The organism is Streptomyces sp. KL116D (assembly GCF_030766975.1).
Classification (GTDB): domain Bacteria; phylum Actinomycetota; class Actinomycetes; order Streptomycetales; family Streptomycetaceae; genus Streptomyces; species Streptomyces longispororuber_A.
Map to the genome: position 1 here is coordinate 1 of NZ_JASERH010000001.1, position 44,509 is coordinate 44,509.

Consider the following 44,509-nt stretch of genomic DNA (forward strand, 5'->3'; position numbering starts at 1 on the left):
TGTACTTCGTTCCAAATCGGAAGGTGCAAGGTGTTTAGCCGTTCATTCTCGTGACGCTTCGCGTTTTCGTGCGCCGCTTCGGCAGGCCAGCGCGTCGCCGCCCCGCGGTCTCCCAGTCCACCAGCAGGTACAGCGTGCTGGAGGCGCAGTGCAACCACGCGGATCTCGTGCTTGCTTTCAGGGTGCGGTGGGCGAGCATGGCGTCGAAGTTCCGGCTCGCCAGCAGGTGCTGGGGTGGCGCCGCAGAGCAAGCAGTGTCAATCAGCCTCGGTGGGGAGAGGTCGAACCCGAAGGCACTGAAACCACTGTCTCCAGGTGGTGGGAGCCGCTGTGCAGGCCGTGCTCGGCCCGCAGCCCCTCCATCAGAGCTTTGGAACCCAGCCCTCGTGCCGTACCGCGGTCAGCTTCGGCGTGCTTCTGGTCGACCGGACGTGAAGCACCGCGCAGCTCACGTCGTCCCCGGTGACCGGGACGTCTGCGGGTCGCGGGGAGTTCCGCTCGGCTCGATCGGCGAGTTCCCGCGAGGTCGAGCGACCGGGACGGTCGCCGACTCGGACCAGGTGCGGCGGTCTCCGAACGCCACGATCAGGAGCGAGTCGGGGATCCGCCCGAGCTAAGCAGCCGCAGTGGCGCGCCGGCGGGTGAGGCGAGCCGAGCAGCGCTGGCACGTAGGCCCGCGCCCGCCTGCAGGCGTGCCGAGGATAGCGGCAGAGCCGTCGGCCGAGTAGTCGGGACGGTGCGCCGACTCCGCCCTGCCGTGTCCGAAAGCGCGGCGAGGTGGTGCGCGAAGCGGTTCGCCGCCGCGTCCAGTTCCGCGTACGTCAGCTGCCGGCCGTGCCCGGTGCACGGCGACGGCGTCGGGGGTGGCCGCCGATGTGCTCTCGAGCGCCGGTGGACGACGGGCACCGGGGGCAGGGCGAGCGCTTTCCCTGAAGGATCATCAACTGACCCGATGTCGGTGTGAGGAGGTGTTCGTTCCTCCGAGCGGTGCGGCTCCGGACCGACCGGGTACCGCAGGGGCGGGCGGTACCGGACGGCCGGGGCGCTACGCCGTGCGCTTCCGGCGAGTGCGCCCGTCGGCGCTCGAGCACCTGCGTCACCCACTTGTCGACGGGCAGACCGTGCGCGGCGGCGGCTGAGTGAGTAACTCAGCTGGCCGGCGGACAGCTCGATGGTGAGGGTGGTGACCTTCGCCTGCGCTTCCCGGCGGCCGCCGCCGTGGCCAGCTGCGCCACTTCCTTCGGCTCGTCGCCGCCGGCCGGGGCGATCTCGGCCGCCCTCGTTCTGCGCGGCGAGGGCGGCGCGGACGGCGCGGCGGGAGTTCGTTGCGCGACCACTTCTGCTGTTCGGCCTTGCGCAGCCAGTAGTCCTGCTCCGGCGGCGACAGCCGGGTCACCTCGGCGTGGTGGGCGAAGCTGAGGCCGTCGCGCCTGCGTGGTGCTCGAACCGCCGGGCCACGCAGCGCGTAGTTGCGCAGGTCTGGTGGTCGAGCCCGGTCCGCTTGAACGCCTCCTTGTACCGCCGCCACCCGCAGGTGCTCGCCGTAGATCAGCCAGTCGGCGAGCCACCACGCCGAGGGAGTTCACCAGCTCGCGCAGATTGGCCCCGATCTGCTCCCAGGACCGCTCCGGCAGGTTCTGCGGGAAGACCATCCCCGACTTCTGGACCGTGGCCTGCGATCCCACGAAGGACAGGACCACGTCCCGTTGCGCGGGCTCGCCGCCGCTGCCCACCGGCCTCGTCTTGTACCTGCTCGCGGTTCTCACAGCGCCCGTCACCACGTCATCTCCCAACTCTGAGTGTCTTCCCGGTCCGGGGGCCGCGATCAGTCCCGCCGCCATGGCCTCGCGCAGGCTCTTGGGGCGCAGGTCGGTCCAATTGCTCTCGACAGTGCTCCAGGCACTCGGCCCTGGCCGCCTCGCCGAAGCCACCCGCCAGCCCGCAGGCACCTCGGCGAACGCCGGCCACAGGGAGTGCTGCTCCTCGTCGTTGATCACAACGCAGAAGCGGCCGGCCTCGTCATCGGAGGGTTCGTGCTCAACTGGCACCGTCCTTAACCGTCGTGGTGTGACTCGGGATGGGGCTCCGCCGGGCAGGGTGCAGGACCGCACCGGGCCTGAGGTCGCCGCTCGGCGTTGTCCGGTCGACGGGACAACAGAACTGGAGTGTCCGGTCGACGCGGACACCCGGCGGTGGGGACGACTGCGGCGTTGCGACGTCACCGTAAGGAACCGGCCATCGGCGCTACAAGGGCGACGGGCCCGCCGGCCGCCCGTTCGTCCGCCGGGGTCCGTGCCCGCCGGGATTCCTGTGCCGGGCCGGAATCGTGTGCCACGATGCCGATCCGCGGCCCGAGGACGGCCTTCGGACCTGTCCGGGGACTGTCTGCGGACCTGTCAGCGGACCTGTCAGCGAACCTGTCTGCAGGTGGCCGTGCGGACCGACTAATTCCGGCCCCGACAATGCGTCCTACAAAGGGCAGTTGCCGCGCCCGGCCGGTACGTCAGGTCGGTGCGGACGGCCGGCTACGTCAGGTCGGTGCGGACCGGCCGCTACGTCAGCGACCAGTACGTCAGTCGATGCCGCAGGACGATGTGCGGCTCGGCCGTGACAGCCGCGTCGTCGTCAGCTCCGGCGAGCCCGCAGCGGCGGTACGCCGGCCCGTGCGGGCGGCCACCGCCGTAGAGTGGCCGGGCGTCTTCGTCACGGACCCTCTGCGCGTCGTCGTTTCCAGCCGTTGGTCAGGCTTACCGCCGGGCTTGCGTGGTTAGCTGGGCGCGCTGGCATCGCGGACGCCAGCCGGTGGCGGCGGTTCCTCAGTGGCGGTCAGAGTCCGGCTCGGGCGGGCCGGCGGCCGTTGGCGTGACAGGGCGGTGCGACGCGGCCCGGGGACCGTTGGACCGGCGCTACGGACGCGCGCGCCTGTTTCGTCCCTGCGCCACGCCGGCAGCTCGCACCTGCTGTGCCGCGACTGGCCGGCCGGGCTGCGCTTCGGCTGGGACGTGCGCGGCTGCTCGACGCCAGGTCGCGGCGCCATCAAACGGACCAGCGCAGATCGGTCGGACGCGGGCCGCACTCGCCGACCACCTGCTGCACGAGATGGAGCCCGGCTCGACCGCCCCCTACGCCCTGTTCGGGCACAGCTTGCCGGCGCCCTGCTGACGTACGGGATCGCGGCGGGCCGTCGGGCGGGGCCTGCCGACGCCGGGTGTGGGCCGGTGTCTCCGCCCGCTCCGCACGAACCCCGGTCCGCGGTACCACGAGCTGCCCGACGCCGACCTGCGGACCCGCCTGCGACAGCTCGGCGGCACTCCCCGACGAGGTCCTGGACGCCCCCCGACCTGTGGGCCCTGTTCGCCCCGGTCATCCGCGCCGACCTGCGGCTGGTGGAGACCTGGCGGCCCGACCCGCGGGCCGGTGCGCTGCCCGTGGCGCTGTCCGCCTTCGCCGGCGTCGACGACTGCTCCGCGACGCCGGGGGCGGATGGCCGGCTGGCGGGAGCACTCCACGCACTTCCTGGGGCCGCGGGTCTTCGACGGCGGCCACTTCACTCCAGGACGACGGACCGCTGCTCCGGCAGATCGAACGGGACGCGACCGCGGCACTCGACGCGGCGTGCACGACGGCACGTACACAGCGGACCACACAGACCGCACAGACCGCACGGAACTGACGCACCTCACCTACCAACACGACTCTCAGGAGTGCGACATGAGCATGTGGAAGAGACCGAGGGGCCACCGTGGTGGGCCTGGCGGCGCTCGCGATCACCGCCACCGCCTTCACGGGCCCCCGCCCAGGCGCAGCGGGACCCGGCCCCCACGGCGGCCGCGCACCAGGCGACGCAGCGCGCGATCGACGCGGCCGTCGCGGCCGGGGTCCCCGGCATCACCGCCGAGGCGCGCGACGCCGACGGGGTGTGGCGGTCGGCGTCGGGCGTGGGGCGATCTGACGACGGGCGCGCCACGCGGCAAGAACGACCGGTTCCGCGTCGCCAACCTCACCGACACCTTCGTGGCGACGGTCATCCTCCAGATGGTGGCGGAGCGCAAGCTGGGTCTCGACGACAGCGTCGAGCGCCATCTGCCGGGCCTGGTGAGCGGCAACGGCAACGACGGCAGCCGCATCACGGTGCGCCAGCTGCTCAACCACACGAGCGGGTTGTTCGACTACCTCGCCGACACCGACTTCGCCGAGACGTATCTGATGGGCGACGGCTATCTCCAGCACCGCTACGACACCCTGACGCCCGAGGGGCGGGTGCGGGTGGCGCTCGCGCACGAGCCGCTGTTCGAGCCCGGTGCCCGGCACGGGTTCTCCCACACCAACGACGTCCCGGCCGCGCTGCTCGTCGAGAAGATCGGCGGCAGGCCGTACGCGGACGAGGTGCGCCGGCGCATCATCGAACCGCTGGGGCTCACGGCGACGTCCAACCCCGGCACGGCCGTCGGGCTGCCCCCAGCCGAGCGGCCGCGCCTACTCCAAGCCGTTCGGCGCGCAGCCGGACCGATCGACGACGTCACCGAGGTGAACGCGTCGCAGATCTGGGGCAACGGCGACATCATCTCCAGCACCGCCGATCTGAACCGGTTCTACGGGGCGCTGATGCGCGGAAAGCTGTTCCCCGCCCAGCAGCTCGGCGCAGCTGCGGACGACGGTCGACAACCCGGCTTCCCGGCTCGTCCTACGGTCTCGGCATCGAGCGGCTCACGCTGGGCTGCGGCACCACCCTCCGGTACCACGACGGCGGCACGGTCGGGTGGCTCACCCTGGCCGCGCTGACCGAGGACGAGCCGCCACCAGCTCGCGTTCAGCTACAACAGCAACTACGGCGCGGAGACGATCCTCTCGGTGCTGAACGCCGAGTTCTGCCCCGCGCCCGCCTCCTGAGCACCAGAGCTCCACAGCTCCTGAACTCCGACGCCGGGGCAGGCCGCGTCCGCCGGGTGCAGTCCCGGCCTGACGACGGCCTGCCCTTCGCTCAAGACTCACTGGGCAGTGGGTTCGAGCGCCGCTCCAGCCCGCCTCGCAAGACTTCACGCCGGTTATGTGCACCCTTCCCATGGAGGCATGATGGCGCGTCAGGCCGGTCAAAACCTCAGGGTCGCGTGGCGGCCCGGCAACCGCCTTCCCGCAACCACCCGCCGCACCGGGGCCAGGTGCTGACGACCAAAGGTGGGCCTGCGGCCGCCGACCGTGATATAGGCTACGACGACTGGGAGCGGGCCGGACGCCAGCTCGCCGACGTCCTCGACTCGTCGTCCTGGTGGCTGGGCGACTGGCCCGTCTACGGCAGGACCACTCACCGACCGGTACCAGCGCGGCATCCGCGCCGCCGGTCTCGTACCAGACCCTGCGCAACTACGCGTGGGTCTCCCGCTTCGTGCTCGCCCGGCGCCGGCCCACGCTGAGCTTCCAGCACCACGCCGAGCTGGCGTCGATGCGCGGTGAGCGAGCAGGACCGCTGGCTCGACCGGGCCGAGCAACGGCAGTGGACCACCAAGCAGTTGCGCGGCGCGATAAGAGCCGCACGGCAGAGCCAGCAGCCGCCCTGCGCCCCCGTGGAGCAGAGCCACCGCCTGGACCTCCCCGGCAGCCGGTTGCAGTGGTGGTACAAGGCCGCCGAGCAGTTGGGCGTCGACTTCGAGCAGTGGGTGCTGAACACGCTGGACAGTGCGGCCGAGAACGCCCTGGAGGACCTCGTCAAGCTGGAGGACCGCAAGGAGGTCGCGCAGCTCAAGAGCGCGCGGGCGGAGGGCTCGCCGAGCGCGCCCGGCCGGTGGCCATCAGCGCCTGAGGCCCCGGCCCACCGGCTCCCGGCTCCCCGGCCCTGGCGGGTCAGGGCAGCCGGCTCATCAGGCCGGCGGTCTCGCGCCGGCACGTGCACGCGCTCTGGCCGAACGAGTCCCGCACCCGCTCGCGCACCTCGCAGGCTGCTCCTGGCTGAGCTTGAACATGCCCTCGGCGCCGGTCACCCGGAACCGGAAGGCCCCGACGGCGGGCACGATCTTGCGGGAAGTAGCCGAGCGACTCGGTCATGTCCCAGCCGTTGCCGAACGCCCCCTCGAAGGCGCGCACGGTGGACTGCACCACGCCCAGCGTCTCCTCCGTCGAGTCGATCTTTCTCGACCACTCCCCGGACGTGCACCGAGGTGAAGTTCCAGGTCGGGGCCGCCGGCGACTTCTCGTACACGGTGGGCGACACGTAGGAGTGCGGTCCGGTGAACGTCAGCAGCAGGACGCTGCCCGTCTCCAGTGCCGCCCAGTGCGGATTCGCCCGGTTCAGGTGCCCGAGCAGGGTGGTCCCGGGCAGTTCGCCGGTCGGGTCGCCCGTTGTCTTCGGGGTCGAAGATGACCGGCAGGTGGGTGGCGTAGGGGACCGGTCTCCGGGCTGCCGTTGGTCACGGCCAGCGCCAGGGATTGCCGCGGATCAGGTCCACCATCCACGAATGGTCCGGTTCGCGGTAGAAGCTGGGCACGAACATATGGATCGACCCTTTCAGCAATTGGCTCAGGGCATGGCCTCCGGCACGGGGCCGGCACGGGGCATGGCTGATCGCATTGCCCGGGCGTCTGCGCCGTAGGCCGCGCCACGCAGAGCGGTTGAGAATTCGCGCCGACGTACCGTTGTCCCGTCGACGGGACAACGCTTTCGGATATCGAGCGGCTCAAGTGGCGCTCAATCGGGCCTCGTTCGGTCTTCAAGTTGCTTTCTGGCCGTTCTCCGGGGCAACACTGGGGACGGGTCTCGGGCCACAGGACGAGTTTTCCAGACGCGAACGGGAGAATTTTCTATGGGCATAACGGGCAGGCGCAGCGGCGAGATCTTCGACGTGGTCGGTATCGGGTTCGGCCCGTCCAACCTCTCGCTCGCGATCGCCTTGAGGAGCACGGCACGAGCGCTCCGCAGCATCCGGTCACGTCTCATTTCTTCGAGCGTCAGCCCTCGTTCGGCTGGCACCGGAACATGCTGCTGCCGTCGACGACCATGCAGATCTCGTTCCTCAGGGACCTGGCGACCTTCAGGAACCCGATGTCCCGGTTCAGCTTCGTCTCGTATCTGCACGCCTCGAACCGGCTGGTGCAGTTCGTGAACAACCAGGACTTCTTCCCGACCCGACAGGAGTTCCACCAGTACCTGGAGTGGGGGCCGCCGGCCTCCGCGACCGGGGTCTCGTTCGGCGCCGAGGTCACCTCGATCCGGCCGGTGGGCGAGGACGGCGGGCAGGACTCCCGGTCTCCTGGAGGTGGAGGTGCGCGGCGGCGACGGCACCACCAGTGTGGTCACCGCGCGCAACGTGGCGATCTCGACGGGCCTGGTGCCGCGCCTGCCGGAGGGCGTGACGGCCGACGAACGGGTGTGGCACAGCTCGCAGTTCCTGAGCAGGTTCAACGCGCAGGCGCCGGACGACCTCAAGAGCGTGGCGGTGGTCGGCGCCGGCCAGAGCGCGGCGGAGATCACCCGCTTCCTGCACGACGCGCTGCCGCACGCCGAGGTGTCCGCGATCATCCCGTCGTACGGCTATTCCATCGCCGACGACACCCCCTTCGCCAACCAGGTGTTCGGACCCGGGCGCGGTGGACGAGTACTACTTCGGGCACCGAGCGGGCGTGCAGGACGCGTTCTGGCGCTACCACCGCAACACCAACTACTCGGTGGTCGACTCCGACGTCATCCGGGACCTGTACCAGCGCTCGTACGACGAGCAGGTGCGCGGCAGCCGGCGGCTGCACTTCCGCAACCTCACGCGGGTCGCCGAGGTGAAGCGGGCCGGGAGCGGCACCCGGGTGGTGCCGCGCTCGCTGCTCGACGACCGACGGAGGGAGCTCGCCGTCGACGCGCTGGTGTTCGCGACCGGGTACGACGGTCTCGACCCGTCGCACCTGCTGGGCGACTTCGACCGGCACTTCGCGCGCGACGCGGCGGGCCGGCACCGGGTGGAGCGGGACTACCGCCTGGTCAGTACGTCGGGGCTGACCTGCGGTGTGTATCTGCAGGGCGGCACCGAGCACAGTCACGGCCCTGACGTCGTCGCTGCTGTCAGAACATCGCGGTGCGCAGCGGTGAGATCGCCGACTGATCGTGCGTGCGGCGCACCGAGCGGGGAGCTGGGCCGGGCCCGCCCGGTCGAGGCGGCGCCCTCGACCGCCTGAGGCGGCCCGCCGCGGGCGCACCGGGCCGCGGCCCCGGTGCCCGCCGCCCGCGGTGTCGTCAGCACCGGTCGGCGTCGAGGAGTTCGGTGACGGCGCCCATGAAGCCCTCGTCGAGCATCGTGCGGCCGCCGTGTCGCGGGAGGTGTCCAGGCCGGCGTCGTGCCGGGCCACGCTGAGCATGTAGCGGCCGAGCACGCGGTGGGTGGCGAAGTGACCATTCGCCCCGGGCGGCGGGCCTGCCGTCGGGAGGCGAGCAGGTCGCCGGCTGCCGACGCCGAAGCCGAACTCGGTGAAGCCGAGCCGCAGTCCTTGTCCCAGCGCCTTGGTGTAGGCCTCCTTCAGGGTCCACAGGCGCAGCATGGCGGCGGTGCGGTCGGCGTCGTCCAGGGGTCGAGGTCAGCGCGCTCGGCGGGGGTGAGGACGTGGCCGCTGAGCAGGTCGTACGACATGCGGCGGTCGGCGGGTTCGGCGTCGACGCCGATGCGGCCGTCCCGGCTGACGCCGACGGCGATCGGTCGTCGGTGGGTGAGGCTCACGTCGATCTGGTCGAGGCCGCGCAGGTACGGGCGGCCGCCGATCTTGTATGCGGAGGTCGAGCTCGACCGGGTCGGTGTGCAGTCGGCGGCGGCCGTGTACTTGGTGGCGAGGCGGGAGGCGACGAAGCGGTAGCGGACGTGGGGTCGGCGGTGCGGCGGTAGCGCGGCCAGTCGCGGCCGAGCAGCGGGCGCAGCGAGGGTTCCGCGACGGCGGCGGTGAGCCATTCGCCCCAGGTGGTGTGGACGACGGCGTTGCCGTAGCGGTCCATGGACCTCGCGCACCCGGTGCCACGGGGCGTCCGGTCCGCTGACGTGGAGCGGTGTAAAGTTGATGCGGTCGGCGCCGCCGGGGATGACGGTCGTCAAGGGGCCTTCCTTCCCTGGAGCGTCGTGGCGGGGTGTCATGGCGCGTGGGAGACCGCGTCGAGGTCGCAGCTGAGGCCGTCCCGGTGGCGGCGGACGAGTTCGTCGAGCAGCTGCGCGTGGACGCTGTCGGGCAGGTCGGGCGCGGGGATGCCGAGCCGGCCGGCGAGCCGGGACAGGGCGAGACGGCCCACGCCGGATCGGCGAGGAACGGGTCGGTGCCGTCCTGGTGCTCCCAGATGCCGAGGACGCCGGCGGCGCCGACGACCCCGCGTAGCGGTCGCTGAGGACGACCACCGCAGGATCGGTGAGGGCGGCGCCGGACGCGGGCAGGCGCCGGCACTGTTCGCGCAGGGCGCGCAGCTCGGTGCGGAACGCCTCGGCGAGGTCGGCGAGGGCGCCGAGGGTGCCGGACGTGCCGCGTGCGGGGCGAGCCGGTCGGCGCTGCCCACCAGGGAGGCGGCCATGAAGTCGCCGCCGCCGGCGATGCCGAGCAACCCGTAGTCCAGGTCGGGCAGTTCGCTGCCGGAGCGGAACAGCTGGGGCGGCGGCTCCTCCTCGGCGAACCAGGAGCGTTCGGCGAGACCGCGCAGCTGGGGCACGAGCACCGCCTGGCAGGAGGCGCGCTGCCCGCGTGGCCGAGTCCGGCGACGGGCAGGTCGCGCACGAGCTTGTCGAGCGCGCCGTAGGCCGGGCTGGCGTGGTCGTAGCCGCGCGCGCGAGGACGGTGGCGAGTTCCTCCAGGTCCTCGCGGAGCAGGTCGGGCACCACGTACTTGACGGCGGCGGCGTAGACGTGGGGGCCTGGGTCGGCAGCAGGGACAGGGCCCGCAGCACGACCGTGGCCATGGCGTCGCAGGCCAGCAGGTGGGTCGGCGAAGACGCCGGCTAGCGGCTTGTGCCAGCGCTTGGCCACCGGTGCGGTGCGTCCTTCGGTGACGGCCCGCACGGCGGAGTGCAGCACGGTGCCGACGGCCGAGGTGACGACGCCGCAGATCACGCTCCGGTTGACCTGGAACACCCGCAGGGCGACGCCCACTGCGTCTCCTTCGGCGCCGACCAGCGCCTCGGCGGGGACGGGGCAGTCGGTGAACCCAGGCCGGAGAAGAGCGCGCCGCGCATGCCGGGCAGCGCCACGCGCGGCAGCCGCTGTACGTGGCCGGTCCCGGCCCGGTCGGGGTCGAGGAGGAGGACGGAGTGGCTGCGGGGTCCCGCGGGCCGCGTCGGTGCGGGGCGTAGACGACCTGGAGGTCGGCGCGGGCCGCGTTGATGATGACGTCCTTGCGGCCGTCGAGCCGGTAGCCGTCCGCGGTGCGGCGGGCGCTGAACTCGTGGCGCAGGATCGCGTTGGCGTGGGCGAGTTCGTGGTGCAGGATCGTCGCCCGGCCGCCGTTGAGCAGCAGGGTCGGCGACGTCCTGGCGCTGCCGTGCGGTGCCCGCCGTCCAGACGGCGCCGGCGGCGAACAGGAGGTGATCCCGTAGCCGAAGCCGAGGGCGACGTCGCGCCGGAAGACGGGGGCGCAGGGCGCGTGCCAGCAGGTCGGCGCGGGTGAGCAGGCCGCCGTGGGCGGCGGGCACCAGTTCGGCGCCGAATCCCGCCCCGGCGAGCAGGGTCTCGGTCGCGGCGGGCGGCTCGCCCCGGTCGTCGGCGGCGAACAGCGCCGCAAGACCGTGCGGGTTCGCCGGGTCGTAGGGGTCGCCCAGCAGCGCCTCGAGCCGCGCGGCTCGCGCGTGGGCGTCCGCCTCCGTCCGTCCGAACGGCGCGCCCGGGGGTGGATGATCTCGGCGGTGATGGTCATGGCGGCGGTGGTCAGCTCCCTCGTCGCACGGCACCGGGGCGCAGCGGTGCGCACCCGTATCCAGACCTTCCACGGCTCTCCTCGAGTCCGGGTGGAGGTGCTCTCGACAGATGCTCCGGCGCCCGTGCGGCGTTTCTCCGGCGGTTCTCCAGCGGTTCCGTCGGCGGCACGGTCCGCAAAGCTGCGGCACCCCGGGCGGGGTGCCGCAGCATGGTCAGGAAGAGGTCGTCGCTCAGCCGGTCTTACGGCGGAAGTTGCGCTTCTGGCCTGCGGGGTTGTTGCCCATGTTCTTGACCTTGGCGCGGCCTTCTTCGTGTGCCTGCTTTGGCCTGCGAGGCCCGCGACTTGCGCCCAGCGCCTCCCTTGAATTTCGCGCGAACCGTTTCCGCGTCGTCGCCCTCGCCGCGGTTGCTCTGCGGAGTCTCGGTCATGCGGTTCTCCTTGCCGTAAGGATCAGCCCTGCCGGAAGTGCACGGCATCACCACTGTCACGACCGGAGCTGGACGCTCACTTGAACGTCGCTCGATGAGTGATCGCGCTCCGGCCGTGCTGAAACTCCGGTGGCGAGCCGCGGGTGACGGCTCGCGCTGGAAAGCATAGATCGGCAGATCGACCGGGGGCACCGGTGGCGAACACCCGCTCCCAGGCGATGGTCTGTCCCGCCACGTGCAGCGCGCCCAGCGCCTGACCAGCGCCCGCACTTCGCCCAGGGGTTCGTCCGGGTCGCGCGCCGCGTCCTGCGACGCCACGAGGACGGCCGGTCCCGCACGCACGACGCACCCGTCGGGGCGGGCGTCGTGGCGGGCCCGCACTCCACGAAGCGGCCCACCCCGGAGCGCTCCAGGGTGCGTACGGCGTCCGCGAACCGCCCGGTGTCGCGCACCCAGTACGCCGGGTCCGCCACCTCTCCGGCCGACGCGGGCCGCCCGTCACCGCCGACACCCACGCGATCGACGGCTCGCGGAACGCGCAGGATGCCACGGCCCGCGCGAACTCGTCCGGCACCGCGCCCCGGTGCGGGGAGCGCAGCCGCGCGACGCGGCCACGAGCCGTGCCGCGTCCGTCAGGCTGAGGGCGCCCGCCACGTGCGCGGCGGCCACCTCCCTGCTCCGTGGCCGGCCACCGCGGACGGTGTCACGCCCCAGGACTGCCAGAGCCGGAACAGCGCGACCTCGGCGGCGAACAGGGCGGGCCGGGCGAACTCCGATTCGTGGATCAGCGCCGCGTCGGGACCGTCCTGCGCGGCGAACAGCACCGCCACCAACGGCAGTCGCAGATGCGGGTCGAGCGCGGCGCACACCTCGTCGAGGGCCCGCCGGTACGCGGGGGAAGGCCGCGTACAACCTCCCGTCCCATGCCCTCAGTGCCGACCGCCCTCGCCGGGGAAGAGCAGGGCGAGGCCGGGCCCCGTAGCCGCCGTCCCCGTGACGAGGGCGGGGGTGGTCACGGTCGTGGGCGAGGGCGCGAGGCCAGCGCCGCCTCCGCGGCCGACGAGGCGACGACGCCGGCCCGGTGCTCCAGGTGGGGCCGGTGCCGGGCGGCGGGTACGCCACGTCGGAAAGTCCCGCGTCGGGCGTGCCGTCGAGGCGGTCGGCGAGCCGGGGCCGCGTTGTCCGCGCGGGCCCGTGCGGTGCGGCCGGAGACGGTGACGGCGACCGGTCCGGTCGCGGCGCGGCGTCGGCGGCGGCCGCGACGGCGCCCCAGTCGACGTCGGTGCCGTCGCACCACAGCGGCGGCCACGTCCTCCAGGGGCCTGGCGGGCCGGCCGGTCGCGGTGGCCGGTGCTTCAGGATGCGCGGCTGGTCGCCGCCGGCCCGGTCGAGGGCCGCGCCGCAGTGCGAGGCGGGCCACCGGGTGCGGGTGATCTCGACGACGCGCAGCCGGCGCCCGTCGGCGAGCGCGCGGGTGGCGTCGGCGAGGCGGGCGTGGGTGCGCATGCTGCGCGCCCAGTACCCGGCGTCGAGATCCGCGCCGTCGACGTACCCGCCGGTGCCCGTCGACCAGAACGGGATCGTGCCGGGGGCCGCTGCGCAGCGCAACCCAGCGATCTTCTCAACTCCGGTGCCAGGCAGGCGCGTTGGGCGCCGCGCCGGGACCAGGAGGTGATCAGGCGGGCGCCCTCGGCGAGCGGCAGCGCGCCCGCGACGACCGCGGCCGCCACCTCGCCGGTGCCCCTGTCCGAGGACGACGGTGGGTTCTGACGCCCCAGGCGCTCAGGGTGCGGGGCGACGGACGTCTGGAGGGCGAACAGGACGGGCTGGACGACGTCGGCGCGCGCCAGGCGGGAGGTGTCGGGCCCGGCGTAGGAGTTCCGCGGTGACCGCCCAGCCGGTGAACGGCAGCAGGGCCCGGTCGCAGGCGTCGAGTGCGGCCCGGAAGGCGGGTTCGCCGAGCAGGTCGCGGCCCATGCCGAGCCACTCGCCGCCGCGCCCGGAGAAGCAGTAGGCGAGCGCGCCCGGCCGGGCGGCGCCGGACCGGGCGTGCCGGTCGACGTGGTGCGCAGCGCGTCGGCCAGTTCGCCGGTGCGGTCGACGGTGGCGACGGTGCGGTGCGTGCCGGTGGCGCGACTGAGGGAGTTCGGGCGCGTACCAGGAGCCGCCCGCGCGGACCCGGCGGGTCAGTTCGTCGGCGGCCGCGCGCAGGCCGCTCGCGCTGTCGGCGGCGAGCGGACGAAACAGCCGTGGCCGGTGCGGGGTTCTTCCAGGGTCACGTGGGTGCCGGTGCCGCTGGACCACGACGTGGCGGCGGGCGTCGCCCGGCCACGGCGTGCGGTCGGCGCCGGTGTGCAGGCCGGCCGGGAGTTCGCCGTGGTGCAGGGCGAGCGCGGCCTTCGTCAGACCGACGACGCCCACGACCTCAGCCGGAGCCGCTCTTCGCCCCCGTCGCCGATCTGACTTTCCGGCGGGCGCGCGCGCGGAGGCGGGCCGGGGCGTCCGCGCGCTGTCGCGGATCAGGGCGTGGATGCGGTCTCCGGGCGGCGAGCGCGCCTGGACAGCCGCCGCAGTACGAGGATGCCGCAGCCCTCGTCGCGTACGGAACGGGTGTGGTCCGCGGCCGGGCGGCGCACTGACGCCGCCCGCGAGGGCCAGGTCCGCCGCTCCGTCGCGCAGCGCACGGCGAGGTGGACGGCGGCGAGCGAGGAGCCACAGGCGGTGGCGACGGCGAGCGCATCTTCGGCGACTTCGAGGGGTTCGGAGGTGCCGGAGCCTTCGGCGACTTCGAGAGGTTCGGAGGTGCCGGAGCCTTCGGCGACTCTCTGAGGGCTCTGACGTGCTGAGGCCTTCTGGAACTTCGAGGTCGAGGGCGTGGGCGATGGCGACGGGGACCGTCGGCGCCGTGGGTGCCCAGTGAACACACCGGTCAGGCCGTGCGCGACGGTGTCGTGACGATCCGGGCGTCCTCCAGCGCCCAGGAGGTCTCCAGGGCGATGGTCTGCGCGGGGGTCGAGCCGGCGGGCCTCGGCGGGCGGGATGCGGAACAGGTCCGCGTCGAACCCGGTGACGTCGTCGAGGAAACCGCCCGTGTCGGCGCCGTCGAGCAGGGCCTGCCACAGCGCTTCGGGGTGTCGATGCCGCCCGGCAGCCGGGCAGCCGATGCCGACGATCGCGATCGGCTCGGGCCCGGCGCGCGCCCGCGCTCAGGCCAGCCGCGGGCGCGGGGTACTCCAGACGGTCGGGTCGGTCGAATCGGTCGGGATGGGCATGGGGCGCCCCAGCCGGGGACATCTGTGCCTACCGCGCGAGAGGGGGCGGCGAGTTTGCGCGTGACGAAGGCGTCGAGGGCGCTGACCGAGCGGGAAGTGGTCGAGCTCCAGGTCATCCGCCTCGACGGTGATGCCGAATTCTGCTCGACGAAGGAGACGAGCTGCATCGCGAACGATCGAGCTCACGAAGCCGAGTTCGAAGACGTCGGCGTCGTCGTCGAGGGCGTGCACCGGGAAGAAGCGGGAGAGGTACTGCGCGATCCGGTCCCGGGTCCCACCGGTACCGCGTACCCGTACCCGTGAGCGTGTCCTTGTCCATGATGGTTCCGTCCTTCCGCCGTAGCCGTCCGCGACCAGGCCGGTGCCGCCGGCGTCACCAGCCTGGTCCCCTCGGCTCGAGCGGGGGCCGGAGCCTGGACATCACAGCATCGTGGATCGCCGATTCGGCGTGCCGCCGGGCCAGTTCCAGCGTGGCGGTGGAGTTCCGGCCGAGCGCCTGGCGCACGTAGCGGCGGGCCGTGGTCAGGTCGGCGGCCGGGCCGAGGACGCGCGTCACGGCCTCCCTCGCGCAGCACCACGCCGAGCTGGGACACGACGGTGACGCCCGTCTCGTCGGGCACGACCGACCACTCGCCGGTGTGGGGCCTCCATCAGGGCGGGCGTGGTCGTCTGCTTGTAGACGATGCGCCCGGCGTGCGGGAAGCAGATCCGTACCGACTCGGTGGTGTGCGTGCTGCCGTCGGCCGTCAGCGTGTCCATGGACATGATCTGGACGCCGGGGCTGTCCTCGGTGAGGTCGAGGCGGGAGACGTCGGGATCAGGTCGGGCCAGTCGCCCACCCGGTACAGGAAGTCGTAGACCAACTCGGCCGGCCCGTTGATCCGTACGGAGTCCTCGAAGGACAGGACGAGTTCGTCCAGGCGCGTCCAGCGCTCGGCGAGGCGCTTGATGCTGTCCAGTTCGGCGCGGGAGTTGATGTCGCAGGCGCCTCGACCCACGCCACGTCGTCGGGGCGGTCGCCGACGACGGTGAAGTCGTGCAGCAGCGTCAGCAGGCTGGTGCCGCCGGGCCGTTCCTCGACGATCCAGGTGCCGTGCATGGTCTCGACGGGCGCCTGCGGCACGGTCTGCCGGAACTCGATCCGCCGTTCCTGGGGTCCTGCACCCGCTCGGAGATCCACGAGCGGACCTCGCCGTTGGCCGTGGCCCACATCCGCAGCCGCTCGTGCGTCCCGTCGAACTCCAGCCGTTCGACGTTCACGTTCGGCGGGAAGTACAGCGGCCACTGCACGGCGTCGGAGATCAGCCCGTAGACGACTCCGGCTGCCGCGTCCACCTGGACGGAGTGCGTGGTGCGATGCACCCGCCCGATCGACACCACGTTCATGTCTTCCTCACTTCTTTGACAGGGACAGGGGTAGAGACGGAGATCGAGACAGGGAGAGAGGTCAGTAGCTGCCGAGGCCGCCGCAGACGTTGAGCGCCTGTGCGGTGATCGACGCGGCGGGCTCGGAGGCCAGGTAGGCGACCAGCGCGCCACCTCCTGGGGCGTGGAGTAGCGGCCGAGCGGGATCTTCGCCTCGAACTGCGTCTGCATCGTCCCTCCTCGGTGGTGTCCCAGGCGGCCGCGTAGCCCTGGCGCACCCTGCTGCGCCATCGGCGTCTCCACGTAGCCGGGGCAGACCGCGTTGACGGTGACGCCGTGCGGGCGAGCTCCCGGCCGAGGGCCTTGGTGAAGCCGACGACACCGTGCTTGGAGGCGCTGTAGGGGCGCCGAGCAGGACGCCCTGCTTGCCCGCGGTGGACGCGATGTTGATGATCCGCCCGTACGCGGCGTCGGCCAGGCCGCCGTTCTTGATGACCTCGCGGGTCACCAGGAAGACGCTGTTCAGGTTGGTGTCGATGACGTCGTACCAGAGGTCGTCGGAGAGGTCGGCGGTGACGCCGCCGCCGCTGCGCCCGGCGTTGTTGACCAGCACGTTGACGGGTCCGTACGTCTCCACGACCGCGGCCACGAGGGCGCGCACGGAGTCGCGATCGCGCACGTCGGCGGCCTGTCCCGCGACGTCGAGGCCCTCCGCGCGCAGGTCCGCCACGGTCTGCTTGACGTCCCTCCTCGGTGCGGGCGCACAGGAAGACCCGGTGCCCGGTGCGGGCGAGCTGGCGGACCGACTCCAGGCCGATGCCGCTCGTGGCTCCGGTCACCAGGGCGACAGGGTGGTTGTCGGGCATGTCAGTGCTCCTCGAAGTCGTGGGTGGTGGCGCGCAGGGCGGGGCCGGCTCGCGCCGTGCCTCGTCGGCGAGCGGGACGGGGGCCACCAGCAGGGGGCAGGGCGCGGCGCAGGGCCGGCCGGGTGAGCAGGGAGCCGCGGGCCGCGACGTAGCCGTCGGGGCGGACGAGGATCCAGGCGCCGGGGCGCAGGCCGAGCGCGGCGCGCAGCCGCCGGCCGGGGTCGGCGAGCGGGCGCGGGGGCCGTCGGAGCCGGTGCCGCCGACGGTCCGCACGGAGAGCCACTCGCCGTACTGGGCGGCTGCCGTGACGGCGACGCCGACGGGGACGTCGCCCGGTCCGCGGCCGCCCGCGGCGAGCAGCAACGCCCAGCGCGGATCGCGCAGTTCGGCGCGGTAGGCCTCGAAGGCCGGGGTGGCCGGGTCGAGCGGGCCGGGCGCCGGGACCGCGGCGGCGCGGGCGCCGGGGCCGGGGGCGCGGGCCGGTTCCCGCGCGCTCATCAGGACGGAGCCGGTGTCCGCGAGGTGGGTGAGCGCGTCGGACCTGGGGTGGTCAGCGACGACGTGCCGTAGTCGATCTTCAGGCCCGACATGCCGCCCAGCACCTTGCGCTGCACGGCCCGGCGCAGCGGCCGCACGGTGTTCACGACGCGCAGGGCGATCGGCAGGACCACGCCCGCGAGCGCGTTCTTGAACTGCACCAGGGTGGTGGCGGTGCGGGTGGAGCCGAGGAGCGCGGCGCCGATCGGGACGCGTTCCTCGCTGTAGGTCTCCAGCAGCTCCCGTCCGGCGTGGCCCTGTTCGACCATGGCCAGCTTCCAGGCGAGGCTGTACGCCTCCTGGATGCCAGTGTTCATGCCCTGCCCGGAGGCGGGACTGTGCACGTGCGCGGCGTCGCCGGCCACCAGGACCCGGTCGTCCTGCATGCGCTCCACCATCCGCTGCTGGAAGGTGAAGACGGACGTCCAGGTGGCCGGGCCGACCCCCGATCCGGTGGCCGAAGCCCGCGCTGAGCTTGGCGGCGAGCAGTCTTCGGTGCGGCCGGGCCCGGCCGCCGCCGTGGTGGGCACGGTGTCCAGGATCCGCCACTGTCCCGCGCGGGCGAAGGGCACCATCATCAGCCTCGTCCGCCGGTGTGCGTCCAGTAGATGCTGTCGGGTTCCACCTCGGTGTCGACGGGCACGTCCGCGAGGCATCCACGTCTCGCTGCTCTCGCCGACGAGTTCGAGGCCGAGGCGTTTGCGTACGGTGCTGTGGCCGCCGTCGCAGCCGACCAGCCAGGACGCCGTACAGACCTCCTCGCGGCCGTCGGCGTGCACCAGGCTCGCGCGCACCGCGTCGGCGTCCTGGGTGAGGTCCGCCAGGCGCACGCCCCCATTCGACCCGCACGCCGAGCCGGGCCACGGCCGCGCGCAGCGCCGCCTCGGTCTCGGTCTGCCTCGATGATCAGCGTGAAGCGGGGTAGCGGGTGGGCATCGTCGCGTAGTCGGCCCGCAGCCGCACTCGGCGCCGGCCCCCCGCATACATGGTGAACGCCCGGTTGCGGCGTCCGCGGGGCAGCACGTCGTCGACGACGCCCATCTGGTCGTAGGTCTCCAGGGTGCGCGGATGCGTGGCGACGGCGCGGCTGGTGGCGGCCGGTCCCGGTGCGGCGTCGATCAGCCGCACCCGCAGTCCGCGGCGGGCGAGTTCATGGGCGGCGGTCAGTCCGACGGGGCCCGCGCCGACGACCAGCGCCTGGGTCGCGGGGGGCGGGCTCGGCCGGCCGTCCGGCGGGTTCACCATGGTCTGCTCCAGGGTCGGTGACGGGGCGGGGCGTGGGCGGGGGCGTGGGGTGGGGGCGCGCGGACGGTCACGAGGGGCGTCGCGCGCGGCAGGTCATGCGGCGGCCCGGTGTCTCAGCTGGGTGCGGACGGAGCGTCGTTCGGGTTTGCCGGTGGGGGTACGCGGCACCGCGTCGATGGCCTCGGCGAACCGGATCTGCTCGAAGGCGGCGAGGTGCTCGTTGGCCCGGCTGGTGATCGAGTCGAGGACGTCGAGGATGCCTAGGCCCGGCGGGGCGTCGTCGGGGAAGCCCGATCCGGCCGCGGCGCCGTCGGCGAGGATGATGCCCGCCCAGACCAGCGCGCCGTGCTCGGCGTCGGGCCAGTCGGCCACGATGCAGTCGGCGACGCGCGGGTCCTCGCGGATGATCTGCTCGGACGCGGCTCGGCGCGACGATCTCGTTGTCGTAGCTTGAAGACGTCTGCGAGCCGGTCCACCAGGCGCAGGGCGCCGTCGTCGTCCAGGTAGCCGACGTCGCCGGTGGAGAACCAGCCGTCCGCGTCGATCCGCGTCTCGTGCCCGCCGTCGAGGTATCCGGCCATCACCTGCGGCCCCCCTGACCTGGACCTCTCCGGTCGACCAGACGTCGACGGGGGCGGCGCGTGGTCAGGTCGACGAGCCGGCACTCGGTACCGGGCACCACGCCGCCGACCATGCCAGGGGCGGTAGCGGTCGGGCTGCTGGCAGTGGGTGAGCGGGGAGAGTTCGGCCATGCCGTAGCCCTGGATGACGGGCACGCCGAGCCGTTCGCGCAGCGTGGTCGCCGTCTGCGGGGCGAGCGCCGAACCGCCGGACAGGACGGCGGTGAGCTGCGGTCCGGGTGGACCGCTCCGGCCAGCCGCCCGTCGTGGGCCAGGGCGTGCAGCCGGGCGGGCAGGCCGTAGTAGTGGGTGGCGCCCGCCTCGGCGGCGACGGCGAGCGACGCGACGGGGTCAGGGGTCCTGGCACGCACCTGGCAGGCACCGGCGTACAGGCCGGAGTTGAGGTGCATCACGTGGTACAGCGGCAGGTGGTTCAGGGTGACCGAGCCGGTGTCCAGGCGGTGGGCGAGGGCGATCTGCTTGGCGTTGGCGACGATGTTGCGGTGGGTCAGGAGCACGCCCCCTGGGGCGGCCGGTGGTCCCGGTGGTGAACTGCACGCAGGCGACGGCGCCGGGGTCGGCCGGCGGTGTTCCGGTGGGGGCGGGCGGGCGCGCCGGCCAGCGCCTCGTGGAGCGGCACGGTGCCGGCGGGGGACCACGCCGTCGGCGGCGTCGGTGACGACGACGGCGCGCAGTGCGGGCAGCTCGGCGCGCAGCTTGGCGAGCAGCCCCGCGGTGGCGGCGGGCACGAGGGCGACCTCCACCCGGGCGGTGCCGAGGAGCGTGGCGCAGCCCGCCCTCGCCGACCAGCGGGCTGACCAGGACGACGGTGGCGCCGCTGCGGGCGGTGCCGTAGTAGGCGGCGGCGAAGACCGGGTCGAGGACGCCGGGCCACGCCGACGCGGGCGCCGGCCGCGCCGCCGAGTTCCTGGTCCAGAGTAGGCGGCGATCCGGTCTGGCCCACGCGTCGAGTTCGGCGAAGGAGACCGACCGGGTCGCGGTGCGGATCGCGATCCCGTGCGGGTCGCGCCGGGCGGCGCGCCGCAGCAGTCCGTCGACGGGGAAGTCTGGGTGGGCGAAGTTCGACAACGCCCGTTCTCCTCCGGCTCCGGCTGGGCGGCGTGCGCCACTGGACGCACTCACCGTCCGCCGGGCCGCTTGAGGAATCTTCGAAGAGCGCTCGATCGGCGCCACAGACAGTGTCGGCATCCAATCCAACGGAACGGTGACGAAGGGACAGGGGCGAGCCATGACCATCGAGGTACTTCGTACTCTGCCGAACCCGCCTCCCTCGCAGGAGGCGTTCGGCGCGCTGTACGCGACGATCCAGCAGTTCTACGCGCACCAGATGCAGCTCTTCGACGACCACGACGCCGAGCGCTGGGCGGGTACGTTCACCGAGGACGCCGTCTTCTGTCGTGCCCACGCTCGACCAGCCGGTGCGCGGCCGTGCCTCGCTCGCGGCGAACGTGCGCCGCAACAAGGACCAGCAGGAGCGCAGCGGTGAGCAGTTGCGGCACTGGATCGGGATGCTCGACGTGCGGCAGCAGCTCGACGGGTCGCTGCGCACGCGGGCCTACGCCCTGGTGTACGCGACGCACGCGGCGGCGAGTCGAAGGTGTCGCGGGTGTGCGTGCTGGAGGACGAGCTGGTCCGCTCGCGCGGCAAGTGGCGGGCCCGCTCCCGCCTGGTGACCCGCGACGACCCTGGCTCTCGCCGCGGGTGCGGCGGCCTGACTGCTGCTAGGCCCGGCAGACCGGCAGGCCGCCGTGGTGCTTCGGCCATCTCGCGGAACAGCGCGGGATGTCCAGCGGATCGCCGGGCGCCGCCCCGAGCTCCTCGGCGTAGGCGCGGTGCAGGTTCGGGACGAGCCGCTCGGCGTCGAGCAGGTCGTGCGTACGGTCCGGGGCCGCCTCCCGGGCGGTCTCGAGCGGGGTGAGGCCGGCCGCGATGCCGTCGGCCGCGGAGGCGCCGGAGGCGGCGCAGATAGCCCTCGTTGACGTCGAACAGTTCGGGGCCGCCGACCGGGCCGTGGCCGGGCACGACGGTGACGGCGTCCAGGCGCGCAGCCGGGCGAGGGCGTCCAGGGACCCCGTCACGGAGCCCATCGGGCAGAACGGGTGGCGCCCGCCATCACCAGGTCACCGGTGAACAGCACCCGCTGGTCGGGCAGCCAGACGACGGTGTCGCCGGTGGTGCGCGCGCCCCGCGTGCAGCAGCCGGGCCTGTCGCGCGCCCACGTGGAGGTCCATCCGTTCGTGGTAGGTGACCGCGGGCACTGACGATCTCCAGATCGCCCCAGCACACGTCGGGCCAGAGTCCCGTCAGGTGCGTCCCGGCGGCGGTGGCCTCTCGCGGGCCCGCTCGTGGCCGACGACGGTGGCCTCGTGACGACGAAGTTGCCGAAGGTGTGGTCGCCGTGGAAGTGCGTGTTGACGAGGGAACTGCGGGGAGCCGTCCGGCCACGAGCAGGACGTGCCCCCTGAGCCGGCGGGCCCGCGCCTCGGTGGCCACCGTGTCGATCAGGAGGCATGCGCCGTCCGAGACAGGGAGCCCGGCGCTGCTCAGGCACCCAGCCGCCGTCGGGCTGCATCGTAGGCGTGGACGCCGTCGGCGACCTGTGGAACCGGTCCTTTGGCGGGCGCGGGGCCGAACGCACCGCGGCCCCTGTTCAGCCGCGGCGCGCGCTGGCCAGCGCGCGTTGACGAGGTCGAGGTACTGGCGCGGCGTCTGCGCGTCGGCCAGCGCCTCCGTCGAGCATCACGTCGTGGTCGCGCTCGACGACCCCGGGATGACCCTGCAGCAGGGCCAGGGAGTCGTAGCCCAGGTCGAGGAACGAGACGTCCAGGGTGTTCTCGTCCAGGACGGTCCCCTGTCGCCGCCCGCGGCCCGCGCAGCAGGACGGCGAGTTCGGTCAGCTCCAGCCGCCCATGGTGTTCCTCATTCCTCGGTTGCCGGATCTTCGGGGGGTCATAGGAGGTCATAGGGGGTCGGGTGGTCGGGGCCGTCAGTGCGGCGCGTACGACCGTCGCCGCGTTGAAGCGCCGCGCCCCCTGGCCAGGACCAGGGCGTGGCGCAGCCGGGCCGGGCGCGGGGCGCCGGTGACCAGGTCCACGAGGGCAGTCGTCGGCGACCCGCACGGCGCCGGTCGTCGGCGGGACCACCTGGTCGCGCAGGGCGCACAGGGCGGCCGCCAGGTCGAGCGCGGATCCGCCCGAACCCAGCCGTCCGGTGAGTGACTTTGGGGCGGTGACCGCGACCCCGGTACGGGGCCGAACAGCTCGGCGAGCGCCGTGGCCTCGGCCCGGTCGGCGTCCCGGTCGCCCGCCGCGTCGGCAGAACACCACGTCCACGTCGGCGGGTTCGATCCGGGCGTCGGCGAGGGCCAGCCGGGCCGCGGCGAGCAGGCGTGGCGCGCCGGTGCCGGGCGCCGGGTCGAGCGGGCGGCGCAGCCCCTCGACGGTGCCGAGCACGGCGGTGCCGCGGGCGCGGGCCGCGTCGGCGTCCCTCCAGGACGAGGCAGGGCGCCGCCCTCGCCGGCCACGTGCCCCGACGCGTCGGCGTCGAACGGCAGATAGGCGCGGTGGGCGTCGGCGCGCTCGCTCATGCCGCCCGCGGCGAGCTGCGCGGTCCAGCCCCAGGCACAGGGCGGAGTCGAAGCCGCCAGAGTGAGCATCGGCGCGTACGCCGCCGCGGAGCCGGCGGCGGGCCTGCGCCACGGCGTCGAGGCCGCCCGCCTGCTCGCTGACGACGACGCCGCTGGGCCCGCGCAGGCCGTGCTGGATGGACAGCTGGCCGGAGTTGGCGGCGTAGAACCAGGCGAAGGACTGGTAGGGCGCCGACGTGCCGGCGGCCCTTGCTCCACAGGGCCTGGAGTTCGCGCTGGCCGAACTCGAAGCCGCCCATGGCGTTGGCGGTGACGACGCCCATCGCGTACGTCGGGCAGTCCGTGCGGTCCAGGCCCGCGCCGCAGTGCCCGGTGCCCGCCGCCAGCGAGAGCCGCGTCACGCGGTCCGTTCCAGCGGCAGCAGTTTCGCCGGCACGTGGTCCCGTCGACGAAGCCTGTGACCTCGCCGGCGAGCCTTGCTGGGCATCCGCGCGTCGAAGCGGGTGACCGGCGCGATGGCGAGTTCCCGCCGCGCAGCGTCGCGTCCCACCAGGCCCGGGCGCCGATGCCGCCGGGGCGACGACGCCGAGTCCGGTGACGGCGGCGGTCATGCCGTGCCACTCGATCAGGCCGGTGTGCTCGGTGGCCACGGCGGTCATGCGGCCACCCCCAGGTGGCGGGTGGTGAGCACCATCGCGCTCTGGAAGCCGCCGAAGCCGCCGCCGACGCTGAGCACGGTGTCGGTGCGCTGCCTGCGCGCGGTCAGCGTGTAGTCGAGGTCGCAGGCCGGGTCGGGTTCTGTGCAGGTTGGCCGTGGGCGGCACCGTGTCGTGGGCGATGGCCAGGGCGCTGGCGGCGATCTCCAGGGCGCCGATCGCGCCGAGCGAGTGGCCGATCATCGACTTGATGGAGCTGATCGGCACCCGGTGCGCGTGCTGCCCCAGGCTCGTCTTGGAACGCGGCGGTCTCGTGCATGTCGTTCTGTTTGGTCTCGAGCCGTGGGCGTTGACGAAGTCGACGGCCGTCGCGGCCAGCCGGGCCTGTCGAGGGCGAGCCGGATGGCCTCGGCCATTCGCCGCCGTCCAGCCGCAGTCCGGTCATGTGGTACGCGTTGGAGCGGGTCGCGAACCCGGCGATCTCCGCGTAGATGCGGGCGCCGCGGCGGACCGCGCGCGGTCGTGCCCTCCCAGGACGAGCACGGCGCTGCCCTTCGCCGTAGCACGAAACCCGCTGGGCGTCCGGCCGCCGCGCCGGGAGGCGGTGCGTTTGGCCTGGCCGCTGTGCACGGAGGTGGCGCGCGGATCGCGTCGAACGAGGCGAGTGATGGGCGTGATGGCCTCGGCGGCGCGCGACCGCGAGGTCGAGCGCTGCCTCGCGATCAGCCTGGGATCGGCGTGGCCGAGCGCGTCGAGCCCGGAGGCAGCCGGTGGAGACGACGCCGACCGGTCGTCCACCGCGCCGGTGTCGGGCGCCACTTCGGCGGCGACGGGAGCTCGGTGCGAGGTGTCGCCGAGCCGGGCCTCGGCCCGGTGTGGTCCAGGAGCCACCGGCCGCCCGACTCGCCGACGTGCAAGGGCCACCCGCCGAGGCCGCTGCCGGGTGCCGACGGCCGTGCCCAGGGACACGCCGAGTGCGCTCGCCGTCGGCGGCGGTGGGCGAGTCCGCTGTCGGCGACCGCTTCCCCTGGCCGCGACGAGGGCGAACCGAGGACGCGGTCCAGACGGTGCGCCTTCGGCGGGGGCGAAGCCGTGGTCGGCTTCGGTCGCAGCCCGGCCTCCGCGGCGATCTGCGAAAGCGGAACGTCGCGGCGTCGAACAGTGCGATGCGGCGGGTCGCGGTGCGTCAGAGCAGCAGCGACCAGAACTCCCGGGTGCCTGCGTGCCGCCGGGCGCGACCACCCGACTCCGAAGTGAGATGACGACTCGTCCCATCGGTTGCCGCTCATGTCGATCGGTTCCGGTCAGCGGTGCTGGTCCCGCGCCGGTCAGCGGCCGGCCGGGACGGGGCGCGAGGCGCGTCACGGCGCGGCTCGCGCGGCCGAGCAGGCGCGGGGCAGTGCGCGACCCCGCACGAAGAAGTGGTCGCCTTCGGCACGGTGCGCAGGGCGAACGGGCCAGCGGTCCAGCGCCAGCCAGCCGGCCATCGTGGCGGCCGGGCGAGCGCGGGTCGTCCGGCCCTTCGCGACGGCCACTCACCGGCACGTCGAGCGGTCCGGCGGAAGCGACGGCCTGCGGCGGCCGCGGTAGCAGGGCGTCGGCGAGCAGGAGCAGTCGTCCTGGAGCACGGGCAGCACCATCCGGTGCCACAGGCCGCCGCGCCGCTCGCGGAACGCCGGAAGTCGCCGAGCAGACCGGAGCAGTTCTCGTCGGGGGCCCGGCCGGCCTTGGCCAGGGCGAGGCGTGCCGGGCGGCGGCAGGCGCCGACGACGAGCAGGGCGGGGCGGGCAGCGCCATCTCGCGCAGGCCCGGGTGAGCGTGAGGGCGACACAGGCGCCGAGGCTGCGCCCGTAGATCAGGTACGGGGCGACGGGTCGGCGGTGCCGGTGATGCCGTCGGCCCCGGTGAAGTGGGGCAGCAGGTCGGCCAGCAGGGCGTCGGGTCCGGTGACGCGCGGCTCGCGGCGCCGGGTGTCGCGGCCGGGCAGCAGGTGCGGCACGGTCCGCGCGGTGGTGACCGAGGTCGCGGCGCCAGCCCGCGAAGGAGGAGACGCCCGCCCCGGCGTGGGCGAAGCAGTGGACCCGGAGCGGCTGTTCGTCGGACATGCGGCGTACTCTGGCGTCGGACCGGACTGAGGTGGGGTGAAGTGCCGGGCGCGTCCCGCCGGGCGCCCCGGCTCAGGCCGCGTAGAGGTTGAAGGGTGGAGCCGCGGCGCGGTCCGCACAGGACGTCGAGGGCCGGGTCGACGGCGAGCATCGCCTGGTCAGGCGCTGCAGCTAGCGAGGGCTCGACGCCGAGGTCCTCGACGAGCCGCAGCCGGAGCTTGCGGTAGACGTCGAGGGCGGTGGCCTGGCGTCCCGAGCGGTAGAGGGCCACCATCGCCTGCGAGTGCAGTCCTCGTGCTGGGGGGTGGCGGGCGATCAGGTCGGCGAGCTCGGCGATGACCTCGAGTGCCGGCCGAGCCGCAGGTCGGCGTCGATGCGGCGCTCGACGGTGACGAGGCGGCTCTCCTCCAGGCGCATGACCTCGATCTCCAGGATCGGCCCGGTGCTCACGTCCACCAGGGCGGTGCCCTCCCACATGCCGAGACGCGTCGCGGAACCCGCGCGGCGGCCTGCCTCGTCGTCACCGGCTTCGAACGACGCCTGTCCTTCGGTGACCAGCTGCTCGTAGCGGTGCGCACGTCGACGCACTCCGGGGACACCTGCAGCAGGTAGCCGCCGTGTCGCGTGGCGAGCACTTCCTTGGTGCGCCGGGTGCGCCGGGCCCCATCGCGGTGCCGAGGGCGCCGCGGCGCAGCTGCATAGTGATGTACGTCTCGCAGCGTGGTCACATCGCGCTCTGGGGCATGTTGCTGCCCCAGATCTCCTCCACATGAGCGTGTGATCACGACGACCCGGCCCCGCGATAGAACGTGACAAGAGCGCGAGGGATCTCGCCTCGGCCGTGCCTCGCGGTCGGCACGATGGACACCCGTTGACGTCGGCGCTCAACGGCCCAGAACCCGAATCTGCACGGCTTCCTCCCATACCCGACCGAGTCTCGCGGTGGTCTGGATACCACCGGCGCGTCTGCACGGTAGCCGTGATGTCCCGGCCACTCTTCGTATCTCCACTGTGTTCAAGTCCGGCCCATGGCGCCCGGTCGGCGTCCTGGCCTGGCGCTCCCACACGGGCGGCGGCAGCACGACGCGCCGCGGTGCGCTGCGGCTCCACGGGAAGCCGTGGTGCAGGTCGAGGACGGGCTCCTCGTCGGGGCTCGTCATGACGGTGACGGCGACGCGCACACCGTTCCGGCTCCCAGTTCGGCGAAGCGCCACTGTCCGGCGGTTCGTCGTCGGGCGGCCGGAAGGCGAGGCACGCCCTCGTCGTCGGCGAGCGTGAACGCGAAGGAGTCGAGCGAGTCCAGGCGAGCCCGCGCGCCTTGGCGTAGGGCCTCCTTCGGCGTCCACAGCCGCAGGATCCTGCGGTCGCGGTCCCCGGCCGGGGCGGCGCGCGACCCAGAGCCGCCTCCTCGGGCGCGAAGCTCTCGACGATGGCGTCGATGCTCCGGTCCCGGTCGAGGCGTTCCGATGCCGACGCCGATGCGGTGTCTGCGCACCACGCCGAGCAGGTTGTACCCGCCCGCGTGCGACAGGACTTTGAAGTCCAGTTCGCGGCCGCCGCGCGGCAGTCCCTCCACGGGCTTGCGCAGGAACGGCCGGCCCCGCGAGGAGCGCCACAGCACGGCCTCCCGCCTCCGGGAACGCCGCCTCCAGGGCCAGGACGCGGCGGACGCGCGCGACGCCACCAGGTACTGGCGCCGGTCGCGGTCGATCAGGAGCCGTCCGAAGCGTGCCTCCTGTTCCCGCTCGTCCAGGCCAGTTCGTCGCGAGCGTGGCGGCGAGATGGCCGGCGAGCGCCTCGTTGGAGGCAGAAACCAGAGCTGGACGGGTGCCGCGGGCCGCGCCGTCCGCTCGGGCCGGTCCGAAATCAGTGCGGGAGGCGTCAGCGCGTCCGGCTCTCTCTCCCGTCGGGCGGGTATGTGGTCATGTGGTCCATGTCCGTGCGCCGCCTCAGTCCTGTCGAGCATCAGGGTGAGCGCCCAGTCAGGCGGTCATCCGCCCGTCGCGCACCGCGTCGAGCAGTTCCCTCCAGCGGCATCGGCGCGGCGGCCCTGGCCTGCGCCACGGCGATTTGACCGGGTCAGCCGAGCCGGCAGCTGCGCACGCGGCGATGTGGGCGGCCGGCGCGGTGAGGGTTCGGGTGCCGTACAGGACGCCGTCGCGCTCACGCAGCCCGTAGACGAGGTTGATGACGGGCGACGAACTCGGCGGCCAGCCCGGTGTCGACGCCGAGACCGGTGAAGGATTCTCGGCGGGTGTCGATGTCCCACGGGTCGCAGCACAGATGCGGGCGACGCTCCTCGCAGCAGCACGTCGAGGACGGGCGGCGCGGGTACGGAGACCGGTGGCGCGGGGCGTCTCGGGCGCGAGGAGCGGCGGGCGGCAGCGGTGCCGGGACCGCGGGGCGACGACGCGGGCAGCGCGGAGGACGGTGCCGTCTCGCGGGCCAGGTACCGGGCGAAGTCCAGCGGTGTCAGGGTGGTCGATCAGCGTGGCGGGCTTGATCGCGGTGCCGTAGTGCAGGTTCAGGGTGGCCACGTACTCGACGGGAGGCAGCGAGTCGACGCCGCAGGTGCGGAAGGTCTGCTCGGGGTCGATCTTCTCGGCTTGATGCAGCAGGACGTCGGCGAGCATGCGCACGATCTGGGCCAGCGTGTCGGCCCTGCGGCGGGCGGGCGCCGCCGTGAGGGCGATCTGTCGTTCACGCATGGGGGCTCCAATGGTCCTGGGTCTGGGTCCTGGAGTGTGGTGCGCGGGTCACGTGACGTCCGCCGGCGGGGACGTGGCCGGGCGCTTGCGTGCGGTACCAGACGGCTCGTCCGGCGGTACGAGCAGCGGGTGAGGAGGAGGTCCCCACACGCGGCGAGCCGCCTGGCGAGTTCGTCGGCGGACCAGCGTCTTGGCCCGGCGGCCAGCTAGCACACCGTCGCCCGCAGCAGCGTCGCCGCTCTGCTCGGCCGGCGGCCCGCGCGCGTCCCGCCTGCCGGCCCGCCGGAGCAGGCGCAGCACCCTCGCGGTTCCACACGTTAGAAGTCGGTGACCGGGGGACCCGGTCGACGCATTCGTGGGTGATCCGCAGTCCGGCACCGACCAGCGGGTCCTCGCGCAGGGCGCGGGCCAGCCAGTCGCGTCATGTCGATGAGTACTGTAATGGGCGCGCGCCGGGCGTCACTCCTGACTCCGCGGCCGACCAGCCGTGCGCCGCCCTCCTGTTGCAACCGCGTCGTGGCGAGCTCGTCCTTGGGGCGCGAAGCGCACGGCGCCCGCGGCGTCACACGCCGGTGACCGCGACGATCCGGCCGAGCGTGGCGCTGGCGTGGCCGTGCTCGCGCGAACATGCGCGCGCCCGCCGATCAGGTTGTCCTGTGGCCGTTCCGACCTGGCTGCATCGCGGCTCATGTCGCGATTCTCAAGGGCGACGGGTGCCCGGGCCTCAGCCGACCTGGGCCGTCTTCGCTGCGGTCGGCGCCGAGCGTCTCGGTGGTGTGCTCCGGATTGGCCATCAGGATCGAGCGCTGCGGTCGGCGCAGTGCGGCCGAGGGCTCGAGTCCGGCCCCGTACGCAGAGAGATTTGGCCCGCGGCCGCTGGTGCACGTCCAGCTGTGCCTCGCCGCGGCGCCCGAAGCGGTGCAGTGGCGAGCATGAACTGAGGCGTGCGGGTTGCCAGTGCGTGCGGTAGCGGCTGACCAGGACGGTCAGTCTCGCCGAGTGAGCTTTCTCGCGGTGCCGGGCTTTCGGAGCCGCAGGTCGGCCTCGATGCGCTGGTCGAGCGTCGCAATAAAGCCGGGCCCTTCTCCAGGCGCCGGGTCTGCACATCTCCAGCTGCGGTCCTGCCTGTACGTCGGCGAAGCGCGGAGCCGGTCCCACAGCGCAGAGGGCGTCGCCCAGCGCCGCGGCCGCGCGGGAAGTCGCGCGCGCCGCCGTCCATGGCTCCGGTAGCCGAGCCTGGCGAGCCGGTCGCACTCGCGACGTCGCTGGAGCGCCGGAGGTGTGCGCAGCACGTAGCCGCCCGAGTGAAAGGCGAGTACGCGTCCTTTGGCGAACGCGCCGGCGTGCCCCTCCGGGTCCTTCTCCAGCGCGTCGGTCGGTCATCTCCCGCAGCTGCGGGGACGTAGGTCTGCAGTGGTCCGCGCTCTGCGCGGCGGTGCAGTCAGAGTTCGATGAGCGAGGCGACGGGCGCTGCCCGGTCGGCGTGTGCACCAACGCCAGGGCCAGGTACCTGTCGCGGCTTTCTGGCGCCCGCGGGTCACGAGACCCAGCAGCCCTCTCACGGCCAACGCCCAGTACTTCTGTCGATGTCCACGCCGTTTCCCTCTTCGGTGCATAGAGTCATCGGTCGCCCGAGGCCGCGTCCAGATCCATGTCTCTGGTACGTTGGAGTTAAAAAGCAGGACGGACGGTCGGTCAATAATCGACAGCGACCGTGCTGTTTCTACTCGACCTCATGAGCCTCGAGGATCCCTCAGGGCGCATGAAGATGCTCACGCAGCCTCGGCTACCGGACATACTAAGGCCGAGAAGAGACAGCAGGCTGCCAGAGGCAACCTGAAAGCTGGAGCCAAGGAGCTCCTCTTGGTCTGTTCTTGGGAGCTTTACGGTCGATAACGCAACTCGCACGGGACGATCGGCGCTCTAGCTCCTCACGAGTCGGGCCGGTCGATCGACCACGCCCGTCCGACTGCCGGCTGAGCCGCCCCATGACGTACGTGATCGCGCAGCCCTGAGTCGACGCCAAGGACAAGGCCTGCATCAGAGTGCCCCGTGGACTGCATCTACGAAGCCCGCGGATGCTGCCACGTGCACCCCGACGAGTGCGTCGACTGCGGTGCCTGCGAACCGGTCTGTCCCGTCGAGGCGATCTTCTACGAGGACGATCTGCCGCAGCAGTGGGCCGCGTTCGGGCCCGCCGCCGTCGAGGTGTTCGGCGAGGCCAGCTCGGGCGAGGGCCTCCGCGTCGGGGCCGCTGGGCAGCGACCACCCTCGGCGGTCGACCGCCCCTCCCCGCCGCCGCGTCCGCCTGACCGGCCGGGCGGTGGTCCGGGGTCCCGCCTCGGCGGACCGCGCACAGCGGGTCGGTCAGACCTCCCCTCGGGCCGCCGGGCCGCCTCGGCCAGCAGGCGCGCCAGATCGCCGACCGCCTCGTCGGTGCCGGTGTCCGCCGTCAGCACGACGGTCCGGATGCTGCACCTGTCCGCCGCGAGCCGGCGGGCCGTCTCGTAGGCACTCGCGCCGCCGCCGGAGAAGCGCGCACGAGAGCAGCGGCCGTCCCGCTCGGCCAGCGCGCCCAGCGCCCCGTGCCAGGCCCTCGAGCCCCTCCGGGGAGAGACGCGGCAGGATCACCGTCTGCGGCCCCGCGTACTGCCGGGGACAGCTTCTGCGCGTACCAGGCTCTGGGCACGCCAGACGGCACGCAGACAGATGACCCCGCTCGGCTCTCTCTGCCGCAGCGTCACGAAGAAGGAGGGCCGGGCGGCCGCCGTGACCGGCACGCCTCGTCGAGCAGTTCGCCGATGGGCGATCAGACTCGTCGGCCTCGTGCGGCAGTTCGCGCGGCAGGTCGGCGCAGTCGGTCAGCAGACCCTTCGGTGCCGCCTGGCCAGCCGCGGTCGTGGATCACGGACAGGACCAGGCCGCCGGCCCCGTCGCGGCGCGAGACCAGCGTGACCGGGAAGCAGCGTTCGCAGCGCCCGTGGTCTCCTGGAGACTCCATGCGGATGCCGTGCGCGGCGAACGAGGGTTCGGCCGGCGCGGCGGGTCGAGGCCGCTCTCGAAGACGAGCGAGCTCTCAGTGGTCGGAGTCCGAGGCGGAGCGGCCCGTCGGACACCGTGCCGGTCCGTCGTGGATCCTGACCGGCCGACACCCACTCGGCCACGACGACCTGGAGTCGATGGCCTGAGTCCTGCAGCGCCAGTGCAGGTCGGGCACCGTCGCGCGGGTCGACGTCGACCGAGACCGGCAGCGGAGTTGCGCAGTGCAGCCAGGCAGCAGTTCCACGCCCTCCAGCGCGGATGCCGCGCCCGGACACCGCCACGCTGGAACCGCACCGGCATCGAGCCGTCACGCGCCGGCCGCCCGGTAGAGCAGCAGACGCCCCAGCGGCCTGCAGCGCACCGCTCTCGTCAGCGCGCCCAGCGGGCTGGCTGGCAGTGCGTCAGAGCCGGGCGGCCTCGGCGGAGGTGAAGCCGTGCGCGCGTCCGAACCGGTCTGCGCAGGCGACCGGTGACGCGGTGACGTGCGCCGACACGGAGGCCGTCGGGCGCAGTTCGGCGCAGCCAGAAGTCCCGGGCCGCGGCGAGGTCCTGAGCCTCCAGCCAGCGCGCCGTCGCGGACGTCCGGGCGCCGGTCGCCGCCGGGCAGCGGGCCGTCCGCCAGGTAGGCGCGGGCAGAAACCTGCGACGAGCAGGCGCACGCTCCAGGTGTCGATCAGCGCCAGGTGGTAGGTGAGGCAGGACCCGTGGCCGGGCACGTCGTGCATCGTCCCGGGACCGTCGAGCAGCGTGATCCGCAGGGGGCCTGGGGACCGCGGGTCGAGCCCGCGCCGCCGGTCGTCCACGAAGCAGCGTCGGGCCGGGCGCCCGCGCGGTCACCCGCACGACCTCCGGCACGATCCAGTCGTGGATGGTGACTGCAGTCAGGAGGCCGTGGTCGAAGGCGGCCCTGTAGCGTGCTCGGTCGAAGACGGACTGCCAGCCCGAACCTGGGCACGAGGTCGACGGCCTCAGTGCCAGACGTGCCCTGAGCCCAAACTGACAGCTGTCCGAGCTGCCGCAGTGCAGGAGTCGGCGTCGGGTGGCGAGCAGTTCGTGCTGCACCGGGCTCGCGGAGACAGTGCTCGTCGCGGCCGGCAGGGTGCGGCCGCCCGCCAGTTCGTCCAGCCACCTCGCGCAGCGCGGCGAGCAGCCGCTCGGCGGAGTCCTCGCCGACGTCGTCGCGGGCGGCGGGCAGCCGGTCGAGCCCGACGCACAGCCGGCCGCCCCTGATACGGGCGCGTCGACGTCCAGCGCGTATGCGGGACGGCGCGCGCGCCGCGGGCTGGCGGGCCGCGCGGACGCGCGCGTCCGGGGTGAACCGGACCAGGGACCGGCACGGGTCTCGCGCGCGAGCCGGAGCATCGTCGGGGCGTACTCGCGGCACGCGCCAGAACGAGCCAGCGCCCCAGGTCGCCGAGGCCCGCGGCGACGCGGGAGATGAACTGGCGCGCGTTGTCGTCGTGCCTGCCGTCCAGCAGGACGGCTCGGTCTCGACGAGCGGGCCGACGGTCCGGGCGACGCCGGGCCGCCCCTGCCACGTCCGTCGACGCACACGTCGAAGGAGGCCCGCCTCGGTGCCGCGCCACACGGATGAGCGCCAACTTATGGCGCCGGTGAGGAGTTGGGCGGGTGAGGCCGAGCGCCGGGGCACGGCGCCGGTCAGCCGCCGGGTGGGCCGCCCGGCCCAGCGCGAAGCCGGGGTGGCGGCGCGTTCGCCGGGGGCAGCGGGACGCGGGGGGCGCAGCGCGCGCGCGGCGGCGCCTCGGCGACGGCGCGTGCCAGCGGGTCGGTCTCGGCGGGGGTCGGTGGCCAGGACGGCAGCGGCGCTCCAGTCCGTGTACCGCACGTCCTCGGCGGTGGGGTCCTCGTCGGGCCGGTCGAGCGCCGCCCGCAGGTCGGCCGTCAGGATGTCCAACGAGAGCTGGTCGACGACGAGTTCGTGGGCCACCACCACGAGCCGGCGCGCGCTGCGCAGCAGCAGGGCGCACAGGGTGCGGCCTGGTGGCGGGGGTCGAGCCGGCGGGCGGCGGCGCGGCGACGGCCCGTGCTCGCGGGCCCGCGGGACGTCGACGAGGTCGGTGCACCCGGGCGCGGCACGAGCGGCACGGCGTGGGATGCCGCCGCCCTCCCGCGTGTCGATCCGCGCCGAGCAGCGGGTGGGCCCTGGCCAGGGCGCGCAGGGCGCGTCCACGGCGGCCGGGCTCGAACGGCTCGGCCGCGTTCAGGGCCCGTACGAGGTGCGGTCCCGGCGGGTCGTCTCGGCGCGCCGGACCAGGTCGAGCTGGGGCCGGGGCGGAAGCGGGACGGCGGGTCCGCCGCGGGCGGTGAGCAGGTCGGCGACGAGGCCGGCCGGGAAGACGTCGGGTGTTGTGCCGCCGCGTCCGGCTCGGCGGTGGGCCGCGGCCGACGTGCAGCAGGTGGTGGTCGGGTCCCAGCCGCTGCAGGCTGTGGCGCAGGTGCCGCCGCCCGCGGTGCGCGTGGCGGCGTGGTCGAGGGCGGCGAGACCCGGCCCTCGGCCAGTGGTCCCCGGACCTCGAGGACCGGGGGTGTCGTGCTGGGACTGCTGGCCCGGCCGACGACCACGGTCATCGACACATCGGTGCAGCGCTCGGCGGTGGCACGGCCGTGGCTCATCGGCATCCGGGCGGGGCCCCCACCCCTCTCACGCTCACGCAGCGAAACGCTTTCGCCCTGCTCAGCAAGGTAGCGGCGGTGGCGCGGCGCGCCCGATTCCTCCAGCGCCGCTGGAGCGCTCCCCGATCGGGCCTCAGCCGAAGGACCGCGCGGGCACGGAGATCCACGGGTGAATACGGGCTGAACACGCACCCGAATGCGGACGGAACGAGGTGGGCGTGGCCCGCCCTCCTGACGGGGGAATGAGGAGGGACGGGCCGCGAGGCGGGTTCGCCGCCGAGCACTACTGTGCGCCCGCGCTCTCGAAGCGGGTGCCTGAGTCCCGGACACAGCGGGCGACGCCTCCCCGCCGCCAGTTCATCACGCGCGGCGCGGCCGCGTGGGCTGTCCCGCCGGCGGGACGGCACCGGGTGATCGGGTCCGTTGAAGGGCGCTCCGCGGTCTGGCGATACTCGCCGTCCGTCACGAGCGCGAACTCCGTGGCGGGCAAGGGAAATTGACGGCCGACTCCGGCCCCGTGCGCCGCAAGCCTTCTGGAGGCCTCTTTGAACTCGGAACTAGCTGGATGTGCGATGCCACGCATTTCCGCATCGACTACGTCATCAACCCGTACATGGACACCGGCATCCAGCCGGACAGCCTGGCCGTCCTCGCCGAGCACGAGGCCATCGAGAGAAGGCGCACGTCGCGGCCGGCCCGGATCGTCACGCGCATGGAGTCCGCGCGGGAGTGCCCGGACATGGTGTACACGGCACTAACGGGGCCTTCGTGAGCGACCGCCGCGCGGTCCTCGGCGCGCCGCCGGCCGCCCGCCGCCCCGAGATCCCGCACTTCCGGGCCTGGCTCAGGGCCGTGGCTTCGACGTGCTGGACGCGCCGTACGACTTCAGCGGCCAGGGCGACGCACTGCCGTGCGGATCGCTGCTGTTCGCGGGGTACGGGCAGCGCACCGACCGCCGGATGCACGGGGTGCTGGCCGATGTGCTCCGGGTACGAGGTGGTGCCGCTGCGCACGACCAGTGAGCAGTGGTACGACCTGGACCTCGCGCTCGCGGTGATCGACGCGCGCACGGTCGCGTACTGCCCGCAGGCGCTGGACGCCCCGAGCGGTCAGCGCCTGCGCGACCTGGGGCCTCGATCTGGTCGAGGTGAGCGTCGAGGAGGCGAGCACGTTCGCCCTGAACATGATCAGCGACGGCTCGACGGTGACCATGACCACGGGCGCGCCGCGCCTTCGCGACACGCTGCGCGAGCGCGGCCTCGACGTGGTCAGAGCTCGACACCACCGAGCTGCGCAAGGGGGTGGCGGGGTGCGCTGCACCGCCCTCACGCTGGACAACCGGCTGCCGTCGCGGGCGCGTTGAACGGTGCCGCCCTCACCCGCTGCGGGGCAGGGCGGACACCAGGACGTGCCTCGGGTGCGAGGCGCGGGCAGCAGCAGCTCCTGCAGAACCCGGCGATCCGCCGCTCGGCGAGCCACACTGCGGGTCTCCCCGGCCAGCACTCGATGCCGACGGTCGCCGCCACTGACCGCGGCGGCGGCGATCGTCCAGCGACACGCCGGCGGAGCTTTAGGTGTCGCCCACGGCGCGCGGAGCGTCTCCACCCAGGCCTGCATGTACGTCTGCACCATCCGGCGTCGGCCCTTGTAAAGCAGCAGTGCGGCGCTGAGGGTCGAACCCGGCCCGGACGACGATGTAACGATGTCGGAGAGACTAGGCCACCAGCCGAGTGACGTCGACGAGCGCCTGCTGCACTGTCGACGCGCTCCCTTGAGAGCCGCAACGATGCCTGGCATCATCGGTGGCCGCTTCCTCAGACCGCCTGGTGCGAGCGCCTTCTGATGGTCGCAGTAGCAGCGCTCCGCTGCCGCGACACCATGCCCGCTTTGACTGACCGTCGCGATGCGAGGCACGCGCTCCCTCCGCGAAACACCGGGCGTGCCGCGGCGTCGATCAGCCGACTTCCTCGCGCGCACCGCACGTTCCCTGCTTGACCATTCAACTTCCCCTGTGGCCGTCGGCGGGCAACGTGTCTACGACCGCCGTGGTGATGCGGGGGTGCGTGGGGGTGCGGGGGGTAGGGGGCCACTGAGGCTGCCGTCTTCAGGGACGGCAGATCCGCGTGTTTGGTCCGTAACACGCCAGGGACTTGATGAGCACCTCTCGGGTCTCGGCGGGTCGATGACGTCGTCGACGAGGCCGGCGCTCGGCCGCGTAGTACGGGTGCATGAGTTCGGACTTGTACTCCCTTGACTATGCAGGCGCACGTGGCCTCGGCGGTCCTCGGCCCCGGCGATCTGCGGCTGGCGGAAGATCACGTTGGCGGCGCCCCGGCGCCCATCACAGCGATCTCGTTCGTCGGCCAGGCGCAGTGAGGTCGGCGCCGATGGACTGCGAGTCCATGACGATGTACGCACCTCCGTACGCCTGCGGCGAGGATCAGCGAGATCCGCAGCACCGTGGCGTTGCAGTAGGCGTACAGCAGCTTCCGCACCGTGCCGGATGATCCCGCCGTAGCTCCTGGTCCACACCGGCAGGAAGCCGGGCACGTCCAGCAAGGTGACGAGGGGGATGTTGAAGGAGTCAGCACATCTGACGAAGCGGGCGGCCTCTCGCTCGCCCGATGTCCAGCACCCCCGCCAGGACATGGGTTGGTTGGCGACGATGCCGACGACCCGGCCGTCGAGGCGGGCCAGGGCGCAGATGATGTTGCGCGCCCAGCGCTCGTGCACTCCCCGAGGTAGTCGCCGTCGTCGACGAGTTCGGCGATGACCTCGGTCATGTCGTAGGGCCTGTTCCCCCGACCGGGACCAGGTCGAGCAGCACTCCGGTGCGCCGGTCGGCCGCGTCGTCGCCGGCGGACCACGGGCGGGTGTCGAGGTTGCCCTGCGGGAGCAGGGAGAGGAGATACCGACTCGGGCGATGAGAATCTCTTCGTCGTCGTCAGGCGAGAGTGACACACGCCGGAGGCTCCGCGTGGACGTCGGCGCCGCCGAGCCCGTTCTGGGTGATCTCCTCGCTGCGACCGCCTTGACCACGTCAGGACCGGTGATGAACATCTGCGACGTCTCACGGACCATGAACAGCGAAGTCGGTGAGCGCCGGGCTGTCGGCGGCGCCGCCCGCACGGGCCCAGCATCACGCTGATCTGCGGGATGACACCCGACGCCTTGGTGTTGCGCTGGAAGATCCCGGGCCGTACCCGGCGAGCGCCGAGACGCCCTCCTGATCCGCGCGACCCGCACCGTCGTTCAGCGACACCAGCGGGGCACCGGGCCGCGATGGCCATGTCCATGATCTTGTGGATCTTCGTCGCGTGGGCCTCGCCCAGCGCACCGCCGAAGATCCGGAAGTCGTGCGCGTACACGAAGACCGTACGGCCTCGACCGTGCCTCCCAGCCGGTGATCACACCGTCCGTGTAGCGGCTTGGCCTCCAGGCCGAAGCCGACCGCCCGGTGCCGGCGCAACTCGCTCGACCTCGTTGAACGACCCCTCGTCCAGGAGCAGCTCGATAGCGCCGCGCGCCGTCAGCTTGCCCCTTCGCGTGCTGGGCCTCGGTCGCCTTCTCACTGGGCCCGGCCAGCGCCTGGGCACGGATCGCGTGCAGCTCTGCCGTACGCCCACGAGCCCCACTGGGCTGCGGTTTCGGTGGCGGGGGCAGTCACCATCGCCATATCACCCAGTCCCTTCCTGCGACCAGCCCGAGGAGGTCGCACCCAGGGTCGCAGGATGACTTTAACAAACCGCCCATGCGGTTTATAGGTGGCTGCGACATCTTTCTGTCTTATCACCTGGTCAGCCGGTCAGCGCCAGCTCCCCGGGGCCGAGTAGGCCGGTGCCGATCTGCGCACCCGCGGGCGCCGTGCGGCGGCCGTCTCCGCCCGGCTCCGCAGCGCCCCTGCTGCGGGCGATCAACACCGCGGCGATGGCGGCCAGTTCGTCAGGCTCCGCTTGGCCGCGCTCCACCCGCAGCACGCACTCCTCGTCACGCATCCGTCCCACGCCCCTTCGGTCCGCTTTTGGAACCGACGGTGCGCCCGCGCGCTCGAGAGTCGCTATGAAGTCGCTTGAGGTCTCCGGGAATCGCATAAGGTCCTATCAACATCAACTCCGGCCAACTCCCTGGTCACGGAGAGTGTCGCCGGGCAGTGAACCCCGTCCACACGATCACCGCGGAACGTCTGGAAATTAAACCGGATGGTATGTATCTTTACGGCGGGCTCCACTGGGCCCCAAACCGCGAAGCCAGGGGGAATCCGTGTCCACTCGAGACCTTCCGTATGACTCCGCGCGATACCCGGTACGGCGCACAGTGCGAACGGCCTGACGATCTCCACCAGTTCCGTCGATCTGCCGCGTTATTCCAAGCTGACCACCACGGTCCCCAAGGAATTCGTCCACCGTGCGGGCGTGGCCGAGTGATGCTGACGGACTGGATTCTGCAAGGATCGACCTGCACTTCTCCGTCGCGGCCCAGTGGCCGAGAGGCACGCCTTCTTCACGCCCTCGGCCGGGCTGCCACGACCCGTTGATCACGCGCAGAGACGATCCGCCAGGTCGGGTCGCTGCTCGCCCACGCGGAGTTCGACGTTCCGCTCGACTTCCAGTTCGTCATGTGGACCTCAAGCTCGAGACGCACCCTGGCGCACATGACGGTCGGCGGCGCTCCCGCGTCCCTCGACATGGACGTCACCCGCCACGACGTCAAGCGGCGCAACAACGCGCTGGCCGGCTTCCGGTACGAGGTCGTGGTCCGCCGCGACGGCCAGGTGGCCGCGACCGGCGGCGCCAGCTTCACCTGCATGCCCCCAGGGGCCTGCGCCGGGTGCGCGGCGGCCGGGTGACGGACACCGTCCGCCCGCTGCCCCTCACCGCCCCACGGCACGGCACCGCAGGGCGTCGGCCGGGTGTCCCCCATGGACGTCGTCCTGTCCGCCACCCCGCGCGACGACCGGTGGCAGCTGCGGGTGGACACCCGGCATCCGATTCTCTTCGAGCACCCTGCTCGATCACGTTCTGGAATGACGCTCCTCGAAGCCGCCAGGCGGGCCTCGATCTCTCTCATGGGCGCCCGCCGTTCTGTGTCGCTTGCAAGCGAGTTCTCGCGCTACATCGAGTTGGACGAGCCCTGTTTCATCGAGGCGGAGATCATTCCCGGCGATGGTGCGCGGTCCTGGTAACCGCCCGGCAGAACGACGAACCCGCCTTCACTTCCGTGGTGACGATGGAGGCTCTTCCCGTCTGAGAACGGAATGATAGCGACCCCGAAATCGCGAAGTCCGATTCCGGGTCCCTGTCATGGCCGGAGTCACGCGCGGTCGACGAATATCCCCCGTTCCCTTTGCGTTCACGGTCACAAACCGGGCGTCGATGGAAAAGGCGTTGCGATAGTCCTCGGCCCACTTCCGAGTGATCGCCCAGGACGGCCGGTCAGTGAACCCACGGTGCCGTCAACGGCCGACTTCGCCCCGGCCAGCGCCGCCGCGCACTGCCGAGCAGCGCTCGACGATCGGCGCCGGGTACCGCTCGGCGAGACCCGCGCGGGCCTGCTCGGGCGTCAACTCCTCGGGACAGCAGCGGCAGACCGAGGCACCTGGGCGAGCTGCCGGTCTGCTCGGCGGGGGTGATCGGCTCGGGGCCGGTCACCGTGTACGCCTGGCGCGTGCCCGTCCTCGGTCAGCGCCCGCACCGCGACCTCGGCGATGTCCCGCGGGTCGACGCAGGCGCCGCCGATCGTCCCAGCAGCAGCCTCTGACGACTTCGACCGATGGACGCCGCCCAGGAAAGCGTGTTGCTCATGAAGGCGCGCGGCCGCAGGCAGCGTCCACTCCAGACCGGAGGTGCGCCCCAGCTCGGTCGTGCGCTGCCACCGCGAGATGAGGGTCGACGGCGTCCGGGTCGAGCACGGCCGCGGCCGACACCTTCACCAGCCGCGCCGTACGCGCGGCCTCCCGCGCGGCAACGGACGAACTCCCCGGTCGTGTGCGTCGCCGCCCACCCGGCTGGTGATGACGAGCGCCGCGCTCACCTCGCGCTCGCTCCAGCGACCGCGGGTCGCCGTAGTCGGCCGGCCACGGCCTCCGTGGTCTCCCCTTCACCGTCACGCTGGCGTCCTGGTCACAGACGGACCTGCAGCCCGTCGGGCAACCGCCGGCTACCCTCGCCCCACCGTCCCGAGTCGCTCCTGTCACCAGAATCATCAGGTCCCTCCCCGACCACGGACGCCCGGTCAGGCGTCTCTCCCTCAGACATGGGCCAGCATCCGCCACAACGTAAGATACCCACTGGACGGTGTTTACTGACGGTAGATCCATCGACTAGAGACCTTCATGGCAAGCTAAAGACTGAGTCGATCTGCCAGCACACGGAGTGGGTGATTCTTTCCGCTGCGGCCAAGGTCTTCGAGGAGCGTGGCTTCCAGGCAGCGACGATCAGCGAGATCCCTCGAGACGGCCGGCGTCACCCAGGGGGCCCTGTACCCACTCCACTTCCGCGAGTACCTGGCCCGAGGGTGCTCTACGAGCAGGATCAGCAGGCGTCCAGACCAGGCCTGCAAGGTCCAGCAGCTCATCGACACCGTGATGCTGCACGCCTACGGCTGGCAGACCGACCGATGGTGGCGGGGCGGGTGTCCGGCTGTCGCTCGATCAGCAGGCCCACGGCCTCGACCGAGCGGGCCGTTCGTGCGCTGGTCCCAGATAGTCAGGACCCTGCTCACCGAGGCCCAGGAGCTGAGGCGAGCTGCTCAGGTGGTGATCACGAGACAGCGGACGTCACCGTGGGTGCCTTCGCCGGTGTGCAGGCTCATGTCGCAGGCCATGCGACCACAACGACCTGCTGATCCGGGTCTCCGCGATGCGCGCCACCTGCTGCCCAGCGTGGCGCATCCGTCCGTGCGTGACGAGTGTCGAACTCGGCGCGGACCGGGGCGAGTTCGTCGCCCGCACGGTGGAGGCGGTCGAACCCCAGGAGCCGGCTCATCGTCAGCTGAGGGCGTCGGCCAGATCGCTATCGCCGACCGTGCGGGAGCGGGGACGCCTGGCCCCCTCCCCTCTCGCCGAGTAGACGGCCAGAGCGCTCGGCAGCGCATCCCCTGCCTGACGACCAGGCGATGTACCCGTCGGGCCTGACCAGCAGCGCGTCGCACGGCGGCGGGCGTCGCCTCCACCTGGACCACGTGGGCTGGTCCAGCCACGGCCCGTGCCTGCCGCCGGTGGCCCTCGCGGTCGGTGCCGAGAGCAGCAGCAGCGGACGCCCGTCGCGCGAGGCCGACTCACGTCGCGCGCCCGCCGGCGGTCTCGACGACGGCGCCGACAGGAACGTGCCTCCCAGCGACGGGCGCGGTAGTGATGGCGGACGGCGTCCTGCGTACTGACCATCGACGCGAGGGCGTCCGAAGGGCCCCTCCGTCAGCATCCCGGGCGAACATGTCGCGCAGGGGTCGAACCGGCTCCCGCGCATCAGGGCGAGAGTTGGGCCCGTGCGTTGTCGATGATCCGCCGGGCGGCAGGACGGCGCTCATGCTCGTAGGTGTCGAGCAGCCGTCGCTCGCGTCGCCGCGGACCGCGAGCGCGAGCTTCCAGCCCAGGTTGAGCCGTCCAGCAGACCGGTGCTCAGCCCCTGGCCGCCGATCGAGTGCACGTGCGCCGCGCCGCCGGCCAGCAGGATCCGCCCCGCGCGATAGGCGGGGAGGCCAGCTCGGGAGAAGTCGCTGAACCGGCTCAGCCACTCGGGCTCCGCCATCGCGACGTCCCGGTCGACGCAGGCCAGGAGACCTCGTGCCGGAACTCTCGGCCGGGTGACCGGCGAGGTGGCGCGCAGAGGTGCGGTCGAGCAGTTCAGGAGTGCTGCAGCCGCACGTTGGGCTCCCTGCCCGCGTCCTTCACGATGCACTCCAGCCGGGCGCGGCGCGGTGCCGAGCGCCGCAGCGCGCTCTCGTCGGCCAGCGGACGTCGCCGGCTCAGCGCTAGGAGATCGTGGCCGGGAGCGACTGCTGGAGCCGATGCGCGTGCTTCGCCGGACCGTGCTGCGCGCGCCGTCGCGCGCCCACCACGTAGTCGGCCGTGCCGGAATCAGCCGCCCCGACGGCACTCCGCCTCGATGTGCACCGCTGATCCCGTGACGGCTCTGGACCACCGCGTCGCGCGCCGGTGGTCCCGCAGGACGCGGCGCACCGGCGGCCAGGGGCCCGCTCCTAGAAGCGGCCGTTCGAGGTCCTCCTGCGGGCACTTTCAGCAGCGGGCTCGGGCTCGGCAGGCTGGAGCGCACGTGGATGGTGAGCAGACATCGGCGAAAGTGGAACGGGCTCGACCGGCGCGTGGCGGCCAGCCCGACGGCGTAGCGCTGAATGCCCGCGCTGCTGGAGGCACTGCACCGTCCGGGCGGTAGCAGGGCGAGTGGCCCATGGGCCTCTGGGACACCTCTCCGTCCTGGCCTCCAGGACTACGGTGCGTATCTCCGAACCGCGCCAGCTCGCGGCCCGGAGCCAGGCTCCACGGGCGCCCCCACGATGACGACCTGCGGCTCTTTGTCGTTCCTCGTCAGATTTTCTAGGCTCGGGCAGGGGGTCACTTGCCGTGTTGACCACGCCGCTGCAGACCGAAAATAACACCCGGTTGGACGGTTCTTCGCAACGGCCCGCTCCCGCCTCAACCACGTTCGGCTCGCGCACTTCGACAATCAGCCACCCGCCGTGCGGAATGGCCAATTCCCTATCCTGCACGGAAACATCGCAGCCCATCACGCTTGAGCGCGCGCATCGCGCCCGGCCGACGGCGGACCCACGACCCGGCCTATGATCCTCCCTGGAATCGCGTCAGCCGCCGCATCCGCCGCTGATCCTCCGGCGCGCAACACCCTTGAAAACCAAAGCCGGGTGGTAGGTATCTTGTGGGGCTGAAGCCTGCTACGATGCTGAGGCTCACGAGGATCAACGCGGTCTGAGCTGACGCTGGACTCGAACAGGCGGCTACCATCCTGCGCGCGCTCGTCACCCTCGCAGGAAACTGAGTCGCTTCAGTCGCCGCCCTGCCGTGGTCCGGTCGCTCAGCTCTGATCTCATGGCCGATATGCACCATATAACGATCACACCAGAACCATTGCCCGAACCGCACTCATGCCCTAGATCCGTATCGCTTAGTGTGGGCCGAGTACTTGCGAGTCGCTTGAGTCGCTGGATCGCCGCTGATGCACATGGCTTCTGAGCTGCGAGGAAGACCCAGCAGGACTCAGGACACGCCTGGATCAGCTCCGCTATGCCGAAACGACTCTGCGCGAATCGGTCGGACCAGCGACCCGTGCAGGCCGCGCATGACCTCACGCCGCAACGAGACGAGATCGTGCCGGGCCTCGGCGCACACCATCCTTCGGAGAGCCTTCACGGACCGCGGCGGCGCAGCTGTTGCCTGTGCTGCTCTACTGCGCAGACTCACCGGCACGTCCTCGGGCTCGGCTGGCGCGGCACCGCCGCTGGGACTCGACGCTGGCAGATCGACGAGGACGACGCGGTGTTGTGGGCGGCCGGGGACCTCGCGGAGGCGATGGCCGCCTCCGACCCTCGCGGCCTGGCGCGCGCCGATGCCGCGCTGTGGCAGCACCGTTGCCGGGCGCTGAGCACGACGGGCATCCACGCGATGCTGGCGCGAGGCGAAGTCGGCTCCTGGCATGGTGCTGAACGCCGCGCGCCTGGACCGCGGACCCGCGCACGCCCCTGTGCACGCCGCGCGGGATCGTCGACCTGCGGACCGGCCGCCGCCAGCCACCGGCCTGGCAGGGAACTCACCCAGCCTGCAGTGAGGCCCAGCGCTGGGCAGCTCCCGCTGGAAGGGTTCTGCAGCCTTTCTCCAGCAGGTGCCAAGCAAGCAGATGGTGTTTGCAGCTACTCTTAACTCCCTCCATCTGCAATCACTGCCAGCTTACCTTCTTACCATTCCTATTCAACAAGCAGGCTGCCATCAGTCTCTGGACGATCTGGCTGAACCTCACTCGTTCATGGTGCTCATTATCGAAATCTCATGTCGTCAGGTGACATTGCCAGCTGGTCTGCAGCCTTGTGCCATGTGATCGCAGAGTGGGCCAGTTAGAACAGCGGAGTGGAAGTCATTGACAAGATATTTGATCGAATCAAGATGCTTGACGATCACGTGGACTCTTGATTTAACATTCCCACCAAAACTCAACTCACTGGAACTTCACCTCACTGAAGATAGACACAGGAACGCCTCGTCGGCATCCCGGTCGACGTTCACCAGACGTCATGTCAGACAGGCAGGATGATGTCTCACCATTGTGTCATGAAAAGTATTGATCTGGCCCAAGCACAGTCAGGCCATCACTAACTATTATCAGCAAAGAACCTATCTGATGGAGACAGGTCAGATGCCGACCACATTTGTGGGTTAGACCATACAGTACCTGAAATGCATACCTAAGCCAAAACAGCACAAACAACTCAGATCTGCTCTTACCACAGTATTATCAAGTCGTGAAGATGGATCAGTGTGATCCTTCAAGTCTGCGTCCTTGGGGCATGCAACACAGAGTCAAGAAGACAAATAAACTCATCCCTC

33 protein-coding genes and 15 pseudogenes are annotated in these 44,509 nt (G+C 72.3%); 13 read left to right on the forward strand and 35 right to left on the reverse strand.

Going from position 1 to position 44,509, the window contains the following annotated elements; translation table 11 throughout:
- Positions 1 to 1,832 precede the first annotated feature (1,832 nt).
- Positions 1,833 to 2,048: pseudogene (locus tag RBJ77_RS00005) on the reverse strand (MbtH family protein); the annotation flags it as partial.
- A gap of 1,669 nt (positions 2,049 to 3,717) precedes the next feature.
- Between RBJ77_RS00005 and RBJ77_RS00010 the strand changes: the two are divergent.
- The gene (locus RBJ77_RS00010) at positions 3,718 to 4,782 is read left to right on the forward strand and encodes a serine hydrolase domain-containing protein (protein WP_372343068.1); all 1,065 of its coding nucleotides are present in this window, start codon (positions 3,718 to 3,720) and stop codon (positions 4,780 to 4,782) included.
- Positions 4,783 to 4,826: 44 nt separating this feature from the next.
- Here RBJ77_RS00010 and RBJ77_RS00015 read toward each other — a convergent pair whose 3' ends face one another.
- Positions 4,827 to 4,985, reverse strand: a complete 159-nt coding sequence (locus RBJ77_RS00015; protein WP_372343043.1) for a hypothetical protein — start codon at positions 4,983 to 4,985, stop codon at positions 4,827 to 4,829.
- Positions 4,986 to 5,971: 986 nt separating this feature from the next.
- A complete protein-coding gene (locus RBJ77_RS00020) occupies positions 5,972 to 6,421 on the reverse strand; it encodes an FMN-binding negative transcriptional regulator (RefSeq protein ID WP_372343069.1) in 450 nt (149 codons plus the stop codon).
- 373 nt (positions 6,422 to 6,794) lie between these two features.
- On the opposite strand from RBJ77_RS00020, the pseudogene RBJ77_RS00025 reads away from it, so the two are divergent.
- The 4 genes and pseudogenes from RBJ77_RS00025 to RBJ77_RS00040 all read left to right on the forward strand — a co-directional run.
- Positions 6,795 to 6,857, forward strand: a pseudogene (locus RBJ77_RS00025) (hypothetical protein); the annotation flags it as partial.
- A 107-nt stretch (positions 6,858 to 6,964) separates the two neighbouring features.
- Positions 6,965 to 7,159: pseudogene (locus RBJ77_RS00030) on the forward strand (SidA/IucD/PvdA family monooxygenase); the annotation flags it as partial.
- A 121-nt stretch (positions 7,160 to 7,280) separates the two neighbouring features.
- Positions 7,281 to 7,502, forward strand: a pseudogene (locus RBJ77_RS00035) (SidA/IucD/PvdA family monooxygenase); the annotation flags it as partial.
- Between the two features lie 76 nt (positions 7,503 to 7,578).
- A complete protein-coding gene (locus RBJ77_RS00040) occupies positions 7,579 to 8,154 on the forward strand; it encodes a SidA/IucD/PvdA family monooxygenase (protein WP_372343044.1) in 576 nt (191 codons plus the stop codon).
- A gap of 267 nt (positions 8,155 to 8,421) precedes the next feature.
- Here RBJ77_RS00040 and RBJ77_RS00045 read toward each other — a convergent pair.
- The 18 genes and pseudogenes from RBJ77_RS00045 to RBJ77_RS00130 form a co-directional block, all read right to left on the reverse strand.
- A pseudogene (locus RBJ77_RS00045) lies at positions 8,422 to 8,514 on the reverse strand (4'-phosphopantetheinyl transferase superfamily protein); the annotation flags it as partial.
- Positions 8,493 to 8,915 (reverse strand): 4'-phosphopantetheinyl transferase superfamily protein, encoded by a 423-nt coding sequence (locus RBJ77_RS00050; RefSeq protein ID WP_372343045.1) that lies wholly within the window; start codon positions 8,913 to 8,915, stop codon positions 8,493 to 8,495. The gene RBJ77_RS00050 and the pseudogene RBJ77_RS00045, both read right to left, overlap by 22 nt.
- A gap of 176 nt (positions 8,916 to 9,091) precedes the next feature.
- Positions 9,092 to 9,655, reverse strand: coding sequence for a hypothetical protein (locus RBJ77_RS00055; RefSeq protein WP_372343046.1), 564 nt, complete (start codon positions 9,653 to 9,655; stop codon positions 9,092 to 9,094).
- A gap of 393 nt (positions 9,656 to 10,048) precedes the next feature.
- The gene (locus tag RBJ77_RS00060) at positions 10,049 to 10,924 is read right to left on the reverse strand and encodes a hypothetical protein (RefSeq protein WP_372343047.1); all 876 of its coding nucleotides are present in this window, start codon (positions 10,922 to 10,924) and stop codon (positions 10,049 to 10,051) included.
- A 159-nt stretch (positions 10,925 to 11,083) separates the two neighbouring features.
- Complete coding sequence (locus RBJ77_RS00065) at positions 11,084 to 11,206, reverse strand: DUF5302 family protein (RefSeq protein WP_372343070.1); 123 nt, start codon at positions 11,204 to 11,206, stop codon at positions 11,084 to 11,086.
- Positions 11,207 to 11,914: 708 nt separating this feature from the next.
- Positions 11,915 to 12,169 (reverse strand): annotated as a pseudogene (locus tag RBJ77_RS00070) (acyltransferase domain-containing protein); the annotation flags it as partial.
- A gap of 895 nt (positions 12,170 to 13,064) precedes the next feature.
- Positions 13,065 to 13,703: an acyltransferase domain-containing protein gene (locus RBJ77_RS00075; RefSeq protein WP_372343048.1), complete on the reverse strand. Its 639-nt coding sequence runs from the start codon at positions 13,701 to 13,703 to the stop codon at positions 13,065 to 13,067.
- Between the two features lie 98 nt (positions 13,704 to 13,801).
- Positions 13,802 to 14,461, reverse strand: a complete 660-nt coding sequence (locus RBJ77_RS00080) for a beta-ketoacyl synthase N-terminal-like domain-containing protein (protein ID WP_372343071.1) — start codon at positions 14,459 to 14,461, stop codon at positions 13,802 to 13,804.
- A gap of 466 nt (positions 14,462 to 14,927) precedes the next feature.
- Positions 14,928 to 15,940: pseudogene (locus RBJ77_RS00085) on the reverse strand (aromatase/cyclase).
- Between the two features lie 204 nt (positions 15,941 to 16,144).
- Positions 16,145 to 16,210: pseudogene (locus tag RBJ77_RS00090) on the reverse strand (hypothetical protein); the annotation flags it as partial.
- A 181-nt stretch (positions 16,211 to 16,391) separates the two neighbouring features.
- A pseudogene (locus tag RBJ77_RS00095) lies at positions 16,392 to 16,649 on the reverse strand (SDR family NAD(P)-dependent oxidoreductase); the annotation flags it as partial.
- 61 nt (positions 16,650 to 16,710) lie between these two features.
- Positions 16,711 to 16,785: pseudogene (locus RBJ77_RS00100) on the reverse strand (hypothetical protein); the annotation flags it as partial.
- Position 16,786: 1 nt separating this feature from the next.
- Positions 16,787 to 17,068: a hypothetical protein gene (locus RBJ77_RS00105; protein WP_372343049.1), complete on the reverse strand. Its 282-nt coding sequence runs from the start codon at positions 17,066 to 17,068 to the stop codon at positions 16,787 to 16,789.
- A gap of 214 nt (positions 17,069 to 17,282) precedes the next feature.
- Positions 17,283 to 18,152 carry an FAD-dependent monooxygenase gene (locus tag RBJ77_RS00110; protein ID WP_372343050.1) on the reverse strand — a complete coding sequence of 290 codons (870 nt, stop codon included), beginning with the start codon at positions 18,150 to 18,152 and terminating at the stop codon, positions 17,283 to 17,285.
- A gap of 76 nt (positions 18,153 to 18,228) precedes the next feature.
- The gene (locus RBJ77_RS00115) at positions 18,229 to 18,567 is read right to left on the reverse strand and encodes an FAD-dependent oxidoreductase (protein ID WP_372343051.1); all 339 of its coding nucleotides are present in this window, start codon (positions 18,565 to 18,567) and stop codon (positions 18,229 to 18,231) included.
- Positions 18,568 to 18,660: 93 nt separating this feature from the next.
- Positions 18,661 to 18,939, reverse strand: coding sequence for a hypothetical protein (locus RBJ77_RS00120; RefSeq protein ID WP_372343052.1), 279 nt, complete (start codon positions 18,937 to 18,939; stop codon positions 18,661 to 18,663).
- Positions 18,828 to 19,361, reverse strand: a complete 534-nt coding sequence (locus RBJ77_RS00125; RefSeq protein WP_372343072.1) for a hypothetical protein — start codon at positions 19,359 to 19,361, stop codon at positions 18,828 to 18,830. The genes RBJ77_RS00120 and RBJ77_RS00125 overlap by 112 nt, the downstream gene beginning before the upstream one ends.
- A pseudogene (locus RBJ77_RS00130) lies at positions 19,268 to 20,326 on the reverse strand (AMP-binding protein); the annotation flags it as partial. The pseudogene RBJ77_RS00130 and the gene RBJ77_RS00125, both read right to left, overlap by 94 nt.
- Positions 20,327 to 20,436: 110 nt before the next feature.
- On the opposite strand from RBJ77_RS00130, the gene RBJ77_RS00135 reads away from it, so the two are divergent.
- Together RBJ77_RS00135 and RBJ77_RS00140 are read left to right on the forward strand one after the other, a co-directional pair.
- Positions 20,437 to 20,694 carry a nuclear transport factor 2 family protein gene (locus RBJ77_RS00135; RefSeq protein ID WP_372343053.1) on the forward strand — a complete coding sequence of 86 codons (258 nt, stop codon included), beginning with the start codon at positions 20,437 to 20,439 and terminating at the stop codon, positions 20,692 to 20,694.
- Complete coding sequence (locus tag RBJ77_RS00140) at positions 20,606 to 20,881, forward strand: hypothetical protein (RefSeq protein WP_372343075.1); 276 nt, start codon at positions 20,606 to 20,608, stop codon at positions 20,879 to 20,881. The genes RBJ77_RS00135 and RBJ77_RS00140 overlap by 89 nt, the downstream gene beginning before the upstream one ends.
- A 48-nt stretch (positions 20,882 to 20,929) precedes the next feature.
- On the opposite strand, the gene RBJ77_RS00145 is transcribed toward RBJ77_RS00140, so the two are convergent.
- The 8 genes and pseudogenes from RBJ77_RS00145 to RBJ77_RS00180 all read right to left on the reverse strand — a co-directional run bounded on the left by RBJ77_RS00145 (position 20,930) and on the right by RBJ77_RS00180 (position 28,263).
- Positions 20,930 to 21,286: a hypothetical protein gene (locus RBJ77_RS00145; protein WP_372343054.1), complete on the reverse strand. Its 357-nt coding sequence runs from the start codon at positions 21,284 to 21,286 to the stop codon at positions 20,930 to 20,932.
- Positions 21,283 to 21,780, reverse strand: a complete 498-nt coding sequence (locus tag RBJ77_RS00150) for an MBL fold metallo-hydrolase (protein ID WP_372343055.1) — start codon at positions 21,778 to 21,780, stop codon at positions 21,283 to 21,285. Before RBJ77_RS00150 ends, RBJ77_RS00145 begins: the two co-directional genes overlap by 4 nt.
- Positions 21,752 to 22,978 (reverse strand): hypothetical protein, encoded by a 1,227-nt coding sequence (locus RBJ77_RS00155; RefSeq protein ID WP_372343073.1) that lies wholly within the window; start codon positions 22,976 to 22,978, stop codon positions 21,752 to 21,754. The genes RBJ77_RS00150 and RBJ77_RS00155 overlap by 29 nt, the downstream gene beginning before the upstream one ends.
- Positions 22,979 to 23,657: 679 nt before the next feature.
- Positions 23,658 to 23,828: pseudogene (locus RBJ77_RS00160) on the reverse strand (beta-ACP synthase); the annotation flags it as partial.
- A gap of 1,477 nt (positions 23,829 to 25,305) precedes the next feature.
- Positions 25,306 to 25,449 carry a hypothetical protein gene (locus RBJ77_RS00165; protein ID WP_372343056.1) on the reverse strand — a complete coding sequence of 48 codons (144 nt, stop codon included), beginning with the start codon at positions 25,447 to 25,449 and terminating at the stop codon, positions 25,306 to 25,308.
- Between the two features lie 338 nt (positions 25,450 to 25,787).
- A pseudogene (locus tag RBJ77_RS00170) lies at positions 25,788 to 26,479 on the reverse strand (AfsR/SARP family transcriptional regulator); the annotation flags it as partial.
- 232 nt (positions 26,480 to 26,711) lie between these two features.
- Positions 26,712 to 27,176, reverse strand: coding sequence for a hypothetical protein (locus RBJ77_RS00175; protein ID WP_372343057.1), 465 nt, complete (start codon positions 27,174 to 27,176; stop codon positions 26,712 to 26,714).
- Between the two features lie 361 nt (positions 27,177 to 27,537).
- Positions 27,538 to 28,263, reverse strand: coding sequence for an acyl carrier protein (locus RBJ77_RS00180; protein ID WP_372343058.1), 726 nt, complete (start codon positions 28,261 to 28,263; stop codon positions 27,538 to 27,540).
- A 2,039-nt stretch (positions 28,264 to 30,302) separates the two neighbouring features.
- On the opposite strand from RBJ77_RS00180, the pseudogene RBJ77_RS00185 reads away from it, so the two are divergent.
- Positions 30,303 to 30,559, forward strand: a pseudogene (locus RBJ77_RS00185) (indolepyruvate ferredoxin oxidoreductase subunit alpha); the annotation flags it as partial.
- 1,147 nt (positions 30,560 to 31,706) lie between these two features.
- Here RBJ77_RS00185 and RBJ77_RS00190 read toward each other — a convergent pair.
- The gene (locus tag RBJ77_RS00190) at positions 31,707 to 32,108 is read right to left on the reverse strand and encodes a hypothetical protein (protein ID WP_372343059.1); all 402 of its coding nucleotides are present in this window, start codon (positions 32,106 to 32,108) and stop codon (positions 31,707 to 31,709) included.
- Positions 32,109 to 34,504: 2,396 nt separating this feature from the next.
- Here RBJ77_RS00190 and RBJ77_RS00195 point away from each other — a divergent pair.
- From RBJ77_RS00195 to RBJ77_RS00205, 3 genes are all read left to right on the forward strand, one after another.
- Positions 34,505 to 34,711: a hypothetical protein gene (locus RBJ77_RS00195; RefSeq protein WP_372343060.1), complete on the forward strand. Its 207-nt coding sequence runs from the start codon at positions 34,505 to 34,507 to the stop codon at positions 34,709 to 34,711.
- A gap of 91 nt (positions 34,712 to 34,802) precedes the next feature.
- Positions 34,803 to 34,961 (forward strand): hypothetical protein, encoded by a 159-nt coding sequence (locus RBJ77_RS00200; protein WP_372343061.1) that lies wholly within the window; start codon positions 34,803 to 34,805, stop codon positions 34,959 to 34,961.
- Between the two features lie 125 nt (positions 34,962 to 35,086).
- Entirely contained in the window at positions 35,087 to 35,302 is a 216-nt protein-coding gene (locus RBJ77_RS00205) for a hypothetical protein (protein ID WP_372343062.1), read from the forward strand.
- A 671-nt stretch (positions 35,303 to 35,973) separates the two neighbouring features.
- Here the strand turns inward: RBJ77_RS00205 and RBJ77_RS00210 are convergent.
- The 3 genes and pseudogenes from RBJ77_RS00210 to RBJ77_RS00220 all read right to left on the reverse strand — a co-directional run bounded on the left by RBJ77_RS00210 (position 35,974) and on the right by RBJ77_RS00220 (position 37,934).
- On the reverse strand, positions 35,974 to 37,020 hold the full coding sequence (locus RBJ77_RS00210; protein WP_372343063.1) for a carboxyl transferase domain-containing protein: 1,047 nt from the start codon (positions 37,018 to 37,020) through the stop codon (positions 35,974 to 35,976).
- A 104-nt stretch (positions 37,021 to 37,124) separates the two neighbouring features.
- A pseudogene (locus tag RBJ77_RS00215) lies at positions 37,125 to 37,307 on the reverse strand (carboxyl transferase domain-containing protein); the annotation flags it as partial.
- Positions 37,308 to 37,736: 429 nt separating this feature from the next.
- Positions 37,737 to 37,934 (reverse strand): acyl-CoA carboxylase epsilon subunit, encoded by a 198-nt coding sequence (locus RBJ77_RS00220; protein WP_372343064.1) that lies wholly within the window; start codon positions 37,932 to 37,934, stop codon positions 37,737 to 37,739.
- Between the two features lie 572 nt (positions 37,935 to 38,506).
- Here RBJ77_RS00220 and RBJ77_RS00225 point away from each other — a divergent pair.
- On the forward strand, positions 38,507 to 38,785 hold the full coding sequence (locus tag RBJ77_RS00225; RefSeq protein WP_372343074.1) for an AfsA-related hotdog domain-containing protein: 279 nt from the start codon (positions 38,507 to 38,509) through the stop codon (positions 38,783 to 38,785).
- A 72-nt stretch (positions 38,786 to 38,857) separates the two neighbouring features.
- Positions 38,858 to 39,121 carry an AfsA-related hotdog domain-containing protein gene (locus tag RBJ77_RS00230; protein WP_372343065.1) on the forward strand — a complete coding sequence of 88 codons (264 nt, stop codon included), beginning with the start codon at positions 38,858 to 38,860 and terminating at the stop codon, positions 39,119 to 39,121.
- A gap of 1,828 nt (positions 39,122 to 40,949) precedes the next feature.
- Here the strand turns inward: RBJ77_RS00230 and RBJ77_RS00235 are convergent.
- Together RBJ77_RS00235 and RBJ77_RS00240 are read right to left on the reverse strand one after the other, a co-directional pair.
- On the reverse strand, positions 40,950 to 41,402 hold the full coding sequence (locus tag RBJ77_RS00235) for a hypothetical protein (protein ID WP_372343066.1): 453 nt from the start codon (positions 41,400 to 41,402) through the stop codon (positions 40,950 to 40,952).
- 57 nt (positions 41,403 to 41,459) lie between these two features.
- A complete protein-coding gene (locus RBJ77_RS00240; RefSeq protein WP_372343067.1) occupies positions 41,460 to 42,209 on the reverse strand; it encodes an FAD-dependent monooxygenase in 750 nt (249 codons plus the stop codon).
- Positions 42,210 to 44,509 lie beyond the last annotated feature (2,300 nt).

Bases quoted from the DNA above. Each gene is read 5' to 3' on its own strand.
- RBJ77_RS00195 (WP_372343060.1), top strand. From the start codon at position 34,505: ATGTGCGATGCCACGCATTTCCGCATCGACTACGTCATCAACCCGTAC.
- RBJ77_RS00235 (WP_372343066.1), bottom strand. From the start codon at position 41,402: ATGCGCGGGAGCCGGTTCGACCCCTGCGCGACATGTTCGCCCGGGATG.
- RBJ77_RS00115 (WP_372343051.1), bottom strand. From the start codon at position 18,567: ATGGTGAACCCGCCGGACGGCCGGCCGAGCCCGCCCCCCGCGACCCAG.
- RBJ77_RS00010 (WP_372343068.1), top strand. From the start codon at position 3,718: ATGTGGAAGAGACCGAGGGGCCACCGTGGTGGGCCTGGCGGCGCTCGC.
- RBJ77_RS00050 (WP_372343045.1), bottom strand. From the start codon at position 8,915: ATGGCTCACCGCCGCCGTCGCGGAACCCTCGCTGCGCCCGCTGCTCGG.
- RBJ77_RS00135 (WP_372343053.1), top strand. From the start codon at position 20,437: ATGACCATCGAGGTACTTCGTACTCTGCCGAACCCGCCTCCCTCGCAG.
- RBJ77_RS00150 (WP_372343055.1), bottom strand. From the start codon at position 21,780: ATGCAGCCCGACGGCGGCTGGGTGCCTGAGCAGCGCCGGGCTCCCTGT.
- RBJ77_RS00230 (WP_372343065.1), top strand. From the start codon at position 38,858: ATGGACGTCGTCCTGTCCGCCACCCCGCGCGACGACCGGTGGCAGCTG.
- RBJ77_RS00180 (WP_372343058.1), bottom strand. From the start codon at position 28,263: ATGCGTGAACGACAGATCGCCCTCACGGCGGCGCCCGCCCGCCGCAGG.
- RBJ77_RS00210 (WP_372343063.1), bottom strand. From the start codon at position 37,020: ATGGTCCGTGAGACGTCGCAGATGTTCATCACCGGTCCTGACGTGGTC.
- RBJ77_RS00220 (WP_372343064.1), bottom strand. From the start codon at position 37,934: ATGCGTGACGAGGAGTGCGTGCTGCGGGTGGAGCGCGGCCAAGCGGAG.